The sequence below is a fragment of the Aurantibacter sp. UH7 genome (assembly GCF_056839165.1).
In genome coordinates this window covers 1,730,143-1,787,813 of sequence record NZ_CM166388.1, presented here as the reverse complement: position 1 = coordinate 1,787,813, position 57,671 = coordinate 1,730,143, and the positions used below count along the sequence as shown (strand labels likewise).

At 35.5% G+C, this 57,671-nt stretch carries 37 protein-coding genes and 1 tRNA gene (2 of these 38 only partly in view); 13 read left to right on the top strand and 25 right to left on the bottom strand.

Going from position 1 to position 57,671, the window contains the following annotated elements; genetic code table 11:
- Window positions 1-52: the 5' end (the start) of a glutamine--tRNA ligase/YqeY domain fusion protein gene (locus UH7x_RS07525; protein WP_482363109.1), read on the bottom strand. Its footprint begins 1,634 nt before the window's first position; the window shows 52 of its 1,686 coding nt (coding positions 1-52); the start codon lies at window positions 50-52; the stop codon falls past the left edge of the window.
- Window positions 53-318: 266 nt separating this feature from the next.
- Here UH7x_RS07525 and UH7x_RS07520 point away from each other — a divergent pair, with 266 nt between their 5' ends.
- From UH7x_RS07520 to UH7x_RS07495, 6 genes are all read left to right on the top strand, one after another.
- A complete protein-coding gene (locus tag UH7x_RS07520; protein WP_482363108.1) occupies window positions 319-2,577 on the top strand; it encodes a T9SS type B sorting domain-containing protein in 2,259 nt (752 codons plus the stop codon).
- Between the two features lie 6 nt (window positions 2,578-2,583).
- On the top strand, window positions 2,584-4,665 hold the full coding sequence (locus UH7x_RS07515) for a PorP/SprF family type IX secretion system membrane protein (protein WP_482363107.1): 2,082 nt from the start codon (window positions 2,584-2,586) through the stop codon (window positions 4,663-4,665).
- A 16-nt stretch (window positions 4,666-4,681) separates the two neighbouring features.
- Window positions 4,682-22,774, top strand: a complete 18,093-nt coding sequence (locus UH7x_RS07510) for a T9SS type B sorting domain-containing protein (protein ID WP_482363106.1) — start codon at window positions 4,682-4,684, stop codon at window positions 22,772-22,774.
- Between the two features lie 21 nt (window positions 22,775-22,795).
- A complete protein-coding gene (locus tag UH7x_RS07505; protein WP_482363105.1) occupies window positions 22,796-23,743 on the top strand; it encodes a PorP/SprF family type IX secretion system membrane protein in 948 nt (315 codons plus the stop codon).
- A gap of 89 nt (window positions 23,744-23,832) precedes the next feature.
- Window positions 23,833-24,192, top strand: coding sequence for a dihydroneopterin aldolase (gene folB, locus UH7x_RS07500; protein ID WP_482363104.1), 360 nt, complete (start codon window positions 23,833-23,835; stop codon window positions 24,190-24,192).
- 48 nt (window positions 24,193-24,240) lie between these two features.
- Window positions 24,241-24,311, top strand: a tRNA-Cys gene (locus UH7x_RS07495).
- 155 nt (window positions 24,312-24,466) lie between these two features.
- Here UH7x_RS07495 and UH7x_RS07490 read toward each other — a convergent pair.
- From UH7x_RS07490 to rnr, 3 genes are all read right to left on the bottom strand, one after another.
- Window positions 24,467-25,147 (bottom strand): LysE family translocator, encoded by a 681-nt coding sequence (locus UH7x_RS07490; RefSeq protein WP_482363103.1) that lies wholly within the window; start codon window positions 25,145-25,147, stop codon window positions 24,467-24,469.
- Between the two features lie 2 nt (window positions 25,148-25,149).
- Window positions 25,150-25,830 carry a head GIN domain-containing protein gene (locus tag UH7x_RS07485; protein WP_482363102.1) on the bottom strand — a complete coding sequence of 227 codons (681 nt, stop codon included), beginning with the start codon at window positions 25,828-25,830 and terminating at the stop codon, window positions 25,150-25,152.
- A gap of 74 nt (window positions 25,831-25,904) precedes the next feature.
- Window positions 25,905-28,100: a ribonuclease R gene (gene rnr / locus UH7x_RS07480; RefSeq protein ID WP_482363101.1), complete on the bottom strand. Its 2,196-nt coding sequence runs from the start codon at window positions 28,098-28,100 to the stop codon at window positions 25,905-25,907.
- 581 nt (window positions 28,101-28,681) lie between these two features.
- Here rnr and UH7x_RS07475 point away from each other — a divergent pair.
- The 3 genes from UH7x_RS07475 to UH7x_RS07465 all read left to right on the top strand — a co-directional run bounded on the left by UH7x_RS07475 (window position 28,682) and on the right by UH7x_RS07465 (window position 30,602).
- Window positions 28,682-29,113 (top strand): RpiB/LacA/LacB family sugar-phosphate isomerase, encoded by a 432-nt coding sequence (locus UH7x_RS07475; protein ID WP_482363100.1) that lies wholly within the window; start codon window positions 28,682-28,684, stop codon window positions 29,111-29,113.
- Between the two features lie 104 nt (window positions 29,114-29,217).
- Window positions 29,218-30,138: a cation diffusion facilitator family transporter gene (locus UH7x_RS07470; RefSeq protein WP_482363099.1), complete on the top strand. Its 921-nt coding sequence runs from the start codon at window positions 29,218-29,220 to the stop codon at window positions 30,136-30,138.
- Window positions 30,138-30,602, top strand: a complete 465-nt coding sequence (locus UH7x_RS07465) for a GNAT family N-acetyltransferase (RefSeq protein WP_482363098.1) — start codon at window positions 30,138-30,140, stop codon at window positions 30,600-30,602. The genes UH7x_RS07470 and UH7x_RS07465 overlap by 1 nt, the downstream gene beginning before the upstream one ends.
- Window positions 30,603-30,616: 14 nt before the next feature.
- On the opposite strand, the gene UH7x_RS07460 is transcribed toward UH7x_RS07465, so the two are convergent.
- The 4 genes from UH7x_RS07460 to dcm form a co-directional block, all read right to left on the bottom strand.
- Window positions 30,617-30,991 carry a hypothetical protein gene (locus UH7x_RS07460; RefSeq protein ID WP_482363097.1) on the bottom strand — a complete coding sequence of 125 codons (375 nt, stop codon included), beginning with the start codon at window positions 30,989-30,991 and terminating at the stop codon, window positions 30,617-30,619.
- 236 nt (window positions 30,992-31,227) lie between these two features.
- A complete protein-coding gene (locus UH7x_RS07455; RefSeq protein ID WP_482363096.1) occupies window positions 31,228-31,419 on the bottom strand; it encodes a hypothetical protein in 192 nt (63 codons plus the stop codon).
- A 432-nt stretch (window positions 31,420-31,851) separates the two neighbouring features.
- Complete coding sequence (locus UH7x_RS07450; RefSeq protein ID WP_482363095.1) at window positions 31,852-32,466, bottom strand: hypothetical protein; 615 nt, start codon at window positions 32,464-32,466, stop codon at window positions 31,852-31,854.
- Complete coding sequence (dcm, locus tag UH7x_RS07445; RefSeq protein ID WP_482363094.1) at window positions 32,456-33,685, bottom strand: DNA (cytosine-5-)-methyltransferase; 1,230 nt, start codon at window positions 33,683-33,685, stop codon at window positions 32,456-32,458. The genes UH7x_RS07450 and dcm overlap by 11 nt, the downstream gene beginning before the upstream one ends.
- 124 nt (window positions 33,686-33,809) lie before the next feature.
- Between dcm and UH7x_RS07440 the strand changes: the two genes are divergently transcribed.
- Complete coding sequence (locus tag UH7x_RS07440) at window positions 33,810-35,003, top strand: C40 family peptidase (RefSeq protein ID WP_482363093.1); 1,194 nt, start codon at window positions 33,810-33,812, stop codon at window positions 35,001-35,003.
- 14 nt (window positions 35,004-35,017) lie between these two features.
- On the opposite strand, the gene UH7x_RS07435 is transcribed toward UH7x_RS07440, so the two are convergent.
- On the bottom strand, window positions 35,018-36,079 hold the full coding sequence (locus tag UH7x_RS07435) for a Gfo/Idh/MocA family protein (RefSeq protein ID WP_482363092.1): 1,062 nt from the start codon (window positions 36,077-36,079) through the stop codon (window positions 35,018-35,020).
- 83 nt (window positions 36,080-36,162) lie between these two features.
- Between UH7x_RS07435 and UH7x_RS07430 the strand changes: the two genes are divergently transcribed.
- On the top strand, window positions 36,163-37,719 hold the full coding sequence (locus UH7x_RS07430; RefSeq protein ID WP_482363091.1) for a sulfatase family protein: 1,557 nt from the start codon (window positions 36,163-36,165) through the stop codon (window positions 37,717-37,719).
- Between the two features lies 1 nt (window position 37,720).
- On the opposite strand, the gene UH7x_RS07425 is transcribed toward UH7x_RS07430, so the two are convergent.
- The 3 genes from UH7x_RS07425 to UH7x_RS07415 all read right to left on the bottom strand — a co-directional run bounded on the left by UH7x_RS07425 (window position 37,721) and on the right by UH7x_RS07415 (window position 42,254).
- A complete protein-coding gene (locus tag UH7x_RS07425; protein ID WP_482363090.1) occupies window positions 37,721-39,859 on the bottom strand; it encodes an outer membrane protein assembly factor BamB family protein in 2,139 nt (712 codons plus the stop codon).
- A gap of 74 nt (window positions 39,860-39,933) precedes the next feature.
- Window positions 39,934-40,662, bottom strand: a complete 729-nt coding sequence (locus tag UH7x_RS07420) for a phytanoyl-CoA dioxygenase family protein (RefSeq protein WP_482363089.1) — start codon at window positions 40,660-40,662, stop codon at window positions 39,934-39,936.
- 65 nt (window positions 40,663-40,727) lie between these two features.
- Complete coding sequence (locus tag UH7x_RS07415) at window positions 40,728-42,254, bottom strand: glycoside hydrolase family 28 protein (protein ID WP_482363088.1); 1,527 nt, start codon at window positions 42,252-42,254, stop codon at window positions 40,728-40,730.
- A gap of 124 nt (window positions 42,255-42,378) precedes the next feature.
- Here UH7x_RS07415 and UH7x_RS07410 point away from each other — a divergent pair, with 124 nt between their 5' ends.
- Window positions 42,379-43,257 (top strand): 3-keto-disaccharide hydrolase, encoded by an 879-nt coding sequence (locus UH7x_RS07410; protein ID WP_482363087.1) that lies wholly within the window; start codon window positions 42,379-42,381, stop codon window positions 43,255-43,257.
- On the opposite strand, the gene UH7x_RS07405 is transcribed toward UH7x_RS07410, so the two are convergent.
- The 13 genes from UH7x_RS07405 to UH7x_RS07345 form a co-directional block, all read right to left on the bottom strand.
- Entirely contained in the window at window positions 43,254-44,234 is a 981-nt protein-coding gene (locus tag UH7x_RS07405) for a DUF6252 domain-containing protein (protein ID WP_482363086.1), read from the bottom strand. The two genes, UH7x_RS07410 and UH7x_RS07405, sit on opposite strands and share 4 nt — an antisense overlap.
- A 69-nt stretch (window positions 44,235-44,303) precedes the next feature.
- A complete protein-coding gene (gene gloA2 / locus UH7x_RS07400; RefSeq protein ID WP_482363085.1) occupies window positions 44,304-44,690 on the bottom strand; it encodes an SMU1112c/YaeR family gloxylase I-like metalloprotein in 387 nt (128 codons plus the stop codon).
- A gap of 2 nt (window positions 44,691-44,692) precedes the next feature.
- The gene (locus UH7x_RS07395) at window positions 44,693-45,472 is read right to left on the bottom strand and encodes an SDR family NAD(P)-dependent oxidoreductase (RefSeq protein WP_482363084.1); all 780 of its coding nucleotides are present in this window, start codon (window positions 45,470-45,472) and stop codon (window positions 44,693-44,695) included.
- Window positions 45,472-46,356: an SMP-30/gluconolactonase/LRE family protein gene (locus UH7x_RS07390; RefSeq protein WP_482363083.1), complete on the bottom strand. Its 885-nt coding sequence runs from the start codon at window positions 46,354-46,356 to the stop codon at window positions 45,472-45,474. Before UH7x_RS07390 ends, UH7x_RS07395 begins: the two co-directional genes overlap by 1 nt.
- 165 nt (window positions 46,357-46,521) lie before the next feature.
- The gene (locus tag UH7x_RS07385; RefSeq protein WP_482363082.1) at window positions 46,522-46,785 is read right to left on the bottom strand and encodes an immunity 17 family protein; all 264 of its coding nucleotides are present in this window, start codon (window positions 46,783-46,785) and stop codon (window positions 46,522-46,524) included.
- Between the two features lie 13 nt (window positions 46,786-46,798).
- Window positions 46,799-48,427, bottom strand: a complete 1,629-nt coding sequence (locus UH7x_RS07380) for a S41 family peptidase (RefSeq protein WP_482363081.1) — start codon at window positions 48,425-48,427, stop codon at window positions 46,799-46,801.
- Complete coding sequence (gene rnpA, locus UH7x_RS07375) at window positions 48,420-48,842, bottom strand: ribonuclease P protein component (RefSeq protein WP_482363080.1); 423 nt, start codon at window positions 48,840-48,842, stop codon at window positions 48,420-48,422. Before rnpA ends, UH7x_RS07380 begins: the two co-directional genes overlap by 8 nt.
- Before the next feature lie 57 nt (window positions 48,843-48,899).
- Window positions 48,900-50,765 carry a M1 family metallopeptidase gene (locus tag UH7x_RS07370; RefSeq protein WP_482363079.1) on the bottom strand — a complete coding sequence of 622 codons (1,866 nt, stop codon included), beginning with the start codon at window positions 50,763-50,765 and terminating at the stop codon, window positions 48,900-48,902.
- Between the two features lie 6 nt (window positions 50,766-50,771).
- Window positions 50,772-52,403, bottom strand: coding sequence for a S8 family peptidase (locus tag UH7x_RS07365; protein WP_482363078.1), 1,632 nt, complete (start codon window positions 52,401-52,403; stop codon window positions 50,772-50,774).
- A 15-nt stretch (window positions 52,404-52,418) separates the two neighbouring features.
- Window positions 52,419-53,312, bottom strand: coding sequence for an SMP-30/gluconolactonase/LRE family protein (locus UH7x_RS07360; protein ID WP_482363077.1), 894 nt, complete (start codon window positions 53,310-53,312; stop codon window positions 52,419-52,421).
- Entirely contained in the window at window positions 53,296-54,156 is an 861-nt protein-coding gene (locus UH7x_RS07355) for an MBL fold metallo-hydrolase (RefSeq protein ID WP_482363076.1), read from the bottom strand. Before UH7x_RS07355 ends, UH7x_RS07360 begins: the two co-directional genes overlap by 17 nt.
- Window positions 54,157-54,201: 45 nt before the next feature.
- Complete coding sequence (locus tag UH7x_RS07350; protein ID WP_482363075.1) at window positions 54,202-56,424, bottom strand: SulP family inorganic anion transporter; 2,223 nt, start codon at window positions 56,422-56,424, stop codon at window positions 54,202-54,204.
- On the bottom strand, window positions 56,421-57,284 hold the full coding sequence (locus UH7x_RS07345) for a universal stress protein (RefSeq protein WP_482363074.1): 864 nt from the start codon (window positions 57,282-57,284) through the stop codon (window positions 56,421-56,423). The genes UH7x_RS07350 and UH7x_RS07345 overlap by 4 nt, the downstream gene beginning before the upstream one ends.
- A 107-nt stretch (window positions 57,285-57,391) precedes the next feature.
- Between UH7x_RS07345 and UH7x_RS07340 the strand changes: the two genes are divergently transcribed.
- On the top strand, window positions 57,392-57,671 hold the 5' end (the start) of the coding sequence (locus UH7x_RS07340) for a cation:proton antiporter (protein ID WP_482363073.1). The gene runs 1,574 nt beyond the window's last position; only the first 280 of its 1,854 coding nucleotides appear in the window; it begins with the start codon at window positions 57,392-57,394; its stop codon lies beyond the right edge, outside the window.

Here is a 57,671-nt window from a genome sequence, read left to right as displayed (position 1 = left end):
CTTCTTCAATGATGTGCTCAATAAAATTCAATGCTTTTGGACTATCACTCATACCTGAATTTTTAGGAAATACAAAGGTAGCTAAAATGCAAGTATGTGTAAGAATAAAAGTGCTAAGCATACAAATTCGTCTGTTTCACAACGTTTTTGGGGTGCGCCACAACATTAACTTCTACAGCCTATAATTATATAACATATTTGTTGTTGAATACAAGGGCTAGAGAATAAACAACAATTCTCAAATAAAAAACAAACACAAAGTTTTATCAACGAACCCAATCGAAGATAAAACTGGTAGTATTTAAACTACAACTACTTATGAGACCAAAAAAACATTACAGCCTTCAAATTGTTTTGATAGCTTTTATGCTCTTCGGATCATTTCAAGTTTCCGCTCAGTTAATTGCGAATCTTGAGATACTTCCAGCAGACAACCCCGACACTGGTGGATCAGCATGGAATAAGATATGTGCTGGTAACAATGGTAACTTTAATCAATATTTCGCATGGGCCGCTTTTGATGGCGCATCAAATGCTGGCAATGAATGGATTTTAGAACTATCTGACCCTTCAGGTGACTTTACAAACCCAATAGAACTAGCAAAAGAAACTAGCGATGCAGTTGTTAAGTCTCCCGGACGTGGTTTTGAATTCTCTATTCCAACGGATACAAGAGGTGCTGGTTACAAACTTAGAGTTCGAAGTACAGACCCTGTTGCTTCAGCAGAGAGTACAATTAGTTACAGCATGTATTATATGGACCATGTGTCTAACCTTACTATTACTCACGATGGTAGTACATCACCACAAGCTACTATAATAAGCACTGACCCAATTACATTGTCTGTAGTTAACTTAACAGACGTAAATACCTATCAGTATCAATGGTACAAAGATCTCACTTTATTAGTAGGTGAAACAGGGCCTACCTTAAATATAACAGAAGGAGGCATGTATTTTGCACAAATTGATTATGGTGAATGTTCTGATAATGGAACAACACAATCAAATATGCCTGATATTTGTATTGGTGCGGTAGGAGGAAGTACTAGCATAAACCCACCCAGCAAAACAGCATTATGTTCTAGTGACACCGAAGTATTGTCCGTGACAACTTCCTTTGGCTCACCTGATTATCAATGGCTAAAAGATGGTACAGAAATTCCTGGTGCTACTGCATCTACATATACTGTAGATGGATCTAATGCGTCATTTGAAGGAGATTATCAAGTAAGTGTTTCTGAAAGTGGAAACTGTCCTGAAATTTCAGCAGCTATAACATTTACCAATTCAGATAACTTCACAATCACATTAGTTAATGATACTAACCTTGTATTATTACCAAGTGAAACAGAAACTTTAAGTGTAACTACTAACGCAACTACTCCAACATTTCAATGGTTTCGCAATGGAAGTGCAATAGCTGGAGCTACAAATATTTCTTATGATGCCACACAAGACGGTACATATTATGTAGAAGTAACGCAACCCGCTGGTTCTTGTCCAAATCCAACAACAATTAGCTCGGAAGAGACTGAAGTTATTTCACCTTCTTCTTTTGAATTGACTATTGGTTACGGCACAAGTTATACAGCATGTATAGACACTAGTGCTGCAATAGATGTTGCCACAATTAATGCGGTACTTTCTGATGGTAGTACTATTGACGTTACTACTGATGTATCATCAAGTTTTTCGTATCAATGGCAGCTAAATGGCACAAATGTTAGCGGTTCAAATGATACAAGCATTTATCTTACAGATGTAGCAGAAAATGGGAGCTATACTGTAGATGGCACTTTAAATACTTTTAATGCTACTTCGAACAGTTTACCAGTACAATTAGTAACAAACGAAACATTAACTATTACCAGCACAAGTACTATTTACTGTAGTGCTGCAGACGTTGTAACCATAAGTACTTCAACCGATTTAACTAGCGAAAGTTTCCAATGGCAACTAGATGGCGCTTCAATTAATACTACTGACGCCTCACTCAGTGTAACCGCACCAGGTACATATCGTTTAGTTATTGACAAAAATGGATGTGACCTAATTTCTAATGAAATAGCAATTACACCTTTGGACCCTGAACTTATAACTCTGGACCCTACTGGCACGTTAGTATTTCCTGAAGGCACGACAAGAACAGTAACTGCCAGCGGCGGAACTGCTTACCGATGGTATGATGTAAACAATGTTGAATTGAGCAATACAAGTTCGGTTGATATAGATTCAGAAGGCGAATACATGTTAATTGCCAATATAGATAACTGTGAAATTACACGACAATTTACTGCGGAGTATTTAGACACATTTAAAGTGCCAAATGTTATAACACCTAATGGAGATGGATTTAATGATCAATGGATTTTACCAAATTCATATTCTAATAAGCCTGATGTCTCTGTTACAATTTATAGAGAAAACGGTGAAGAAATTCTTAACGTTCAAGATTACAAAAATGATTGGCCAACATCGGCCGTTGCATTCCCATCACAAAACATGGTTTTCTACTATGTAATTAAGAATGCTTCTGAAACATTAAAACAAGGTACCATTACAGTCATACGCTAACCTATCATGAAACAAGCAAAATACATATTTCTTCTTTTGATGACGGCTTTAGTGTTTACAAATGTAAACGCTCAAGAAGACGAACCACTATTACCCTATAAAGTAGCACCGCAAAACTTATTAAAGTTTAACAGGTTCCTTATAAACCCTACGTTCTCAACCGTTCAGGAAGATAAATCATACATCAACTTTTTTCACAGAAACCAATCAGTACAATTTAATAATAACGACCAAACTTACTTCGTTAGTTATAGTGGTAGAATAGGGGACCGCAACGGACTTGGACTTAGTTTATACAGTCAGAAAAAAGGGTTAGTATCTAACATCGGTGTTTTAGCTAACTATGCCTACGGACTTAAATTAAGTGATAAAAGTAATTTCACTTTTGGCGCAAACCTAGCATATTATAATACGGGTTACAATCAAAGTTCAGCGAATCCAATCGACTTAAGTGACCCATTATTATATGGAACTGACGACAGCAATGTCTTATCCTTTCAACCTGGATTTAATTTATCCTACGGACGTTTTGATTTTGGAGCATTCGCAGAAAATCTTCTTGATTACAATCTAAAGACTAGTAAACAATTAACAGATTTTAGCGATAAAACATATTCTGCACACCTGCAGTATACGCATCCATTTTCAAATGAAGCTGGAATAATGCAAGGTGCTCGATTAATGCCATTAGCTAGGGTTCGTCTCAACGCCCAAAATGGACAAACTGCAGCTGCCGAACAAGAATTAACTTATGGTGGTGGAATGATTTTAGATCTTCCAAAACTAGGATGGTTACAAGGTGGATATGATAGTTTTTATGGCGCATCTGCCGGTGCTGGTTTTAATTTAAACAAGCGTCTTTCCTTAGGTTATAACATGGAAAAAGGGTTTGGTACTGACTTCAACAATTTAGGTGTCACTCATGAAATTTCATTCGCATATTCATTTACTCCAAACTTGACAGAAGACCGTGTAATGCTTGAAGATAATGAAGAGGAACTAGTAGAAGAAGAATTAACAATAGATGACCTAGCTACTAATGAAGAAATTGAAAAACTAAAAAAGAAGCTTGAAGAAAACGATGAGATAATCGCTGAATTAATGTTCCGACAGGATTCATTAGAAGCCAATCGTCAAAAAGATTTGGAAAGACGATTTAACATGGTTATGAAAATGGTTCGCAATGAAACCAAGGGTGAAAGACCTGATTTAGAAAAAAGAGCTCAAGACATGTTCTTGACAGGCAAAGACAATGCCGCTATAGCTCAAAACAACTCAGGCAACGATGGCTATATACCAAATAGTACAAACACTTCTAAAAATAATAATTCTGGCCCTAACTACGCCAACGATGTAACTCAAAAAAGAGATGCGGTGACTACTACAAATAGTAGTATTGGTCAAGATGGAAAAATCGTTAAAAGCAGAAAATTTAGAGATCTAGAAGGCGTAACTGATGGTTATTATGTTGTTGCAAACGTATATAAAGGAGGACAATACATGGATAAGTTTATGAGCAACCTATCTAACAAAGGACTAAGCCCAGACTACATAGACAACCCGAATAATGGATTAAAATATGTTTATCTGGAAAGGTATGATACATGGGATGATGCTCTTGCTGCTCACCAAAGTCAAATGAATGGCGAATATAATGGGGACCTATGGATAATGAATGTTGACAATAAATATTCTAATGAGGCCTATGCTGCCAATGTCGATAAAATCAATGAAAAGGCAGACAAGTATGGAAATGACGTTTTACAACAAAATGTAATTGCACAAGATAAGTTGTCTGGTGTTGATCCAGAAGCACAATCATATGATTTAGATGGTGTTGGTTCTGGCTATTACATTATTGCTAATGTATTCTCAAGCCCTAAAAATGCCAAACGATTTGTGAAAATACTCAACTCATATGGCTTAAGTGCAGGCTATTTTATTAATCCAGAAAACAATTGGAGATATGTCTATTTAAAGAAACACGAATCGTGGAATAATGCATTGATATCGTATTACTCAAAAATAAATGACTCATATGAAGATAAGATGTGGATTATGAGAGTTACCCCAAACTTAATAACCTAGTAAGTTTACCTACCAAATGACCAAACCAAGCACCAAAAACCTAATTCTAGTTTTTTTGCTATTTCTGACATGGGCAGGAATGGCACAAGAGTTCAATAACTTTGAAGTTCGTTATCAAAACAACATCAAGGGAGATTTAACCTTTATTAGCAACAATATTGTTAATAGAGATAACGGAAATGGCCAAAGGCCAGAAAATGCATATAACAATACTGGCAACTCGTCTACATATAACGATTGGCTTAATATGCAATACATCAATGTAGATAATGATGGTGGCAATAACTTCAGCTCAAGTACAGCAACATTAGCCTTTCCTGATACTAGTTGTAATCTAGTGCGGTATGCAGGACTTTATTGGTCTGCCACTTATCCGAGTCAACAGGCAGGACAAACAATTGGCACCAATAGACAAAATGACTTCAATCAGGTGCGCCTTAGGGTACCTGGTTCTCCTGGTTACACAAACATCACAGCAGATGAAATTCTGTTTGATGGTTTTACAAGTGGAGATGCATCTGTTAGATTGAACAGTCCATACGCATGTTATGCAGATATAACTTCAATAATAACTGGCTTAACAAATCCTACAGGTAATTATACAGTAGCAAACATAAGGTCAGTTGTTGGCTCGCTTTCACCTGGTGGAGGTGCTGCTGGTGGGTGGACCATAGTTATTGTTTATGAAAACCCTAATCTTACTGGTAAATTAATAACCACTTTTGATGGGTTTGCGAGGGTACGTGATACACCTGCAGACCGCACATTAAACATAGACTATAATGGGTTTACTACAATACCAGCAGGTCCAGTCCGTGCAAATATTGGAGTAGCCGCATTAGAAGGTGATAATAGAATTACCGGAGACCGAATGCGCATTCGGGAAACCGCATCTGATCCATTTACTCAAATAAGTAATGGTGCAAACCCAGGCAACAACTTTTTCAATAGTAATATTACGCTAAATGGCACTGTTACTACCAATAGAAACCCTAATAGTATTAACACTTTAGGATATGACACTGATATTCTCGCTTTAAACAATCCTGCAAATTCGGTAATTGATAATAGTGCAACTCAAGCTACTTTTCAATTTAGAAGTACAGGTGATCAATATTACCCCTTCTTTAACTCATTTAATGTAGAAATAATTGAGCCCGATATCGTTTTGGAAAAAAAGGTAGAGGACATTGCAGGTAATGATATTACTGGTTTAGGAGTTAACTTAGGCCAAATACTAGATTACGTATTAACTTTTGAAAATATCGGGAACGATGATGCCGAAAATTATACGATACGAGATGTTCTTCCTCTTAATGTTACGTTAGATGAGTTAAACATAATTATGCCAACCGGTGTAACTTATGTGTACACTCCTGGAGATAGAACTATCACCTTTTCAATTCCAAACAACATTGTCGAAGAAGGTGATACACCACGTTCCATACGTATGCGTGTACAAGTAGCATCTAACTGTTTTGATTTTATCGATGCCTGTTCCGATCTTATACAAAACTTGGCCTATTCCACGTACCAAGGAGAAATTAATAATAATGTTATCTCTGATGACCCAAGTGTAACAGACTTTAATTCTTGTGGATTTATAGTGCCTGGAGCTACAAACTTCTTGTTGGATGATTTGGCTGATTGTAATTTCAGGAGAACTGTTCAATTGTGTGGTGACAGTATTATATTAGATGCCGGTGACAACTTTGACGATTATGTTTGGGTTAGCGACGACAATAATAATGGAATTTTCGACGCATCTGATACTGTTTTAAACGATGGCAACCCAGATGGTGATGAAAGTACATTAGTTATAAGTGCTACTGGAACATATATCGTGGATAAAATTGTTGCTGATCCATGTAAAGGTTTTAAAGAAATATTTGATGTAGAACTCTTCGGGTCTACACAATCAAATCCAATAGTAGATTGGTTTAATACAACAAATAGTGACGCTGACCCAACCAACGATATACAAGGACAAATTGTTACTTGTAGTGTTGACGGTGATTTGTTGCCCGAAATATTCTTATGTGGAACCTCAGATTCGCAATTAATAAACATAAATATTAGTGACGCTCAAAGTATTGATTGGGAAATTTTAAATGAAGGAAGTTGTACTGCAGCTCCTGCAGGTTGTGCTAATAAAAACCAAACTTGTAACTGGGGGTTAGCTAACACTGGTAGTGACTTTAATGTAAATACTGCCGGAAAATACCGGTTGGTTATAAATTATCAAAACGGATGTTTTAGTCGTTTTTACTTCGATGTTTACCAAAACAATTTAAATATTGAATACGACAATAACGACATAATTTGTACTACAGATGGTAATATCACCATTACAAACTTAGGAGCTAATTACGGGTACCAATTGGTTGATGTAACCAATAACAGCATTGTTGTTCCATTTAGCGCTAATAATGGTCCTAGCTTTGATTTTAATACAGGTGAAAGTGGTTCTTATCGAGTAGATGTTGTACAATTAAATGGTTCAGGAAACCCAATAGATGGTGCTTGTATATTTAGCACTCCAGATATCGGAATTATTGAACGCGATTTTCAAGTAGAAATAGAAACTACACCCGCAAATTGTAATGATCAAGGTACTATTAAAATAGATGTTCTAAATGTTGAGCCAAACTATTCATACACCTTAAAATTAGCAGATGGCACATTAGTAGATGACGAAACAGCTCAACCAGATAACACCTATACTTTTAATGTAAATCCTGGAGATTATATTGTTGAAGTAGCAACTGATGAAGGTTGTTTTGATACACAAAATGTAACTGTTGACCGTACTCCAGATCCAACACTTACTGCCGTTACTACATCAAATATTGGGTGTAGTGCAGGAACTATAGATTTAACCATTTCAGGTGGAATTGGTAATCCAGATTTCAATTACGCTATATGGAGTAAAGATGGCACACAATTATATGCGGATGTTAGTAGTATACCTGGTGGTGCTTATCAAGTAGAAGAAACTTTTACTTTCGGCTGGAGAGATACTGATGATGATACTGTAGAAGAGTATTTTCCAGGAGAAGCAGGAGACTATGTGTTCGTAGTTGTCGATGCAAACAACTGTTTTGCTTTTTCAAATGAAGTTACCATTGAAGATTTAGGCGTTCTTTCTATCGATTCAATAACTGAAACTCAACCTTCTTGTTCTGGAACAAATGACGGTGCTATCACAATTAACATTTCGAATGGGGTTGGACCATTTCAATACAGTATTGATAATGGAGCAACCTATCAAAGCACACCGAACTTTGTAAACTTAAGTGCTGGACCATATAATGTTCGCGTTTTAGACAGCTCTGGGTGTGATGTAACAGATTTACATGACCTTTCTGAGCCTTTTCCATTAAGTGCTTCTGCAGGTGTTTCCAGAGACGCTTCTTGTGACCCAACCGGTGCAGAAGTTAGAATAACTAATGTAGTTGGTGGAACAGCTCCATATACCTACAGTTTTGATGGTGGTGCAACATTTGGAGCATCGACAACAGCTACACTTCCAGCAGGTACTTACACTGTAGTTGTACGTGATATCTCATGTGATTTTCCAATGACCGTTACTGTGGAAGATGCGCCTACGCCTCCTGTAGTTACCTTAACACCTGAAGTAAATTATAACTGTAATGGTAGTGGAATAATTACTGCCACACCAGATGTACTTACTTATGATTATACATATGAACTTGACGGCGTTTTAAATACACCACCAACAAGTAATGTTTGGGACAATGTTGCCCCAGGAACATATACTGTACGAACAAATTATGTGTCACAAACACCTCCTACGCCAAGTACTTTACTAAGTGAAGATTTTGGTTATGGAGAAACCATTCCGAATCCAAATACAACAGGTTATTTCTATGAAAACCAAGTAGATGATGTGTCTCCAAGTGGTGCACCTATCGATAATGGTAGATATATAAATGATTATGAGTACGCGGTAACTGATTCTATTGCACGTCCTTTTGGTTCCTGGTTAAATCCAATTGATCATACAACAGGAACCAGAAATACTGATGGACGCTATTTAGTAATTAATATTGGCGCGCCAACGCCTGGGCAAGTAATTTACCAAAAACCTATTAATGATATCATTGCAAATCAACCTATTAGTGTTTCTTTATGGTTGATTAATTTAATTAGAAACGGTAATAGAGTTGCTCCTGATTTAACTATTGAGCTTCGCCTTCCAAGCTCAACCACCGTAGTAGCATCTGCTAATACTGGAATCGTTCCTGAAAATAATGTCTGGAATGAATATGTGCTTTCCTTAGATCCTGGTACAAATACCACCTTAGATTTAGTTATTACTACTAACGAAAGTGAGATTAACGGTAATGATGTTGCTATTGATGACATAAGTGTTTTTCAATCGCCAGAAGTTTGTCCTCGTTTTGTAGAACTTCCTGTTGTAGTTGAAGCTGGAAGAACTTTTGAAGCAAACATAACTGCTGTTTCTGATCCCAGCTGTAATGGTGAAGATGATGCTACGATTACTTTTGAAACAGAAAATTTTGATGCCACTGCAGGTTTTGAATACTCTATAGATGGAGGTGCTTTTATTGCTTCAACAATAACTCCCGTTACTACATCGTCACCGCTAAGTGCTGGTGCACATACCATAATTATTAGAAAAGCAGATGATACTAGTTGTTCTGTTACGCTGAATCAAACCATAGACGAACCTGCCGCATTAGTTGCAGGTGCAAATATTACAACACCACTTACGTGTACAAACGGTGGCGCTACCATTACTGCTAGTGCAACTGGCGGCACCCCTACTTATACCTATCAATTAGAAGATGGCGTAGGTACTATAATTGCTGGTTACGACTATGCTACTAATGGTTCAAACACTGTGTTTACAGGTCTTGCAGCAGGTGATTATATCGTACAAGTAACGGATGCTAATAACTGTTCAGACCCTATAAACACACAACTTACTATTGACCCAACTAATACTGTTGAGTTCACGGTAACTCCAACTGCCTGTTACTCAGGTGCGAATGATGCTAGTATTCAGGTTGATGTAACTAGTGGTAACGATGATTATACATTTAGTATAAATGGAAACCCATGGGTAACACCAACACCGCTTACAGCTACTACACATACTTTTTCAGGATTAGCCAACGGAACCTTCACAATAAATGTACAAGACAGTTCTGGATGTATTGGAATATTACAAACTGTAACAATTAATCCGCAGTTGACAATAACTGCTACGGCTCCTAATATTACAGCTTGTGCTACCGATACAGATATTACAATTTCTGCTGCCGGTGGTGATGGTAACTATGTTTACGCAGTTGTACCTAATGCTTCTACTCCTAACGCTGGTGACTTTGCAACTACAAATCCTGTTGCTGTTAGTGCTGCTGGCGATTATGATGTGCATGTTAGAGATAATGACGGTAATACTGGTTTCTGTACTGCTATCTATACAATAACAATCGTAAAAGATGCTCCTATTGCTATTACTCCTACACCCGCTCCTGTTACTTGTTTTGGTGCTGCTGATGGTGCAATTTCAATTGTTGTTGATTCTGGAGGAAGCGCTCCTTTTCAATATAGTATTGATAATGGTGTTACTTTTCAAGTTGGGAATAACTTTACAAACTTAGCTGCAGGAACATATCCTGTAGTGATTCGTGATAATAACAACTGTGACTCTGTTCCTGTTGATGTTATCGTAACGCAACCTGACCAACTAGTTGCTGAAGCTGCTATTACTCAAAACTACACCTGTCTTGTATTAGGTGAGATTACTGTTGGTAGCGTTACACCTACTACAGGTGGTTCTGGTGATTATCAATACAGTATCAATGGAGGTGCATGGACTGCATCAACAACGGGAGGTGCTGTATTTACTGACTTAACTGACGATACCTATAGCATTCGTGTTCGTGATGCTAATGCTACCTCTTGTGATATCACGCTTGCAGATATCATTATTGCTCCATTACCAACCGAACCAACACTTACAACATCTATTACTTATAATTGTGATGGAACTGGTGAAATAACCGTTTTACCGAACGATGCTTCTTATACGTACAATATTGACGGTGGTGCTTTTCAAGCAACAAATACTTTTAGTAATGTAGCTGTTGGCAACCACACAATTGTTGTTAATTATGGTAGCGATTGTACTGTTGATACAACTGTAATTGTTGAAGACGGAAATGCTTTTGAAGCTTCAATAACTGCTTTTGAAAACCTTGATTGTAACGCTGATAATAGCGGTACAATAACAATAATTGCAGATAACTTCGGTGCTGGTGGTTACGAATACAGCTTAGATGCTACCACCTTCGTGGGACCATTTACGGCTGCTGAACAAATTACTGGCCTTAGCGCTCAAGCTTATACCATTACTGTACGTGATGTAGACAATCCTATCCTAGGTTGTACTGTTACTTTAAATCAAACGCTAACTGAACCAACACCAATTGTCGCTGCTGCTTCAATTACCGAAGAATTTACTTGTAATAATACTGGCGCAACCATTACGGCTAGCGCTTCTGGTGGTACTCCAACGTATACTTATCAATTAGAAGATGGCGTAGGTGGTATTATTACTGCTTATCAAGCTGGTACTACATTCACAAACTTAGCTGCTGGCGATTACATTGTTAGAGCTCAAGATATTAATCTTTGTTCTGACCCTATTGATACTGCTATAACTGTCATAGCTCCTGTAAACCCAACTTTTACAGTAACGCCTACAGCTTGTTACTCTGGTGCTAACGACGCGTCTATTGTGGTTGATGTTACCTCTATTCCTGGTAATGGTGGTTTCCAATTTAGCATTAATGCTGGGCCTTGGATGACGCCAACCCCAACAACTGATACAACATACACTTTTGATAGCCTTGCTAATGGAACCTATACCATCGATGTAAGAGATGCATTCGGTTGTACAGCCGCACAACAAACTGTAACAATTAATCCGCAGTTGACAATAACTGCTACGGCTCCTAATATTACAGCTTGTGCTACCGATACAGATATTACAATTTCTGCTGCCGGTGGTGATGGTAACTATGTTTACGCAGTTGTACCTAATGCTTCTACTCCTAACGCTGGTGACTTTGCAACTACAAATCCTGTTGCTGTTAGTGCTGCTGGCGATTATGATGTGCATGTTAGAGATAATGACGGTAATACTGGTTTCTGTACTGCTATCTATACAATAACAATCGTAAAAGATGCTCCTATTGCTATTACTCCTACACCCGCTCCTGTTACTTGTTTTGGTGCTGCTGATGGTGCAATTTCAATTGTTGTTGATTCTGGAGGAAGCGCTCCTTTTCAATATAGTATTGATAATGGTGTTACTTTTCAAGTTGGGAATAACTTTACAAACTTAGCTGCAGGAACATATCCTGTAGTGATTCGTGATAATAACAACTGTGACTCTGTTCCTGTTGATGTTATCGTAACGCAACCTGACCAACTAGTTGCTGAAGCTGCTATTACTCAAAACTACACCTGTCTTGTATTAGGTGAGATTACTGTTGGTAGCGTTACACCTACTACAGGTGGTTCTGGTGATTATCAATACAGTATCAATGGAGGTGCATGGACTGCATCAACAACGGGAGGTGCTGTATTTACTGACTTAACTGACGATACCTATAGCATTCGTGTTCGTGATGCTAATGCTACCTCTTGTGATATCACGCTTGCAGATATCATTATTGCTCCATTACCAACCGAACCAACACTTACAACATCTATTACTTATAATTGTGATGGAACTGGTGAAATAACCGTTTTACCGAACGATGCTTCTTATACGTACAATATTGACGGTGGTGCTTTTCAAGCAACAAATACTTTTAGTAATGTAGCTGTTGGCAACCACACAATTGTTGTTAATTATGGTAGCGATTGTACTGTTGATACAACTGTAATTGTTGAAGACGGAAATGCTTTTGAAGCTTCAATAACTGCTTTTGAAAACCTTGATTGTAACGCTGATAATAGCGGTACAATAACAATAATTGCAGATAACTTCGGTGCTGGTGGTTACGAATACAGCTTAGATGCTACCACCTTCGTGGGACCATTTACGGCTGCTGAACAAATTACTGGCCTTAGCGCTCAAGCTTATACCATTACTGTACGTGATGTAGACAATCCTATCCTAGGTTGTACTGTTACTTTAAATCAAACGCTAACTGAACCAACACCAATTGTCGCTGCTGCTTCAATTACCGAAGAATTTACTTGTAATAATACTGGCGCAACCATTACGGCTAGCGCTTCTGGTGGTACTCCAACGTATACTTATCAATTAGAAGATGGCGTAGGTGGTATTATTACTGCTTATCAAGCTGGTACTACATTCACAAACTTAGCTGCTGGCGATTACATTGTTAGAGCTCAAGATATTAATCTTTGTTCTGACCCTATTGATACTGCTATAACTGTCATAGCTCCTGTAAACCCAACTTTTACAGTAACGCCTACAGCTTGTTACTCTGGTGCTAACGACGCGTCTATTGTGGTTGATGTTACCTCTATTCCTGGTAATGGTGGTTTCCAATTTAGCATTAATGCTGGGCCTTGGATGACGCCAACCCCAACAACTGATACAACATACACTTTTGATAGCCTTGCTAATGGAACCTATACCATCGATGTAAGAGATGCATTCGGTTGTACAGCCGCACAACAAACTGTAACAATTAATCCGCAGTTGACAGCAGTTGTTACAGTTGCAGATATTACAACTTGTGCTGATGGTTCTATTGAAGTAACAGCTGCCGGTGGTGATGGTTCATACGAATATGCATTTGTGCCAACAACAACAAGTCCAACGGGATTATTTAGTGCTAGTAATACGTATACCGTTACAACTGGAAATGATGGCACATATGATGTTTATGTTCGAGATAACTCGGCAACATCACCTTTCTGTGAGTATGTTGAAACAGTTACTGTTAACCCTGCTACACCTTTAATAATTACAGCAACACCAACTGACCCACTATGTCATGATGGGGTTGGATCTATTGAGGTAGAGGTTACATCTGGAGATAATCCTTATACAATTCAAATAATTGATTTGGATAATGGTGGGGCATCTAATCAAACCGATAACAATATTTTAGTTGCGACAACATCTTATTATAACTTAGCTCCTGGAGACTATACTATAAATGTTACAGACTCAAACAATTGTCTTGTAACTGAAACTCCAGTTACCATTAACAACCCTATAGAATTAACTGGTGATGTTATCCCAATACTCCCAGCTGCTTGTGGTAGTGTAGACCCAAATGATTATGGATTCCAATTTGTAAGTTATCCTACTACATACCCTCCAGGCACAACTATAGAATTTAGTGCAGATGGTGGTTCTACTTGGACTGGTGATGATAGTGTTCCTGGAACTAGCGATGTGCTAATGGGTTATATTTCTGGCACTAATGTTTTCCCATCAATGCGCACAATTGTAGGTGGAATAGAGGTTTGTCGAACTGACCTACCAAGATATACCATTCCGTATCCTTTAGATGATTTAGATATTAGTATTACCACAGTGGTAGTTGCCTGTAATGAACTTCAAGTAACGGTACAAGGTACGGCTGGTGTTCCAAACTATGAATATACCTATACGGATGATCCAGCTAATTTTATTATTGGAGCAGCTACCTGGACTGCGCCAATACCTGGAGCTCATACTTGGACAGGGCTAATACCTGGTAGAACTTATGTTTTTTATGTTCGTGATTCAACAGGATGTATCCGTCAGAGTAATGTAAATGTAAATGATATTACAACGGATCCCTTAGAAATTTCATCTACTTACGAGCCTTCTTGTTCTGGTGCAAATGATGCTGAAATTACATATACAATTGTTGATACAGATGGCACTTCACACCCAAGTATGCACTGGGAATTCTATGACGCTACGACAGGCTTAGTTGTACAATCTAGCGGTGGTAATATCGCCTGGAACAACACGATAGCAGTATCAAGCCTTGCGCCTGGAGAATATTATATTGTAGTTACTGAAGTTAATTCTGGAGGTACAGACGAATGTGTTTCAGGTAGTGAAAATCAATTAATAGAAGAATTAAACCCTATATCTGCTACATTAAACAAGCTTAGTGATATTTCTTGTAACGCTCCTGGATTAATAGCAATTGAAAATATTACTGGTGGTGGCGGAACCTTTACTTATACAGTAACAGGACCAGCTCCTTTTACAACAATTACTGACACATCTGATAACCCAGTTTCTATTCCTGCAAATTCACCTGCAGGTAACTATAATGTTATTATTACAGATCAATTTGGATGTTTCACAGATTTAGGTCCTATTAATTTAGACCTAACACCAAACCCAACTATAGATTCGATGGTAGTTGATAATTGTGCTTCTCCTACATCATTAACAATAAATGCAACTAGTACAGCTGCACAAATATTATACTCTATTGATGGTGGTACAAATTATGAAGATAATGGTGGTGTTTTTAACAATCTAACACCTGGTAATTATAGCATTGCAATAATAGATAGTAATGGTTGTACTGATACTGATAGTATTGATATTTATCCTGTCTTAGAAGCAAATGTTTCATTGACAAAATTAATAGATTGTACTATTACTCCTGATGCTGAAATTACTATAAATGTAACTTTTGGATCTGGTAGTTATGACTACGCAATAACAAACGGGTTAGGTAATGTGGTTACAAGAGCTTCATTGCCAAGCAATCCTTATGTTTTCCAAACAACCGTTCCGGAGACGTATACAATTACAATTTATGATGACAATACATCTGGTCCAGAATGTAATCGTGTATTTACTATTGAAGTTCCACCAGCGGTAGCACCTACAATTACTGTAGATGCATTTACCGATGTAACATGTAATGGTGCTGATGATGGAAGTATTTCAGTTAGCGTAGTTGACAATGGAGTAGGACCATATACCTTCGAAATTATTTCTGGACCAGGTAGTTCGGCTACATTCCCAATTGCAGCTAGTTCCGCTTCTGCTTCAACAGCAACATTTACAAACTTAGAAGGTCTTGTAACTCCTGGTATTACCTATACCATTAGAGCTACGGGTGCTAACGACTGTTTTGTAGATATCACACAAGTTATCCTTCAACCAGATATCATTGACAATGTTAATGCTACTGTGGTGGAATTCGCTTGTACAAACGGAAACAACTCTAACAACGCTACCATAAGTATCGATGAAACAGCCATCACTGGCGGTTCTGGTAACTATACGCGTTATGAGTTTATTAACGATCAAGGTACTGCTGCTACTGGTGATGATGTTGTAGTTCAGAATGGCGCAAACACAAGCTATACTGAAACTAATATTGCTGGTGGTACTTACATTATCAATGTTTATGATGATAATGCTTGTCTAGGTAGTACTACTGCTACTATTGCAGAATACGTAGAATTATCTAACCCTACTGCTACTATTACACAAGACATAACCTGTAATCCTGGTAATGATGCTGAAGTAACCCTTGGTGTTACGTTAACCCCAAGTGCAGGTGCTGCAACCTTACGCTATTCTGTAATTGGTACTGATAATGCATACAGTTCTTTGAACCAAGTAACTAATGTATTTACTGCTTTAGGTATTGGTAACTATGCGGCAACTATTACAAATACCAATACAGGGTGTTTTGTTGAAACTACATTCGAAATCGAAGATCCTAATACCTTTGAAATCTCCACAACCACTGTTGATGTTGTTTGCTTTGGTGATAATGGTTCGGTAAGCTTTACAATTAACGACCCTGTTAACACATATACAGATGGCTTTACATGGCAAATTTATAACTCTCAAGGTACGGCTGCCTTAGGTGATGACACTATTATTGCAGCAGCAACCGGTACTTCAGCAAATGTTGGTCCGACTACGCCGTTTGCAATCCCTGCTGGTGAATATCGTGTGGAAATAACCCAAGATGCTGATCCGGCTTGTGTTAATAATGCATTCTTTAACATCGCTGGACCTAGTACGGCTATTACTGCTAATACCGATGTAACTCCAATTACTTGTGTTGGTAATGATGGCGTGATTGAAATTATTGATGTCCTAGGTGGATGGGGTAATTACCAATATTATGTAGGTACTGTTGCTCCAACTGTAGCTGGTGATTATTCAGCTACACCAAGATTTGAAAATCTTGCACCTGGCACATATGAAGCTTGGGTGATTGACCAAAGCGGTTGTCAACAAGAAGTTCAAAGCGCAATCATTTTAGCTGACCCAACACCTATAACTGGTACCTTACAAGTAAACCAACCAAACTGTACTAACTTCACTGGAGAAATTGAAGTTGTAACTGTGTCTGGTGGACAAGGTAGTAATTATACCTATCAGCTTATTAAAGACACTACTCCTGTTGGAACTACTCAAAACACTACTGTTTTCTCAGGTTTAGATGCAGGTAGTTACCAAGTACAAATTACCGATCAATGGACGTGTACATTCACAACTACGGCTGTTGTATTATATGCTCCTATTGTTCCTTTAGCTACTGTTGTTAAAACAATTGATTGTTCAACAACGCCTGGTGGAGAAATTACTATCACACAAACTGGTGGTTCAGGTTCATTTAACTATGATGTTACTTATCCTGACGCTACTGCTGGACCTAGTAATACTACTGGAATATTTACTGGTCTAACTCAAGACGGTACGTATACCTTTACAATTACTGATCAAGCGGTTGGACATGCTTGTAGTACTTCAATTACTCAAGAATTACAACCTGAAGTTACTCCAGTAATTACTGTAGATGCTTTTACCGATGTAACATGTAATGGTGCTGATGATGGAAGTATTTCAGTTAGCGTAGTTGACAATGGAGTAGGACCATATACCTTCGAAATTATTTCTGGACCAGGTAGTTCGGCTACATTCCCAATTGCAGCTAGTTCCGCTTCTGCTTCAACAGCAACATTTACAAACTTAGAAGGTCTTGTAACTCCTGGTATTACCTATACCATTAGAGCTACGGGTGCTAACGACTGTTTTGTAGATATCACACAAGTTATCCTTCAACCAGATATCATTGACAATGTTAATGCTACTGTGGTGGAATTCGCTTGTACAAACGGAAACAACTCTAACAACGCTACCATAAGTATCGATGAAACAGCCATCACTGGCGGTTCTGGTAACTATACGCGTTATGAGTTTATTAACGATCAAGGTACTGCTGCTACTGGTGATGATGTTGTAGTTCAGAATGGCGCAAACACAAGCTATACTGAAACTAATATTGCTGGTGGTACTTACATTATCAATGTTTATGATGATAATGCTTGTCTAGGTAGTACTACTGCTACTATTGCAGAATACGTAGAATTATCTAACCCTACTGCTACTATTACACAAGACATAACCTGTAATCCTGGTAATGATGCTGAAGTAACCCTTGGTGTTACGTTAACCCCAAGTGCAGGTGCTGCAACCTTACGCTATTCTGTAATTGGTACTGATAATGCATACAGTTCTTTGAACCAAGTAACTAATGTATTTACTGCTTTAGGTATTGGTAACTATGCGGCAACTATTACAAATACCAATACAGGGTGTTTTGTTGAAACTACATTCGAAATCGAAGATCCTAATACCTTTGAAATCTCCACAACCACTGTTGATGTTGTTTGCTTTGGTGATAATGGTTCGGTAAGCTTTACAATTAACGACCCTGTTAACACATATACAGATGGCTTTACATGGCAAATTTATAACTCTCAAGGTACGGCTGCCTTAGGTGATGACACTATTATTGCAGCAGCAACCGGTACTTCAGCAAATGTTGGTCCGACTACGCCGTTTGCAATCCCTGCTGGTGAATATCGTGTGGAAATAACCCAAGATGCTGATCCGGCTTGTGTTAATAATGCATTCTTTAACATCGCTGGACCTAGTACGGCTATTACTGCTAATACCGATGTAACTCCAATTACTTGTGTTGGTAATGATGGCGTGATTGAAATTATTGATGTCCTAGGTGGATGGGGTAATTACCAATATTATGTAGGTACTGTTGCTCCAACTGTAGCTGGTGATTATTCAGCTACACCAAGATTTGAAAATCTTGCACCTGGCACATATGAAGCTTGGGTGATTGACCAAAGCGGTTGTCAACAAGAAGTTCAAAGCGCAATCATTTTAGCTGACCCAACACCTATAACTGGTACCTTACAAGTAAACCAACCAAACTGTACTAACTTCACTGGAGAAATTGAAGTTGTAACTGTGTCTGGTGGACAAGGTAGTAATTATACCTATCAGCTTATTAAAGACACTACTCCTGTTGGAACTACTCAAAACACTACTGTTTTCTCAGGTTTAGATGCAGGTAGTTACCAAGTACAAATTACCGATCAATGGACGTGTACATTCACAACTACGGCTGTTGTATTATATGCTCCTATTGTTCCTTTAGCTACTGTTGTTAAAACAATTGATTGTTCAACAACGCCTGGTGGAGAAATTACTATCACACAAACTGGTGGTTCAGGTTCATTTAACTATGATGTTACTTATCCTGACGCTACTGCTGGACCTAGTAATACTACTGGAATATTTACTGGTCTAACTCAAGACGGTACGTATACCTTTACAATTACTGATCAAGCGGTTGGACATGCTTGTAGTACTTCAATTACTCAAGAATTACAACCTGAAGTTACTCCAGTAATTACTGTAGATGCTTTTACCGATGTAACATGTAATGGTGCTGATGATGGAAGTATTTCAGTTAGCGTAGTTGACAATGGAGTAGGACCATATACCTTCGAAATTATTTCTGGACCAGGTAGTTCGGCTACATTCCCAATTGCAGCTAGTTCCGCTTCTGCTTCAACAGCAACATTTACAAACTTAGAAGGTCTTGTAACTCCTGGTATTACCTATACCATTAGAGCTACGGGTGCTAACGACTGTTTTGTAGATATCACACAAGTTATTCTGCAACCAGAAATAATTGACAACGTTAATGCTACTGTGGTGGAGTTCGCTTGTACTAACGGTAACAACTCAAACAACGCTACCATTACTATAGATGAATCTGCCATTACTGGCGGTTCTAGTAACTATACACGTTACGAGTTTATTAACACCACAACTACAACAACAGTGCAAGATGGTTCAAATCCTGTGTATATAGAAACCAATTATGCCGGTGGTAACTATACCATTAATGCATATGATGATATGGGTTGTTTAGGTAGTACTACTGCAGTAATATTACCTTATGTAGAAATTTCAAATGCTACAGTTTCTACAACCGCTGATGTTACTTGTAACCCGGGTGATGATTCTGAAATTCAAGTCGATGTTACAATCACACCAATAACTGCAACACCTAACTTAGAATACGAAACTAATGGTACAGATAATGCATATACCGCAACTAATAGCACTGGACTATTCACAGGTCTTGGAATAGGTAGTTATATTATTCGTGTAACAAACTTAGATACTAATTGTTATGTAGAAACGACACATACTATAGCTGATCCAAATATTATGGATGTAGTTATCACTAAGTTAACTGATGAAGAATGTCTTAACAATGGCGTTGATGATGGTAGTTTCAGTGTTACAATAAATGATTATACTGGTAATTATAATTATCAAGTTTACGATTTGGATGATAACCCAGTTGCTGGTTTCTCTGGATCAGGAAATACAGGAACACCATTAATTATATCAAACTTAATAGGTGGAGGATACTATGTGCAAATTACTCAAACTGCAGCTCCTTTCTGTGTACAAAATTCTAATGCTATTACTATTTTGGCGCCAGATGCTCCAATTACAGCAACTGTAAATCAAGAAACAAGTGTAAGTTGTTCTAATGATCAAGGAAGTTTATTAGTAGATCCTGAAGGTGGTGAAGGCCCTTATACTATTGTATTAACAAATACAACGACTTCAGATAGTTACACCGAAACAAATGTTGAAGCATTTATTTTTACTGAATTGGCTGCTGGAGATTATACAATTGAAATTTCTGATGCCTTCTCTTGTATCTATACCGATACAATAACATTAATACGACCTGACCCAATCGCCGCCACAATTGCTGCAACTGCGTTAGCTTGTTACAATGATAATAATGCAAGTGTAACTGCGACAGTTGGAGCTAGAAATGTAACACCAATTTATTCATATCAATTAAATACATATGATGACTTAGCTGGAACTAATACTCCAATAACTTCTGTTGCTCAAGGAAGCAATATATTTCCAAATCTAGCTGCTGGCTTTTACAGTATAAGAGTAACTGATGATGTAGGATGTACTGTGGAAACTACTATTGTAGAAATTGAAAATCCAGAAGAAGTAACAGCACAATTGATTCGTACAAGTCCATTAACATGTACCACTGGAGTAGAATTTGAACTTTCTGCAACAGGTGGTAGTGGAACATATGAATACAGTGAAGATAATATTACATTCTTCCCAATGACTGGAAATTCTATAAATCTTCCACAAGCTGGTGTATTAGCTGCAGGCACATATAGTTATTTTGTAAGAGATGCTATAAATACTTGTGAAGCCATACGTTCTAATGAAATTACTGAAGACGAAATTGACCCACTTGTGTTAACTATAGATACTACATCTGCAAGTATTAATTGTTTTGGAGAATCTACTGCGGTAATCTATGCTGATGCAGAAGGTGGATTAGGTAATTATTTATACGAACTTTATGAAAACAGTGTTGATCTAGGTAATTTAATTGAAGGTCCACAATCTTTAGGTGAGTTTACTGGTTTACCAGCAGGTACTTACTGGGTAAATGTAACTAGTGAAGACTGTACAACTGCTCCGCAAGAAGTAATTATTACAGAACCCACAGTATTAACTTATACTGAAGAAGTAATTAATGTTTCTTGTTTTGGCGAAAATGATGCAAGTATAACCGTTACACTTTCAGGTGGATCTGGTGGCTATCAATATTCAATTTCGCCAAATCTAAATCAATTTGACGATGAAAATGTTTTCGATGAACTTGAACCTGGTGATTATACAATTATCGCCCAAGATCAAAACGGTTGTTTTATAGAATTACAATATACTATTACTGAACCTGAAATTCTTGAAATGACTGGAACTACCTTACCAGAAATATGTGCTGGTAATGAAGATGGTTCCGCAACTGTAGTAATTACAGGTGGAACAGCTCCTTATAGTACAAGTTTTGGTGATAACAACAACTTTATTCAAGATCAATTCGATTTTACTAGTCTTGCTGCAGGAAGTTATATCGTTTATGTAAGAGATGCTATGGGTTGTGAAAACAACATCGTAATAACCGTAGATCAAGGCGTTAATTTAAATGCTACAGTTGAGCCTGTTTATGAATGTTCGGGTGATACGCCTAACAATTACATAAACATAACATTAGAAGATGAAACTGTTTTAGGTGATATTCTTTATGCTCTAGATTCTACAGATGCAAACGATATGCAATTAAATCCTGATTTTAGAGATATTTCTCCAGGTACCCATTACATAGCCATTTCACATGCAAATGGCTGTATTGTAACAGTTGATTTTGAAATTGCAGATTTTGAACCATTAACGTTGACATTAGAACAAAATAATCTCAATGAAATTACAGCAATTGCAGCAGGTGGATTGCCAAATTACCAATACATTTTTGATGGAAAAGATAATGGTGATGATAATACATTCTATATCAATAGAACTGATACTTATGTAGTTAGCGTTATTGATGAAAATGGATGTGAAGTTATTGCTAATATATTCATAGAGTTTATAGACATCGAATTGCCAAACTTCTTTACCCCAGATGGAGATGGCTTAAACGATACTTGGATGCCACTAAATATTGAACAGTATCCAGAAATACTAATTAAAATTTATGATCGTTATGGTAGAGTGGTTGAAGACAATGTCATTGATCGCAACGGATGGGATGGTAAATATAACCAGTCTGAATTACCCTCAGGCGATTATTGGTACGTTATTAAACTCAACGGAGAAAGTGACGACCGAGAATTTGTTGGACATTTTACACTTTACAGATAACACAAGACTTAACCTAAAATTATGCGCACCAAATTACTAACCTTAATAACTGTGTTCTTAGCCGTTTTTGGACTAAGCGGACAAGAACTTACATTACCCCAGCTTTCGCAATACTTAGCTGATAATCCTTTTGTTATGTCACCTTCGTACGCCGGTATTGGTGATCATGTAAAAATTCGTATTAATGGATTAACTCAATGGGTTGGAATAAAAGATGCTCCAGACACACAATCCTTAGCCGCAGATATGCGTATTGGTGAGCAATCTGGTTTAGGAATGCTTCTTTATAACGATAGTAATGGTGAAACTAAACAACGTGGTGCACGTGTTTCTTTTGCACACCATTTAACTTTAGATCGTTATGATGATGAATTTTTATCATTTGGTTTGTCATATAATTTTAATCAATTTCGAATAGATATTGAAAATTTTGATGCCTTAGATCCAAGTGTTACAGATGATAGGGCTACTACCAATCATAACTTTGATGTTGGTGTTTTGTATAGAAAAGATAAATTTTATTTTAGCTTAAATGCTTCAAATATCATTAATAAAAATCTTGCAAATTTTAATCCAGTATATGAACCAAATACGCTTAGAAACTACTACGCGTATACAGGCTACAGATATACAAAAAATAAAAATAGTCGTTTAGAAATAGAACCTTCTTTATTCTTCCAATACTTTGAAAGTGATGGTCGTTCGGTTACAGATCTTAACGTTAAATTTCGTTGGTACGACTTCGAAGATTATTATTATGCCGGGGTTACATATAGATTCTTAAATGACCAGATTGGTGATCCATTATATGTTGCGCCTATTATCGGACTTAAAAAGAACAATTTCTACTTTGGTTACTCTTACCAAATAATTCTTAATGAAATACTTGGCTATAGCACAGGTACACATGTAATAACTTTAGGTGTTGATTTATTTCAAGGACTTAGTAATTGTAGATGTACTTACTAACATTGGTCTCATACAAATAAATTAGTATAGGCAGCTAGTATTATCTTTTCTGAATAGATTGAACTAAATTTGCGTTCATAAAATTTACAATGGGCAAAGTAAAAGTTAGCAACATTCGTGTATATGCACACCATGGTTGTTTAAACGAAGAAAGTATTGTAGGTAGTGAATATACTGTTGATGTACATGTAGATACAGATTTAACAAAACCTTCAATTTCTGATGATTTATCTGATACGGTAGATTATGTTCAAATTCATGAAATAGTAAAAATTGAAATGCAAACTGCATCTAAATTACTTGAGCATGTAGCTAAAAGAATTATAGACAGAATTGTAAGTGAAATACAAATGGTTGATTTTGTTGAAGTCTTTGTTACCAAAATTAACCCTCCTATTGGTGGAGACGTTGAAAAAGTTACAATTGGATTAAGCTCAAAAAGAAATTAAATCTTTTTTTAATTACTTAAATAAGGCGCTATATTTGCACCTGAATTTGGCATCGTGGCCGAGTGGCTAGGCACAGCTCTGCAAAAGCTTGTACAGCGGTTCGAATCCGCTCGATGCCTCAACAGGAAGACTTCATAGAAATATGAGGTCTTTTTTATTATATATAATTAAAAATATATAGTTTTTCTCACTAAGCATTAGAATGCTCAATATCTCAATAGAAATTATCCATTTAATTGATAATCAATATTTTGTATTAATTAGCTACTACTAATTATTCCTCTCGAATATGTTCGATTTGTTCAATTCCTTTCTCAATGTTAAACTGGTCTTTAGGTAGAAATCCTTTTGTAATTAAGACCAAACCACAAATCATTAAAATAATTGCAATACTTTTCTTTATTACTACAATACGCTCTTTAGTTAGTTTCTTCTTTAAACGCTTAGCAAGAAGTATTTTCATTATATCTGTTAACAAATATGCTCCTAGCATTGTTGCAAAAAATATAAAAATCCGATTAGGATCATTATCTAAACTCGGACCAACAATAATAATTACACCTAACCAAAAAACTAAAACGCCAATATTAATAAAGTTCAGTAAAAAACCTTTAACGAATAAACCTATATAATTAGTCGTACTAGTTCTTTCTACATTGGCAGTTTCCTTTTTAGGAGTCTTCTTTTTAAGAATGGTTGCACCATAAACTAATAAAATAACCCCACCAAAAACATAAAGACCTGGTTGATTACTCAAGTTTTCGAGTAATTGAAAACTACTAAAATAAGCCACAAAAAGAAAAAGTATGTCGGCGAGAATAACACCTATATCAAAGGTCAAAGCAGCCCTAAAACCTTTAATTGCACTAGTTTCTAATAAAACGAAGAAAACAGGGCCAATCATAAAGCTTAAAAAAAAACCTAAAGGTATAGCAGCCTGAATATCATCCCACATGGTTACATTTTTGTTATTTTACCTCCAAAAATTGTTTTTTCTTCCATTTTAGCAGGATTTCCATGAACTAAAACCTCTCCACCGGCTTTAACTGTAGCTTTTACATAATCTACAGCATATATTTCTGCTCTTGATCCTGCATTTACATTTATAGTAGAAAATCTAGTTTTGAATTCTTTTCCTTCATAAACACCACCTGTGTTAATAGCAATATCTTGTAAATCAGAAGAACCGAATGTCTGAACAGTACCACCAGTTACAACTTTAACCAATAATTGTTCAACATTAGCTATAATTGAAATTTCACCACCTTCTTGGGCTTTTAACTCCAATAAATCTTGTTGAATGTTATCACCAGAAGTTAATCGAGCATCTTCATTAACATCAATTGTAACTAATTCTTCGGTATAGTAGACATCTATAAATGTTCTATAACCACTAAAAATTTTTGTTAATTGCATGCGTAATTTCAGAACACCATTACTATTAGATATAGCAACCTTGTTTAAGTTCTCACCAGTTACTACCGCTTTGTTAGTATCTGATTTAATTAAATTTACCGATAAACCATCATAGGCCTTAATTTCAGTAAATATTCCTAATTGATCAAAAGTCTTTTTCTCTTGACCCGTGCCAAAACGAATTGACAACAAAAGGGTTAAAACGAGTAAAATAGGCTTCATTTATTGATTTTGTTGTTTTTAAAAGTTGGAATCATATTATTCTGTATATCACTATACAAAACATGTTCCAAAAATTACTCGATTTTATATTTACCAAGTAATGCAAAATCTAAATGGCGTTTAACTAAGTCTGTGTCTTTTACCATTACTACTACTTCATCACCTAATTGATAGATGTTTTTAGTACGTTCACCGACAAGTGCATATTGTCTTTCATCAAAGATATAATAATCCCCTTTGATATCACGTATTCTAACCATGCCTTCACATTTATTCTCAATAATTTCGACATAAATACCCCATTCTGTAACTCCACTAATTACTCCAACAAACTCTTTTTCTTTGTTGTCTTGCATGAATTTTATCTGCATGTACTTAGTAGAATCTCTTTCGGCACTTGTTGCTAAATACTCCATATCAGAAGAATGCTTACATTTTTTCTCATATAGTTCAGCATTCGCAGTTTTACCGCCATCTAAATAATGTTGTAATAATCTATGCACCATTACATCTGGATAGCGACGAATAGGTGAAGTAAAATGGGAGTAATAATCAAAAGCTAATCCGTAATGCCCAATATTATCGGTAGTATAGATAGCTTTACTCATACTCCTAATAGCTAAGGTATCAACAAGATTTTGCTCTTTTTTTCCTTTAACATCTTCAAGTAATTTATTTAATGAACTACTTACAGATTTTCTATCCTTTAAATCAATTTTATGGCCGAAACGGGAAACAATACCATTTAAAGAAATTAATTTATCTTCATTTGGTACATCATGAATACGGTAAATAAATGTCTTTTTAGGCCTTTGCTTTCCAATAAATTCTGCAACCTTTCTATTTGCCAATAACATAAACTCTTCTATAAGTTTATTAGCATCTTTAGATTCTTTAAAATAAACACCCTCAGGTTCATTGTTTTCATTTAAATTAAAACGAACTTCTACTTTATCAAAAGAAATTGCACCGTGTTCCATTCTTTTAGAACGCATTTGTTTTGCTAAACGATCTAAGGTTAAAGTTGCATCTACAATTTCTTTCGAAACCGAATATGCATTTTCACGAATAGAAATTTCTTTAGGAATATCACCACTACCAGTTTCAATAATATGTTGCGCTTCTTCATAGGCAAAACGCTCATCAGAATTTGTAACCGTTCTCCCAAACCATTGATTTTTTAATTGGTTTTTGTCATCCATTTCAAAAACTGCCGAAAAAGTATATTTCTCTTCATTGGGTCTTAAAGAACAAGCATTATTAGATAATACCTCTGGAAGCATTGGTACTACACGATCAACCAAATAAACTGAAGTTGCTCTTTCATAAGCTTCATCATCCAAAATAGTATCTTCTTTTAAATAATGAGACACATCTGCAATATGAATTCCTATTTCATAATTACCGTTTTCTAAAACTTTAAATGATAAAGCATCATCAAAATCTTTCGCATCTTTTGGATCAATAGTAAAAGTTAGTGTATCACGCATATCGCGTCTTTTAGCTATTTCTTCTGCTACAATACTGGTATCTATGTTATTCGCAAACTGTTCAACTTCAACAGGAAATTCATACGGTAAACCATATTCTGCTAAAATTGCATGTATTTCAGTATTATGTTCGCCTGGCTTTCCGAGTACCTCAATAACTTTTGCTATTGGCGAATCTGCGTCTTCAGGCCAACTTTCAATTTCAACGATTACTTTTTCACCGTCCTTAGCTTTTCCAATATTGTCTTTAGGAATAAAAAAATCGGTGTACATTCTAGTATCTGTAGGACGAACAAATGCAAAAGTTTTTTGCATGTCTAAAATACCTACAAAAGTAGATTTCTTACGCTCTAAAATTTTCGTGATTTCTCCTTCTAATTTCTTTCCATTCCTATTACTAAAAATATGAACTTCTACGGTGTCTTTATGAAAAGCCCTATTTACTCTGTTTGCAGCAACAAATACATCATCATCAAAATCTTCAACAACAACATAGGCATTCCCTCTACTTGTCATATCTACAATTCCGGTATGTACTGTTTTTGAAGAAGCGATAGCTTTATAGCTACCACGCTCAGTTTCTTCTATTCTCTTTTTTTCTTTTAACTGACCTAATCTTTTTATTAGTTGATTTCTATCTTGAGTATTACTTAAATCTAATTTTGAAGCTATTTGTTTATAATTAAAGCTTTTTGAAGGTTCTTTTTCAAGAACAGTAAATATGCCTTTTGTAATCTCGTTATTTCTGTGATTACTTGCTTTCTTTTTTTTCTTTGACATTAATGATTTTGTTTGTACGAAAATAAACATTTATAAATCCAAATTGGTTTTCAACTGATGTTATGAACATTTATAATATATATTCTATTTTTTCTTTTAATTAAATTTAAAAAATGGTGATGGTGATGTAGTGTTGATAAGGGGTATAACTTTTTTGTTAAATAGTTGCTGTGAAACATATTTTAACTTTATCTACATTTTTTAATATTGTAGTTATATTCATTATCAAACTATTAAATAGGTTATCAACCTATAATGATAACTTATATTAACAACTTTTCTTGATAACAATTCCTGTAAACATTGTTAGCTGATGCTATTTTTTATTGAATAAATAACGGCTAAAAAAACAGAACTAATTTTTTTCTGAACGGATAATTTTTGTAGATATATAAATTTACAAACCACAAAACTTAGAAGTCATTTTTTATGTGGATGTTTTCAACAATTTTAATTGTACTTATTACAAACAAATTAACAACGCTTGTGGTGAAGTTTAAAATAATTGTTGTGAAAGTATCGAATCTTGTGGTGTAGCGCATCTATTTGTACCTTTGAGTTATAAATTATTATATATAGTTATGAAAGTTGCAATAGGAAATGACCACGCTGGAACCGAATATAAATTGGCAATCATTGGTTTATTAAAATCAATGGATATTGAAGTAATCAATCATGGTACAGATGGAACTGATAGTGTAGACTATCCAGATTTTATTCATCCCGTTGCAAATGATGTTGAAAGTGATAAGGTAAATTTCGGAATTATTATTTGTGGTAGTGGAAATGGAGCTTCTATGACCGCAAATAAACATCAAAAAGTTCGTTCCGCGTTATGTTGGACAAAAGAAATTGTACAATTGGCGCGTGAGCATAACGATGCAAATATATTAAGCCTTCCAGCTCGTTTTATTTCTTTACCACAAGCGCTAGAAATGGTGCAAACGTTTTTTAACACTAAATTTGAAGGTGGAAGACACGAACGTAGAGTAGAAAAAATATCTTGTAGTTAAGTTACTATTATATGTAGTAACTTAAAATAAAAAAAATCACGAAACTTCGTTTCGTTACTCCTAGTTATATAATAGTAAATTTACTTTGTAAAAAGTATTAAACTATGGGGCATTCTCATCACAACCATTCCCATAATCACGCTCATTCAGATTTAAAAGGGCGAAGTTTAATTATATCCATTTTTTTAAATATAATAATAACTGTATCTCAGGTTGTTGGAGGAATAATTTCAGGTAGCTTGTCTTTATTATCTGATGCGTTACATAATTTTAGTGATGTACTATCATTAATAATCAGCTATATAGCATCTATACTTTCGAAAAAGAAAGCTTCTACAAATAAAACTTTTGGATTTAAAAGGGCTGAAATAATAGCTGCATTTGTAAATTCTGCAACGTTGATTGTTGTTGCTATTATTTTAATAAAAGAAGCTATTGAAAGATTTTATAATCCGCAAGAAGTAGAATCGAACTTGGTAATCTGGTTGTCATTATTAGGTATTGTAGCTAATGGGTTTAGTGTTTGGTTATTAAAGAAACATTCTGAAGGCAACATGAATATGAAGTCTGCCTATTTACATTTGTTGACAGATATGATGGCTTCGGTGGCTGTATTAATTGGCGGATTATTAATGAAGTATTTTCAGTGGTTTTGGGTTGACCCATTGTTAACTTTGGCAATAGCATTCTATTTAATTTTTATGGGATGGAATTTACTTAGAGATTCTACCAAAGTATTAATGTTATTTACCCCAGATGCTATAGAAGTACAAAATATTGTAGATGCAATAATGAAATTCAATGTTGTAAAAAACGTGCATCATGTACATATTTGGCAATTGAATGAAGACGAAGTTCATCTAGAAGCGCATATAGATTTTAGTAGCGATATAAAGCTTTCTGAATTTGACGCTATTTTAGAAGGAATAGAAGATGAGTTATTTCATTATCACGGTATAAACCATATAAATATTCAACCAGAATTTGGTAAATGTGATAGCAAACAAATAATAGTTCAAGATTAATGGAGGTATTTGTAAAAACATTTGAAGAAATTTCTAAACAAGAATTATATGAAATACTTCAATTAAGGTCCGAGGTTTTTGTAGTGGAGCAGGATTGTGTTTATCAAGATTTAGATGGTAAAGATCAGAAAGCACTGCACGTTCTAGGAAAAAAAAACGGCCGCTTCGCGGCCTATACCAGAATATTTAAACCAGGCGACTATTTTCCGAAAGCTAGTATAGGTAGAGTAGTGGTAAAAAACTCCGAAAGAAAACATGGTTATGGACAAGATATTATGAATGCATCAATAAATGCTATTCAAACTATTTTCAAAGAAACGCAAATACATATTTCAGCACAGTTATATTTAAAAAAGTTTTATGAATCACTAGGTTTTAATCAAGTAGGTGAGGCGTATTTAGAAGATGGAATTCCACATATTGCAATGATTAAAAATAAAAAAAGCCGCACAAGCGGCTTTTAATTCATTGCTGAATATTAAATTCTTATCGTATTTCTACTCGTTAAGTTTAAGTCCTTTAATAGATTGTCGGTAAATTTATAATGACCTCTAGTTGTAATAATTTGAAAACGATGCGATTTTAATCTACTTATAGTATCTAGAAACAACCATTTTGTTTTTAAAAGACTTGTTTTCTGTGATTTAAGGCTAATGTCAAAAAAATATTTTCTACCATTTTTTTCGGCAACAATATCAGGTGTAATTTTCATTTCTGTGCCCTTCCTTAAATAAGACTTTGGAGAATCATAGCCTTCTAAATCTGCTTTAATGTTTTCGAAGCCAGTGGCCTCCAGGTGGGTGATTGAATTTTTAATAATCGTTTGATTTTCTTTCTTTTCTGTTTTTGTCATTCATATAAAATATAATAACGAAGAAGAAAACCAAACTTTAATTGTTGATTAACAGGTTTTTAAGATAGTTTACTATTACTTGTTAAATTGAAATGAAGCTTTCTATTTTAGTCAATATTGTTTGTGAACCAATCAATAAGGTTTTGGTTTGTATTATTTGTACTAGGTAATTGATCATGCCCATAATAAAGTCCAAAATTATCGCCATGGTAATCAAAATAGGTAAAATGGATGTTTTATTCCTGAATTAGGGTAATCATATCTTCAACGAAATTCATTCCTCCTTTGTTATTTTCAAAACTAGGAGCACCTGTACCAACTTCACCAATATATATGGGTGCATTTTGTTGTGTAGCCCAATTATCCACGCGATCTAAGATAAATTTTAAAAAGGCTTTATTGCGAAAAAAAAATCGGGCCTTCGGCATTATAAAAATCTAGGCGCATTAGTGCATCACCGTTTGAAATAATCTTTAATAACAAAGAGCCACAAAAATTAATGTGTAAATTTAAAAGGATTGTATAGGATAGAAAATTACGGTTGAGACTCTTCTTTAATTATTGGGTCTGCGGATGGGGAGTCGTCATTTTTACAAGAAGTGAAGACAAGAAATATTGGAATTATGCAAAAAATCAGTTTTTTCATAGAGGGGAATTTTACTCAAAATATAGCAAAAAGTATTCGAGTGTTTTTACGTAGTTATCAAGCTAACAGACTGTTGAGTCTATTTTAAGTGATAGAAAGAATAATATTTTTGGAATTAATGTGTTTAATGGACGAATTTGTCTGCCAAATGCATACGAGTAATTGTTTTCACATCAATTGGCACAACTTACATACTAATTGGTTTGTAAATGCATTAAACAAAACGCTTTGCAAGACCTTTAGAAATTAAAAAATTAAGTTTCAAAATTAAATTAATTGGTTTTTCTGCTTTGTTTTTTCTGGAGAAAAAGAGATATCCTTCTTCACGTGGGTGTAGTTGTTTTAATTCTACTTTAGCTACTTTATTAGTCTGTTCATTTATGCGTTTTTCTAATATTTTCTCTGAAATATTACGTGTTTTTAAAAACTGAATTAGCTTAAGGCGATTTACAAATGTGATTTTACATGATGTAAACTTGTTTGGCTCGTCACTATAAATTGCTGTTATTAAAGAGTAAAAATCAGTCTTTTTTTTCGAATCAAATAACCAGCCATTTTTTACTATTGAATTTTTAAAATAGCGCAATTCAAAAGCAAAAGTAGGTAGGTCTTCATTGGTATAATCTAATTGCGCCTTTTCATCAACAAAATACTTTTTGCCGTTAAGTTTATTGGTAAGGATAAGGTCGATTCCTTTAAGTTGACGCCTTAAATCTTTAACTCTGGTAAAATCGTAGTTTTTGAGGTGCTTTTGATAATACTTATCTAACAACACGGCAAGACAGCGTTCTTTTTCAATATCTGAAGCAAAAGTGCTTTTAAGTTTCATGTATTCTATCATAAAGTGTTTTACCTATTTTTTCTACGACTCCAACAACTAATGCATTGCCCATAAAAAATGCACGTTTCGCCACTGAAATACCCTCTAGTTTTGTATGATTATCTGGAAACATGTTTAAGCGCTCAAGTTCCAAAGGAGTAAGTCTGCGCAAACCTTTTGATGTTTTTATTACATGTTTAAATCGAGACGGACTTTTACCACCTTCGCCAGTAATAATGGTTCGTGAAGCTTTATCTAATAAATCAGGAAATTTCATCGAGCCTTCGCTATACGTGTATTGATAACCACCTTTTGAAGTACGCACCTCTTTTTTAGCGCTTTTATGATATTCCCATTTAGAATAATCTTCATGCGGAATATAAAATTCTTCATCTATTTCTCCAGCTTGTAATACATCACCCAAAGTCATATGTTGACCTTTATATTTCGGATAGGTTTTAGTGGTATAAGCTTTTCCGTTAATAAAAACACCCGTATTTTCAAAAGGGGAATTATTGCCGTTTTTATTGAAATTATTCGAAATTTCGACCAAATCGGGTTCAATTACAATGATTTTTGGTGTCTTTATGTCTTTTTTAACCGAAAATGATTTTGCAATAACTCCCGATTTTAATATCCAGTCCGTTTTATTCGAGTCATTTAGCAAATCAAATAAGCGGGTAGATTTATGATATGCTAAGAAAAAAATACGCCTTCTTCTTTGTGGCATTCCATATTCAGCGGCATTTATTACGCGCCACTCTACGGCGTATCCAATTTCATCTAAACTCTTAAGCATTATTGCAAAATCACGTCCTCGCTGTGTTGATGGTGATTTTAACAAACGATCTACATTTTCTAAAAAAAGATATTTAGGAGGGTTTTTTTTCTCCAAAAGAATGCGATGAATACTCCACCATAAAACACCTTTTTTTCCAATAAGTCCTTTTGAATTTTGAAGGGAAGTAGCAACAGAATAATCTTGACACGGAAAACCACCAACTAAAATATCGGCATCTGGAATATCGGAGGTAGGAACTTCTGAAATATCATGATTACTGTGGTTTTTACTTCCAAAACGAGCCTCGTATACCTTAGAGGCATGTTGCGTTTTTGTAGCCGGTTCCCATTGATTACTCCAAACTATCTTATAACCATTTGTACTTTCAAGGCCTAGACGAAAACCGCCAACACCAGCAAAAAGCTCTAAGACTTTCAGTTTTTTCATGATATGCAAAATTAGGAAATTAGAACGGAGTTTTAATTTGTATTATTTCATGAAACAGAACATATACTTTAAGAACTGAACTAGTACTTTGTTTTATGTAACTTTATGCTTTAAAGTATAATAAATGAAAGTATCCGCAAATCACCTCTGTTTTTTGTTTTTTGTATGTGTTTTTTCGGCGTGTACTAACCTGAAAAAAGAAACAGAAACCCCTTTTAATAAGGAAATTGCAAAATTAAAATCGGAAGTAGCACCTGATAAGCGAGTTGCACTTTTTAATGTTGAAGTTGATAAAAATAATAATCAATATATTTTAAAAGGCGAAAGTAATTTGCCAAATGCTGTGGCTTCTTTAAAAGAAGAATTAACTTCTAAAAATGTTGAGTTTATTGATAGCATTCAATTATTACCAGCGGCAAACTTAAATGGACAAACGCAAGCAGTAATTAATATTTCCGTAGCTAACTTACGTAGCAACCCAAAACATTCAGCGGAATTGGCTACCCAGGCAACTTTAGGAACTCCTGTAAAAGTTTTAAAAGAACAAGGAGAGTGGTATTTAATACAAACGCCAGACAAATACTTATCATGGGTTGATGAAGGGGGAATTACTTTAATGGACTCTAAACGTTTTGAAAACTGGAAAGAAGGAGATAAGATTATCTACACCCAAACCTACGGAAATTCATATACTGATGAAAACGAGAAAAATATAGTTTCTGATTTAGTCGCAGGCGATATATTGGAGTTTGTAAAATTATCAAAAAATCATTTTGTAGTCGCTTACCCAGATGGGCGTATTGCTATGGTTAGGTTGAATGAGGCTGAAAGCTATTTTGGTTGGATAAATAATTTAAATCCAACGCCCGAAAATTTGGTTACAACATCAAAAACACTAATGGGAGTGCCTTACCTTTGGGGAGGCACTTCAACGAAAGGTGTTGATTGTAGTGGATTTACCAAAACAATTTATTTTTTAAACGGAATGGTGATTCCTAGAGACGCCTCGCAACAAGTGTATACAGGTAAATCAATAGACTCTATTCAAAATTTTGAAAACTTAAGAGAAGGTGATTTATTATTCTTTGGAAGAAAAGCTACGGATTCTACCGCCGAAAAAGTTGTTCATGTGGGCATGTGGATTGGTAATAACGAGTTTATACATGCATCAAACATGGTGCGTATTAGTAGTATGGACCCAAGTGCCGATAATTTTGATGAATGGAACAGAAACCGATACCTCAGAACAAAACGAATTTTAAAAGAAGAAAGTGATGCTTTAATTAATTTAACGCAAACACCATTGTTTAAAAATTAATGAGAAATACGTATTTATAATTCAACAGTTTTCCCCGTTCTAAAAGACTCATCTGCAGCTAGTACTATTCGTAAGCTATTTACAGCATCTTGCAAATGATTACTTATATTTAAATCTTCAACTATAGCTTTTAAAAAATATTCTTGTTCTAACAAACAGAGACCATCATGATCTGGTTCATCAGAAGTGCTTACAATTTCGTCTGGTTTTGCAAATTTCCCATTACTGTCTAGTTCGGCATGATGTACTAATAACCCACCGGTTTTAGTATGGTCTTCTACATTATCAGAATCGCCTTTGGCTTCATCCGATATCGAAACACTTCCTTTTGGGCCAATAACATCCTTTATAAAAAAAGCTGTTTCGCTCATCATCGGTCCCCATCCTGCTTCGTACCATCCTACAGAACCATCTTTAAAACGAACTTGTAACTGTCCATAATTATACATTTTTGAATCAATTTCGTCTGATAGTCTTGCTCCAATAGCGCTTACACTTATTGGAACCGATCGCGTCATCAAACACATTACATCTACATAATGTACGCCACAATCAACAATAGGAGACATACTATTCATCAACTGTTTGTGGGTATACCACATATCACCTGATGCTTGTTGGTTTAGATTCATTCGCATTACTAAAGGTTTGCCTAAAGTTTGGGCTATTTCTACAAATTTTGCCCAAGCAGGGTGTACTCTTAAAATGTAACCCACAACCATTTTTTTGCCTTTGGCTAATGCTAAATCGACTAAACTCTGTGCGTCTTCAACAGTTAATGCTAGCGGCTTTTCAACAAAAACATGGGCATTGGCATTAAGGGCTATTCTTATATATTCTGCGTGTGTGTCAGGATAGGTATTAATAGAAACAGCGTCAGGCTTAGTTTCTTCGAGCGCTTTTTTGAAATCCAAAAATGTTGGATAACCTCCGAGTTCTTGAGAAAGGTTACCTCGGCTTTCAGGTTTTCTACTTACCAAACCTACTATTTCGAAGCCTTCTAATTGATGGTAAGCACGAGCATGAGAAGTACCCATATTACCGCAGCCTACTACTAAAACCTTTAATTTTTCCATATTAAGTTACATTTCAATAATACAATTTAGTTCATACAATTTAACTAAATTTATAAGCATATACATATTTTGAAAATTAATCAATGAAATCGATATCACCAACCGGAATCCTGAAGTTTATTAGCTTAATTATTGTTTTCGCTTTTAGCATGCTGTTATTATCAGGTAAGAAAATAGAAAAAAGCACTGCTATTTCAACGGAGGTTAAAAGGCCAAACATTGTTTTTATGATAGCCGACGACTGGTCTTATCCACATGCTGGAATTTATGGGGATAAAACTGTACGAACACCCACTTTTGACCAGTTAGCTAACGATGGAGCATTATTTGAAAATGCGTATTGTGCAGCTCCTTCTTGTGCTCCTTCAAGAGCAAGTATTCTGTTAAGTAAATATCCACATCAAATGGAAAGTGCGGGGAATTTATGGTCTGTAATTCCAAAAAAATTTCCAAACTGGGTATCACTATTAGAAAAAGCAGGGTATTATACCGGAAGAAGTAGAAAAGGTTGGGCTCCCGGGGATTTTGAAGCAGGAGGATATGAAAATAATCCTGCAGGAAAAGAATATATAGATTTCGATTCATTTTTAAATGAAAAAAAGAATGGACAACCATTTGTTTATTGGTTTGGTAGCACAGATCCCCACCGTAAATATGAAACTAATGCTGGAGTTAAAACAGGAATGGATATAAATACTGTGAAAGTGCCTGAATTTCTGCCAGATGTAGATTGTGTTCGTAATGATATGATGGATTACTATTTTGAAGTGGAGCGCTTTGACCGTGAGTCTGGAGGAATTATTAATAGATTAAAAAAGGAAGGACAGCTCGAAAATACTATCATCATAATGACCAGTGATAATGGAATGCCTTTTCCAAGGGCTAAAGCCAATTTATATGATTACGGTACAAGAATGCCTTTAGCTATTTATTGGAAAGGACATATTGAAGGAGGAAAAAGAATTTCTGATTTTATGAATTTTATCGATTTTGGCCCTACTTTTTTAGAAGCGGCATGGGTTGAAGTTCCTAAGGATTTCCAAGGAAATAGTTTGCTTGAATTGTTCGCTACGGATAAAAAAAAATCGGATCGAAGTATGGTTTTTCTAGAACGCGAAAGACATGCTAATGTCCGAAAAGGAGATTTAAGTTACCCGTCGCGAGCTGTTAGAACTAAGGATTATCTCTATATTAAAAATTTTGAACCCAATCGATGGCCAGGTGGCGATCCAGACACGCACGTTTCAGTTGGGCAATATGGTGATGTTGATAATTCTATTTCAAAATATATAATTCTTAATATGGAAGGAAAACCAACGGATAAGGATTATTTTAAATTGGCATTTAATAAAAGACCTTCCGAAGAATTATATGTTTTAGTTAATGACCCCAATAATTTAAAAAATGAAGCGGGTAATGAAAAGTATAGTAAAGTTTTACGAACCTTGAGAAACTCACTTCATGACTGGATGAAACAAACAGATGATTTGCGCGTAAAAGAACCTCAAACAGATTACTGGGATAAAGTTTTATATACGCCAGATTATCAATATTATAATTTTAATCTTGAGGAGCGTTTAAAGGCCTATAAAATGCTAAAAAATGTAAGCGGAAAGTATAAAGAAGCCCCTTGTTTGTAGATTAATTAATACCTAAAGAAAATGCAATAATTTGATTTCCTTTTTCTGTTCCTAATTTTTCACCACCACAGGCAATAGCTATGTATTGTTTGCCATTTACTTCGTACATGGCTGGAGTTGCAAACGCCGCTGCAGGAAGTTTGTATTCCCAAAGAATAGTGCCACTATGCTTATCGAAAACTCTAAAATAACCGTCTCTTGTGGCACCAATAAATAACAACCCGTTTTCAGTAACTACAGGACCCCCATAATTTTCCGTTCCAGTGCCAATCCCTTGCTCTTCCAATTCTGGAGTATTTCCAAAAGGAATAGACCATATATAATCACCAGAGTTTAAATCAATAGCATGCAAAGTACCCCAAGGTGGTGAAATTGCAGGTAATCCGTTGCTATCTAAAAACTTGTTATACCCTGCATGTTTATAAGGTAATGCGTGCGATGTTGGCGGATAGTCGGTTGCAGCTACTTCTTGTTTATCGGCTTCATTAAATAAAATTTTTAGCAAGGCATCTTTTTCATCCTTTTTTATTTGAGGAAAACCCGTCATCATGCCTTTGCCTTGAGCAATTACAGTTGACACTTCATCTTTGCTTAATCGGTTTTTTATTGCTACTAACGACGGAAATCCACTCGCAGCTAAACCTTCACGATTTTCTTGATGACAGGTAACACAATACTTAAAGTAGGTGCGCTCACCTAATGGTCGGTCTGATGCTATACTATCATTTTCTTTCATTTGTAAAATCCATGGCATTTCGTTTGAATTCACGTAGATAATCCCATCATTTGGGTCTGCAGCAGTACCACCCCATTCAGCGGCACCATCGTATCCGGGCAATAAAAAAACAGGACCCAATGCTGGCGGAGCATTGATACGAGTATCCGATTTTTTTAAAATCTGTAGCAACGAATCTTTATTTATAGCAAAGGGACTAATATCTTTTTCAGTGATTTCGGTCGATTGCCGTGCAAAAGGCTTTGGTAATACAGGAAAAGGCTGTGTCGGCCATGCACTTTCACCATCTAATGTTGATTCCGGCATTGGTATTTCCTCAATATCGAATAAAGGTTCGCCGTCTGTTCTATTAAATAAATAAACAAAACCTTGCTTGGTTACTTGTGCAACTGCAGGAATCTTTTTCCCCTCGCGTTCTATCATTAAAAGGTTCGGTGGGGCAGGAGGGTCTCGATCCCATAAATCGTGATGCGTGAATTGAAAATGCCATATATATTCTCCCGTTTCAGCCTTTAAGGCTAATAGAGAATTGGAATACAAATTACTGCCTTTTCTAATCCCGCCATAAAAATCTGGAGCTGCAGAGCCTGTTGGCACATAAATAATTCCGGATTTTTCATCAACAGCCATGCCAGACCAGTTGTTTGTGGCGCCCGTCATCTCCCGTTCAACTTCGCTTTTAAACTCCCAAGTTTCTGAACCTTTTTCTCCAGCATCAGGAATTGTTTTAAACACCCATTCAACATTGCCAGAAATAACATTAAAAGCCATAATATTTCCAGGTGGTGCACCAACATCTTCTGATACTCGTAATGGCATTACAATTAGATCTTTATAAATAGTTCCTGGAGTATTCGATATTACAAATTTGTCTTTTGAGGATTCTGACATTCCAGAACGTAAATCTATTTTACCATTGTCTCCAAAACTAGTAATTGGCTTACCCGTTAGAGCATTTAAGGCAAATAGATGAGGTCCACGGGTACAAAAAATACGTTTGTCATTTTCTTTTTCCCAATATGAAAGTCCACGAGAAGTAGAATGCCATATCTGTACAGAATCACCAAATTGCCAAATTTCTGAACCAGTTTCTGCGTTCAAGGCCACTACTCTTAGTGCAGCGGTTACGCCATATAAAATGCTATCAACCACAATTGGATTCATTTGCATTTGGCCCCAATCTTTTGCTTTATAAGACCAAGCGACTTTTAAGTTTTTGACATTTTCTTTAGTGATTTGCGATAAAGTAGAGTAGTGACTTCGTCCCGAGTCGCCTAAATAATTAGACCAAGTTGTATACGCCTCTTCATTTACCTTTGTCTTTTGAGATGATTCGCAGGATAAAAAAAAAGCACAATAGATTAAAAAACCAAAAGGAAAAAAACGAAGTGCTTTTAGGTACATGTTTAATTTTGAAGATTACGTCTTAAATGTAATCAAAAAAAACACTGAACCAAAGGGTGTAAATTATTGGAATTTTATTTCCTAGTCTTACGTTCACCAGTGTGGTCAACGCCTTTTTCCCGCTCTAATGCAATCATAGTCTTAGGCCTAAAATTGGTAATCATTGCTCTACGGTTATCAGATGTTGAATTTCCGCGACTGTAGTGTAAGGTTCCGCCTTGATGAAAAACACAAGAACCAGGATTTAGTTCAATAAAAACAGAATTTTCTTCATCACCTTCGCATTGTAATGCGCCTTTGTTCCCGTTTTGACGATGAGGTCGTAATTCAGATAAATGCGATTTGGGCGTGTACCACATACAACCATTTTCTTTGTAAGCAGCATCTATTGCTACCCAACAACTTGCAGCTCTTTTATCTGGCATATCTATCCAATATGCAGCATCTTGATGCCAAGGAGTTATGGTATCTGTAAACGGAGCTTTATTAATGAGCATATCAAAATCTAACTCGATATCATCACCCATTAATTCTTGTGCAATAGCAAGAGATTTTAAATGTAACGCCTTTTCTTTTAAATCGGGAACCAACTTGCTAGGTACCATAATCTGTGTAATCTTTTCTTTTTTATCATCGCTTCCCGAAAGATCGGAACGATATTGCGATGCATCTATACTATTGTCTAGAAAGGAATTGTATAAGCTACTATAATATGCAACCTCAGCTGGGGTAATTAGGTTTTGAATAACTAGGTAGCCCTCTGTTTTGAAAAAAGATTTTTGTTCTTGACTAAGTAGACCCATTCCTATTTTATTCAGTTAAATAAAAATATAAAATAATTTCAAAAACAGAATTAACCTAAAGTTAACTATTCATCAAGTAGTTGTAAATACTCACCTTCTGTCCAACCTAATGGTGCTGTTATAGAATGATTACTTATTGCTTTTCCTTTTACCATTGGTTTTGTACCATCTGCATCTTGCCATAACACATTTTTAACCAATAAACCCTTTACGTCATCAACAATTATAGGAAATCGAGAATCCGGATTTTCGGTGCCAATATTTAGGTTGTTAATAGAAATTCCTTCTGCATGTCTAATGAAAAAAGCATTACTTGGCAAGTTACCATAGGTAATAGCATGTGGATATCCTTTTTCATCTTCTTCGACAGTTGTACTAAAATCGCCCATTTTAAGCCCCCCCTTTGAGAAAAGTTGAATATTATTTAATGAAACGTTTTTTATTGGGTAACCTTCCAACCCAGTAATGGATGACCCCCATGTACCAGCATCATAGGCGACAACATTGTTAATAGAAATGTTTTTTACTTCACCGATATTATTGACAATTGCCCCAGGAGTATGTGGTCTTGCTCTATTTCCTAAACGAATATAGATGGGTGATTCAGTGCCGTGAATAGTTAAATTATTTACAGTAAACCCTTCTAAGGTACCTCCGTCAACAATCATTAAAGAAAGTCCAGAAACACCAATCCTAGGTGTATCCCAAATAGGCTTCCCTTTTTCTTTAGATGGCTTTACAACACAATTACTTATTGTAACATTTTTAAAACCCCCAGTGGTTTCAGTACCAGCTTTTATGGCATTACAAAAACTGCTAACAACACAATTTGTAATAACAATATCTTCACAAGCGGCAGCCCCAGTACTTTTTAAGACAATACCATCATCATCTGAATCTATTATGCTGTTTGAAAGCACAACACGGCGACATCCATCAATATCAATACCATCGTTATTACGACTACCATGACTATAGACATAAATGTTTGTAATAAACAAATCTTCACAATCTAGATAGTGTTGGTTCCAGATTGAAGCATTTAGCATTCGCAAACCTTCCACCTTAATGTTTTTGCAAGAGATTAATAGTATATTTCGAGGTCGTCCATCTACATCTCCAGCAAAAGGGTTAGGCATTGGCGTGTGTAATGGACCTTGCCCGTCTATAGTTCCGTTACCAGTTATAGCAATGTTTTCTTGGCCTTCTGCATAAATTAGGGCATTGAACCCTCCAAGTTGATCTTTATGAGAGCGGTATTTTGGCATTGGTTGTAATGGAAAGTCGGCAACATTAGTACTGGATAATAAAACAGCATTATGATCAAAATGTAGCTCAACATTACTTTTTAATAGAATGGTTCCCGATTTAAAAACTCCAGATGGAATTATAACAGTTCCGCCACCGTTTGAAACACAAGCATCAATAGCTTTTTGTATAAATTTTGTATTCAATACTTTACCATCTCCAACGGCACCAAAATTGGTAATCGTATATGTACTATTTTTAGTAGAACAATCGACCGATGCATAAGTGTTGTTGTATACAAATGAAAGGAAAAGAGCTAAAAGGCTAAAGCGTAAAAATTTCATATATAGTCCTAATTTAATAGTGAAAAATACAGTTATTTAGAAGAAAGTCAAAGCAATTTTTTTACCTGCTAGTATTTCTTTTCAAATCAGTATCTTGGGGTGTTAATAGATTTAAAGGAGATTTATGAAAAAACAATTCATTTCTTGTACAAAAATTGTCATACTCGCAATGTTATTATGTTTTAATAAAGGTTTTTCTCAAAAAAACAAGTCTAATAAAGAAGAATGGGTAGCTATGTTTAATGGAAAAAACCTTGAAGGCTGGACCACAAAAATTCAACACTATGATGTAGGAGACAATTATGGGGACACTTTTCGTGCTGAAGATAATATGATAAAAGTACGATATGATAAGTATGAAGGTGATTTTAATGACCGTTATGGACATTTGTATTTCGACCAACCCTATTCCTATTTTCATTTGTCTTTAGAGTATAGAATTGTAGGTGAATTGCACCCGGGCTCGGCAAGTTATACTATAAAAAATAGCGGTCTAATGTTTCATTCGCAAGACCCTAGAACTATGCTTAAAGAACAAGATTGGCCTATTTCTGTAGAAATGCAGTTTTTAGCGGGTGTCGAAGAAGGTACAGAACGCCCAACGGGTAATATGTGTTCACCTGGCACTGATGTCGTATATGAAGGTGAAATAGACTCAAGACACTGCATCCCTTCTAGCTCTGAGACTTATTTTGGTGATCAGTGGGTAAAAGCGGAATTGATAGTTTATGGCGACTCATTAGTTAAACACATCATCAATGGTAACGAGGTATTACGTTATACAAAACCGCAAATAGGAGGTGGAGTTGCTAATCGATATGACCCTGAAATTAAAATTGATGGTAAATTGCTATCCGAAGGTTTTATAGCGTTACAAAGTGAGTCGCAGCCTATTGATTTTAAGAATATCAAAATAAAAAATTTGAAAGGTTGTATGGACCCTAAAGCCAAGAACTTCAAGAAACAATATGTTGAATCAGATAAATCTGCCTGTATTTATTAATAACCCTGATACACTTCTACAAAAGTACCTTCAGTAACTTCAATAACACTACCAGTGTCCGGATGGGTAGCGGTAAAACTAAAAGTTCCTTTTATCGTAGGAATAAACCCTGAGGTTTTTTCAGTAATTGTCAATGTTCCCGTACAGTTGTAACCAACAAAACCATCACCCTCAGAATTACTTTCATACTTTCCTAAAATCACGGAATGAGTAGTGCTACTTGATGTAAACTCGTAGACGCCTTCTTCTGTATTATCATGATTGAACGTTAAATATGTAGCATACTCCCCATCATTAAAATTAACTAGGGTAATATCAGTACCAGATATAAAACCACCAGTAGTTTCACCATCTGTTGCATGCCAATCTTCACCATTTATTTTGGCATAGGTGCCTAAACTCGAAATGGTCGGTTGAACATCATCATAACTCATAACAAATGACCCTTCAACTTCATGTTGTTCTGATTCTAAATCACGTTCATCTTCATAAAGAGTTCCGCTAAAAGTAACTTCAACTTTTTTATTTTCTTCATCGATGTTTACCAATGTAAAATCGAAATATTCAGACTTAAAATACTCATAAGACCCTGAACTTGGATAATCGAAATTACTTGAAAAAGAAGACACACTTGTAAGGTTGCCAAAGGCATTAAATTGAAGATTGATATTGTTTCCTGCATCGTTCCACCCACTAATTGAAAGGGAATTTTCTGAACGTTGCCCTAAACTTTCAGTAAGGGTAATTTCTTGGCCCTCATAAGTGAAGTTAAAATAAGGGTCTTCTGTAATGGGAGTTTGACTAATTTCCTCTTCTTCTTCAATTTCTGGCTCATTTTCATTCTCCGATTCATCATCACCTTCATTTTCTGGAGTTTCTTGTTGTTCAGTTTCGATAAACTCCTCAACGGCATCTTGCGAACATGAAATTATGATTGTAAACGTCAATAGGTATAGGAGTAATTTCGGGAGTTTCATATGAAATTGTTTAGCTTCAACTAAACGAATCATATGTACTAATATTGTTTTTAAAGAAAGGTAATGGAATCAAATTTCGTAGAGTTCTAAGGGAAGTCCATCTGGGTCTTCGAAAAAAGTAAATCGCTTATTTGTTGTTTCATCAACACGAATTTCTTCTGTAATGACTTCTTTATTACTAATTTCTTCTACGGCTTTATCAATATCATCAACCTCAAAAGCTAAATGCCTTAGCCCTGTTGCTTCAGGTCTTGAAATGCGTTTTGGCGGGTTAGGAAAAGAGAATAATTCGATGCAATAATCACCATTTAAAGCCAAGTCTAATTTATATGAATCTCGTTCTTTCCTATATGTTTCATTAGTAATCTTGAAGCCCAAAATTTCAGTATAGAACTTTTTCGACTTTTGATAATCGGAGCAAATAATGGCAATGTGATGAATTTTATTTAAAAACATAATTATAAATCTTCTGGATATTTGCCCGCAGTCGTCCATCCGCCGTCAACTGGAATAGTTTGTCCATTTATATGAGATGCCTCATCTGAAAGTAAAAACAAGCATGTTTTTGCAATATCCTCGGGAGTACCTACTTTACCATTTGGATTTAATTGTCCCCACATTCCGGAATAATCGGGCTGTTCATTTGCGGTACGTTCCGTTAAGGTAGCTCCTGGGGCGACAACATTTAGATTTATATGATGCTCGCCTAACTCATAAGCTAAGTTTACTGCCATCATTCGAAGCGCTGCCTTCGTCATTGCATAAGGTGTTAAGTTTTTATAGGCTCTAATTCCAACCTGTGATGAAATAAGAACAACTTTACCGCCGGTTCCTTGTTTTATCATTTCTTGCGCTCCGCGTTGTACTAAAAAATAGGCTCCATGTAAATTTAGTTGAAGGGATTTCTGAAAATCTTCGGGACTTGTTTCTAAAAAACTTCCAAAAATTGTAATGGCCGCATTTGGTACAATAAAATCGATTTTTCCGAATTTTTCAATGGTAAAATCAATCATTTTGTTAATGATTGAAATAGCACCAGAATCGCCGGAAAAAGCTAAACAATTACCAGAATATTTGGTGTTAAGCTCTGTGGCGGATGCTTGAGCCTTGTTTTCATCTAAATCATTTAAAACTACATTTGCTCCTGCCTTAAGTAATAATTCTACGATGGCATAGCCAATTCCTTCACCCGCGCCGGTTACAATGGCGACTTTATTTTTAATTCCTGAGTATTGCATTAGAAGTAATTTATGGTAGTGCCTTTAGTTTTAGTTTCATGAACAAATAGCCCTCCACTGTGTGGATATTTGAGTAGTTCTTTTTCGTTAAGACCACTTCTAGCTGTCGTAATATATAAGGTTGTTAGATTTTCACCTCCAAAACAACAAGAGGTTACATGTGGCGCATCAACTTCTATTTTTTCAAGAACCTCACCAGTTTTGGGATTCCATCTGCGAACACAATTTCCTCCCCAATGCGCTACCCAAAGCATATCCTCTTCGTCTATGCACATTCCGTCGGGGCTGCCAAATTTTTCTGGAACATTAATAACAGTTCGTTGCTTTGAAATGGTATTATTTTCCGAGTTGAAATTAAAAGCTTGAACCTTGAATGTAGGACTATCGATATAATAAAACGTATTCTTGTCTGAGGTCCAAGCTAAGCCATTGGAAACAGAGGTATTCTGAATTTGTATGGTTGTTTCAAATTTTGGAGAAATCCTATATAAATTCCCAGCATTTGGGGCACAATTTTTATCCATAGTGCCCAACCAAAAGTTACCGTTAGGGTCTACTTTACCATCATTAAATCGCATTTTCGAATCTGAATTTTCGAGAATGTTATGTTTTGTTAATTTTTCTGTTGCTGTATTAAATGAGGCCAAACCCTTTTCCATAGCCAAAAGAAGTAGACCGCTTTTTTGGGGTATTGCGGCACCAATCATTTCATCAAACACCCAATGGTATGTTTTTTTTGTTGATGGATTATATTGATGTAGCTTATACCCTTCAATGTCTACCCAGTAGAGTAATTGATTTTGATAATCCCATACCGGACCTTCACCTAAAACAGATTTAAAATCGAAAAGTAGATTTGCTTTTTGTGATAAAACTTCAGCCATTAAAACTTAGAATAAGTTGAAATAGGAAGTTACGGATTTTTTGTTTCTACTTATATCAGTGGTAGTTGAAAATTAGAAGTACTGTTAAAAACATTTATAAATTGAATAGCTTTTTCTAGTATTTCATCTTTCCCTGCAATAAGAGCTTGTAACGTAGATTTTAAGCTAAAATTCTGCTTGATAAAAACTATATAGACAACCAACCATCGCTATAAAACAAAGGATACCCATAAACCATCGAACGGCTTTGTTTCCAACCGTATTTTCCCACCAAGCAATATTTATCCATCCACCACCGGGCTCCATAACCCAATTCCAATTTCTAATAAACCCAACAAAACATAACCCAAAAAGTGCAGCGGCTATTAAATTGCCATAGTGTGGATTTAACTCAATAAAGTCGTGGAAGTTTTTAAAGAAGTTGTTCATGGTACTGAACAGATTATTTTAAAATACCAGTGTATTTAGCATTGTCTGCTAGAAGTGAAGTAGCTACTAAAATAGCTTGATCGTTTTGAAGATAATAATCATAAAGTCCATCCCTATAGAAATAGCGCTTAACAATTTCATCTTCTAATTTTTTTTGAATCTCCTTCTGATGCTTAGCAAGAGCTGTAATTTTACCTTGTTGAATTTGAGCCAAAAGCTTACTATAATCGTCTTTTAAAGAATTTCCAAAAATAGCTTCATCGTTAGCTAAAGCTTCTTTTAATGTTTTTTCAGTTTCCGTTTCAAAAGAAAAGCTACTAGCACTCACAAAGTTTTTAAAGTTTGCATAATCTGAATCGGTGAATTTAAAATCGGAAACATCTTCAAGTTGATTTTGATAGTAATATTGAGTTGCATAATCAAACACTACCAAATTATGTAGTAGTGCTTTGGTCATATCGTTGGCCTTAACTGCATCAATTTCTAAATCTGGCAAAACTCCACCACCATCTTTTACATTCCGACCATTCTTGGTTTTAAAATTTTTAAACTCTGTATTCTTTACAGCATGCCCTTCTTCATCACGATTCCAGTAATCCAAAGATTGAATACATCTGCCAGACGGAGTGTAATATCGAGAAATGGTTACTTTAAGCTGTGTGCCATAGGTTAATTTCATTGGACGCTGAACAAGACCTTTGCCAAAGCTACGTGCGCCTAAAACTACCGCTCTATCTAAATCTTGTAAACTACCTGATACAATTTCACTTGCTGAGGCGCTACTGCCATCAATGAGAACAACAATGGGAATTTCTGTGTCAACAGCTTTGTTTTTTGTTTTGTATTGTTGGTTGAACTTTTTAACCTTAGACTTAGTTGTTACTATTAATTCCCCCTTAGGAACGAATAGGTTCGTTACATTAATTGCCTCGGTCAATAACCCACCTGGATTACCTCTTAAGTCTAAAATTAATTTTTCTGCTCCTTGTCCTTTTAAATCTAACAAGGCTGCTTTTGTTTGAGAAGAAGCCTTTGAATTAAATTTTGATAAAACGATGTAACCTGTTTTATCATCAGCCATTTTGTAGTACGGAACTGCGTCAATTTCAATTGAACCCCTAGTAACCGTTGTAGTATTTGTTTTTCCTTGTCTTTTATAGGTTACTTCTACTGAGGTATTGTTGGCACCCTTTAATAATTCACTTGCATTATCATCAAAGTCCGAAACATTTATCTCACCTATTTTAATAACTTCATCACCTGCTTTTAGGCCTGCTTTGTCTGCCGGAGAATCTTTGTATGGCTCTATTACTAATAGACGATCATCATATGAACGTACTACTGCTCCAATTCCCGAATATTCCCCGGTATTATTAATTCTATAAGTTTCAACATCTTGTTCATTCAAAAACTTAGTATAAGGATCTAAATCATTCAACATGTTTTTAATAGCTGTATCCATCAACTCGCCAGGGTTGGTTTCATCAACATAATTCATGTTAAGTTCTTTAAATAGCGTCGTGAAAATTTCTATTTGCTTAGCTATTTCAAAAAAATCACTTTTAATAAAGCCACTCCCCATTACAAGAAATGAAACTGCAATTATGGGAATGAAAATTCTTTTTTTGATTAGCTTATTCATCTGTTGTTTGCTTAATAAATTTTAGAAGTATCGCTTGAATATTATGTTCTACGCTTTGATATTCAGGCATTTCTTTACCAAGGTATAAAAACAGAAACGCAAAGTTGCCTTTACTATTGTTAAAAAGGTGCGGTTTGTTATGTCGATAGCTTTCTCTAAGCAATCTTTTAATTCGATTTCGTTTAACAGCACTTTTAAAACTTTTTTTCGGCACAGTAACGCCTACCTGAAAACGTATGTTTTCAGGTAAAACAGTTTTTATATAGATAAGCTTAACGTTTTTTACTTTTATCGATTTTCCTTCTAAAAAAAGTTGGTCAATTAACTTACGGCTCTTTAGTTTCTCTTTTCTTGGAAAAGAAAAATTATTCTCTTCTGATTTTTCTAAAGACACAGAAGTGTGAGACGAATCCATTTGTAGTTCGTGTTAAATTTTAATGCACGCTCATTTAACTTATTGAGAATGCTTTAATTACTCTGATTCCCAAACATTGTTTTCTGCATTTATATCAGCCATTAATTGAGAAGGGTCGATTACAATTGCTTTAATTTCTGTTTGCGATCTGTTGATTTTAAAAGTATAAGAAGGGTTTGCCCATGGCCAATCGGGAAGAACTGTACGTTCTAATTGAGGATAAGGATTTGTTTTCTCACCACGCATCATGCGTAATGGCGCATAGAAAGTTTCTTGCGAACCATCATTATAAACTACTAAAACATCTATTGGCATTGGCATTTGCCCGATTCTAGACATGCTAACCTTGGTTTTAGCTCCTTCAGAAACAACGTCACTAATAGCATAATCAATGGTGTTAGTTGTTTGCGTCCAATCAGTTAAATACCAATCTAATTCTATGTTTGACACTTTCTCTGCAGACCTTTTTATGTCGTTAGGAGTGGGATGCTTAAACTTGAAGTCTTCATAATATTTTTGAATAGTCTTCATTAATTTATCCTGGCCAATAACGTAGCCTAGTTGTGATAGAAAGATAGCGCCTTTACTATAGGCAGCTATGCTGTATGGCATATTTTCGTTGTAACGATCGGAATGTGTAGTTTGAGGTTGCTCTTTACCAGTCTTTATTAGATAATAATATCCCTTATATGAACTTTCAAAAGGGTTGTCTTTGTTCTGCTCTCTTATTTCGTTACTACATAATGAGGAAATGAATGTAGTAAAACCTTCATCCATCCATTCATGTTTCGATTCATTTGTGGCTAGAATATGTTGAAACCACGAATGTGCTAATTCATGAATCATTGTACCAATAACACTACCTGGTTTATCTCCTCCAGTAATAAGTGTTGCCATGGCATACTCCATTCCACCATCACCACCTTGAATTACAGAATATTGATCATAAGGATATTTACCAATGTTTTTACTAAAAAAATTCATTGCTTTTTCGGTGAGGGGCTGAACATCTTTCCAGGTTTTTTGGAATTTCTCATCGTTTTTATATAAAAAATGCAGTGTTGGCCCATCGGTCATTTGTACAGTATCATGAACGTATTCGGGATCAGCAGCCCACATAAAATCATGCACCATAGGTGCTTTAAAATGCCATGTTAATGTTTTGCCTCTTTGTTTTTTTACTTTACTACCAGGAGTCTCATACCCATGGCCTATTTCTTGTGGATTTTGCAAATACCCGGTTCCACCTACAGTATATGTTTTGTCTAGTGTAAGTTTAACATCAAAATCACCCCAAACCCCATGAAATTCTCTTGCGATGTATGGGTCAGCATGCCAACCTTCAAAATCATATTCTGCTAGTTTGGGATACCACTGACTCATAGATAGCGCAACGCCATCTTTATTATTACGCCCAGCTCTTCTAATTTGTACAGGTATTTGACCCTTAAAAGTCATGTCAAAAGTTGTTTTACCTCCAGGGGGAATTGGTTTAGCCAATTCAACAACAAGTATTGTTTCTTCTTCATTAAATGAGACTTTAATACCGTCTTGTGTTAATGTTTGAACATGTAAATAACCAATTTCACTTTCCGTAAGTGTAGCTATTCTACTCTTTTTATCTTCCGTAACCATTCTTCCGTCTGGATCAGAAATATTTTGAAGGCGCATATCCATTTCACTACCAGGTTGAAAGGCATTGAAAAATAAATGATAATACACGCGTGACAATTCATCATTAGAATTATTTGTATAGACTAACTTTTGTGTGCCTGAATATTGGTAGTTTTTAACATCTACGTCAACATCCATTGTGTAGTCAACTTTTTGCTGCCAGTAACAAGCATCTTGAGCATTTAAACTAACGCAAAATGCAAATGAAATGATTGTAAGTACTGAAAATTTTATTTTATTATACTCCATGGTATTTTATAATCTTATTTTTCCTGCTGAAACTCCTTTCGCCATTATAAGGGCATTGTAAGCGTTTACTATTTTTCCTGATGTAGAAACTTCATCCATTGTGCCGGTTTTAGAAGTGTCTCCACCAAGAATTAATTTTGTTTTAGGTGCAAGTCCTGAATCAAGAATAATATGTTTCACTTGAGAAGCGGTCAATTTTGGATATTGTGAACGAATTAATGCTGCTACACCTGCAACCGATGGTGATGCCATAGAAGTACCACCTTGGTAATCATACTCGTTATTAGGCATGGTAGAATATATTTCGTCTCCTGGCGCAAAAACATCAACATTAATAGCCCCGTAATTCGAAAAAGTAGCTAGCATTTCTGATCCGTATTTAGGAGCTAATGCTCCTACTGTAATTACATTGTCTGAAATTTCAGCACCATTATTTACGGCGTCATTTGGAAAATTGGGTTCATTTGGGTCATCTAAATTAACACCATCATTACCTGCTGCATGAACAAAAAGCACATCCTTAGAAGCTGCATATTTAATAGCATCATAAACCCATTGCGCATTTGGAGAGAAACCCTTTCCGAAGCTACCATTAATTATTTTTGCGCCGTTGTCTACCGCATAACGTATACCTAAAGCAATATCCTTATCGTATTCATCTCCGTTAGGTACTGCACGAATACTCATAATTTCAACATTATTTGCTACACCATTGGCACCTTTTCCATTATTTCTTTCAGCACCAATTATTCCAGCCACATGCGTTCCATGACTTTCACCTTTTGTTGTGTTTTGAGGGTTTCCGTTTCCGTATTTTGTATCAGTTATGTCGTATGGGTTATCACCTACAATTGTTCTACCATCAAAATTAACATTGTAGTTATAGTTAGCTTGATCCGCAAAATGAGTTATGGCTTCTTCGAGAAGCTTCATGAAATCCGACGGACTATCGGCATGAGTATATGCTTGCGTCAAAATAGCTTTGTTCTGTTGCATGGCTTCATCACTTGCTGTAATGGAAGACATTTCTTTTTTTGTATAATCGCTTTTTCCGAGATGTTTTTTTACTGCTTCATCTGCATTTTTTACTGCTTGTAAAAATTGCTCATACTGTTGTTTGCTTTCAACTGCTTTCGCGTATTTTGCCTCTACTTCAGCTTTCGCTTTTGCTTGCATTGAAGTACTACCTATTTTTAATTTAACTATTCTAGTGGCTTCCAGTTGTTCGTTATACGAATCTCCTAAAAAGTTATAACCATGAATATCGTCTATATAACCGTTTTTGTCATTGTCTATACCATCACCAGCTCTTTCACCTTTGTTCGTCCATAGCACATCGTCTAAATCTTCATGTTTTAAATCCATTCCAGAATCAAGAACGGCAACAATAACTTTTTGCCCTTTTTTATTGCCAATAATTTCTTTGTATGCCTTATCAACACTCATACCTGGAATGGTATCACCTACTAAATCTAAATGACCCCAATTCTTTTTCTCAGCATCGGTTAGGTCTGTAATTTTCATTGGAGTAGTATCTATACTCTCGATAGGAGTAGAGACCAAAGTTGTAGCGCCGCAACCGAAAAATAGCGTTGCTACAAAAAGCCCGAGGGCAGACTTGTAAATAGAACTTGTCATTAAATCGTGTTTATGTTAGTGTATTCTTTTATAAAATGCTCCTGAATTAAGTGCTTGAAATGTTTCGAAACAACCCCTGTCAGCCATTGTAACATAACAAGTTTTTCCATCAGGACCTCCAAAGGTAATGTTTGAGGGCTTTTTTCCTTTCAAATGTACTTCTTTTAAGATTTTTTTAGCAGGGGATACAATTAAAACAGTGCCTTTGTCATATCGGGTTATGTATAAATTTCCCTTAACATCACAACGCATACCGTCCATGCCATAATCTGGAAAAGTCATAAACATTTTCTTATTTGTAATTGTACCATCATCCTTAATATCATATTGCCATATGTTACGCTGTATTGACTCGTTGATGTAAAGTTTAGTTCCATCTGGGCTTACTTCAATGCCATTTACGGTGCCAAGGTTTTTTTCTAAAAGAATTATTTCTTTGGATGAATTAACCATCCATATTTTGCCTGTACTTTCTGCCCAATTTGGATCGCTGAGGTAAATAGTGCCATTTGGGGCTAAGGCTAAATCATTAGGCTGACTCATTTCACTATTATGCGCCCAAACAGTAACCTCTTTTGCCCCTTTTTTTACAGTTAACACATTGTGACCTTTGTAATCTGCAATAAACATATTGCCTTCTTTGTCGAAACGAATTCCGTTACCAACACTTCCTTCCGGAAGGTTTACGAAAACAGAACCAACGCCATTAGCATCAACAATACCTATTGTGCCCTCTTCCTTAAAATTAACTGCATAAAGATTGCCATTTACATCTACTGCTGGACCTTCAATACCTTTAGTAAAAGAAAATTCGGGGGTAAAATCACTGCTTTGAATGTTTTGTGCTTTACAAGAAGTCGCAAAAACAACAAACAATAAACCAACTGGTATTTTAATTAAATAACTCATTAAATGTATACGTTTTATCTAGTCTAGGCCCTTTTTCTGTGGCCTGCAAGGTACAAATTTCATTATGAGCGTCATGTTCAAAAAATAAATAGATATTCTTATCGACGGCATGATTGAGAAATTGCTCTTTTTCTGTCATAGTTAATAATGGGCGAGTATCATAACTTGTTAAATAAGGAACAGGGATATGACCAACAGTTGGAACTAAATCTGCGGCAAACACTAAAGTCTTGCCCTTGTAATTTATTAGTGGTAACATTTGCTTTTCTGTATGGCCATCGGCAAATAAAATATCAAAACCCAATTCAGAATTTTGTAAGAACATCGTTTCACCTCTATTAATAAATTTAAGTTGACCGCTTTCTTCCATTGGTAAAAGATTTTCCTTTAGAAAGGAAGCCTTTTCACGGGGGTTTGGCTTAATTGCCCATTGCCAATGACTCTTATCTGTCCAAAATGTTGCGTTTTTAAAAGCTGGTTCGTATCCTGTTCTTTTGGCATTCCATTGAATGCTACCGCCACAATGATCAAAATGTAAGTGAGTCATAAAAACATCGGTAATATCATCACGATGAAAACCATTCTTTTTTAATGAAGCGTCTAATGAATAATCACCCCATTGATAATAATAATTAAAAAACTTATTAGATTGTTTAGCACCCATTCCATTATCAATTAGAATAAGCTTATTATCATCTTCTATCAATAAACATCGGGTTGCAATGTCAATCATATTATTAGAATCAGCAGGATTGGTTCTGTTCCAAATTGTTTTCGGGACAACGCCAAACATAGCTCCACCATCTAACTTAAAATTACCAGCTTCTACAGTATATAATTGCATTTTGTAAAAGTAGAAATTCGAATCGAGAAAATTGTATTTACAGAACTAGTTGTTAAACTTTTCAACTAATGATGTTAATCGCTTACCATAAAAAATTAGGGCTTTGATTTCTTGTACGCTTAGCAGACGCTCTTTCTTGGTAATAAGCAGCGAGGTACCATTAGACTCTACATGATAATACGGATTGCTTTCAAAGAAAAGTACAAGTTCATCTGTAAAGAGTTCGTGAACTTGCTTTTTATTTTCACAACTAAGATAAAAACGTTTATTAAAATCTGGATGGTTTTTAATGTCTATGCTTTTAAATCCTGCTATACCATACATTAGGTAAAGAAGCCCGTCTTCTTTATCAAGTGTGAATATTGGCAACTTTGTTTTTAGCTCAATTTTCATTACCGTAGTCTTTACAACTTCTCTAGCAATAAAGGCACCTTCTGTAAATTCTAGATCAAAAACTTTGTATTTTGATTCTTTCCCTGCAAGTACGTTGTATAGATATGGAATTTGTCTTGTTCTGAAGAATACAAAGTCTTGTAAAAAACGAGTTTCAGTATTCTTTTTGGCATTATAAGCCCATTGTAATTCTTTTGCACTTGCCTTTAATTGTTCCTGTCTTTTAGTAAAAAAACGTTCTATAGGGTTTAGTTTCGCTAAGGGTACAATAATTCTACTTGCAAATGGGTGTTTTGTTTCCGCACCATGTTTGTCAAGTCCTATTATTTCAAGACTTCCACCTTTTTTCGCGAAGGTGTCAGCATAATTTTCAAGGCCTTCCATAACAGTGTGATCGACAAAATTACATAGTGAAAAATCTATAACTACATGTTCATTTTCAGGCACCGCATCTAGCTTGTTCTTAAGTTTATAAAAGTTAAGAAAACTGCTAAAATGTTTTAAGTTGATGTAGTAATTTCCTTCATCGGGCTCTTTAAACATTAAAATATTTGGTTTACTCAAATGACTTAGAAACAATGAAAAGCTTTTATTCATTACTACATGAATGAAGAAAGTAACCATAATACCGACACTAATACCTGTTATTAGATTAGTAAATAAAGTTGTAATTAAAGTGGCTAGGAAAATTACTATCTGCTCGCGTCCTATTTTTGCAATTTTACCAAAAGTTTTAGGTGTTGCTAGCTTATAACCAGTGTACACTAAAATTGCTGCTAATGCAGCTAACGGTATTTTACGAAGTTGTTCTTGAAAAAGAAGTACAAGTATTCCTAAAAATAAGGCATGAAAAAAGTTTGCAGATCTATTTGTTGCTCCGTTATTTACGTTTACAGAACTCCTTGCTATAACTGCTACCACATTTAATCCACCGAGCATACCGCTGATTACAGTTGCTAAGCCAAGTGCTTTTAAATCCTTGTTTACATTTGAACGCCTACTTAATGGGTCTAATTTATCTACAGCCTTAATGCTTAAAAGCGACTCTATACTTGCAATTAAAGTGATAGCAAAAACAGCCACAATAAAATCGGTATCCAAAATTTTGGAGAAATCTGGGAAAGCTAAATTTGAAAGCACGTTTTCAGGTATACTAACTAAAAACTCCGACTCCATGGGGTATGGAATATTTAGCCAAGAAAATAAGTAGCTCAATCCCACTGCTAGAATTAAAATCCACATAGGTGCCGGAATAAGTTGAAAATATGCATTCCGAATTTTAGAGTAATAAATCATTATTAATAATGCAATTACACCAATACCTGCAGCAATTAGCTCTTCTATATGATAGTCTTGATACAAATTTATAATACCATTTGGTATTTGAGCTAGTAAGGAGATTATGCTGCCATGCTCATTATTATGACCTATCATAATATGAAATTGCTTGGAAAGTATACCAAGTCCTATAGCGGCTAGCATTCCTTCGATTGCAGAAGCAGGAAAAAAGTCGGCCAATCGACCCATTTTTAAGAAGCCTAAAAGCAGCATGAGTATTCCCGAAAAAACAATTGCGGCAAGTGTAAATAAATATCCTTGGTACATGTTGCCACCACCCAAAGTCGTAATTGCTCCAAGTAATACTATAACTAAGCCATTGCCTGGGCCAGCAATAGTTACGTTTGAACCACCTAAAAGTGCAACTACGATACCTCCTACTACGGCCGCAATAATTCCAGAAATTGGTGGAGCTTCACTTGCTAAAGCTAAACCTAAACCTAATGGCATTGCGATTAGTGAAACCACAAAACCAGAAAAAATATTCTTTGGCAAAGAGGCTATAAAGTTATTACTGGTATTTTTTTTTGCTGTCAAACGCGGTTTCTAATGATTAAAAGGTCGGTTGGTAAGTCTGATAAAATATGCTCTAGGTCATGGGGAAAAATGCGATCAAAAATGCTCGTTTTTTCTGGGGCATTCATTACAAGTAAGTCAGCTCGAGCTACTTCGGCATAATGGCCTATGGAATATCCTCGTTTGCCAAAAATACTCTGCATTTTTATGTTAATGTCTTCAGTTAAATTATCCGGAAGTTTTGCTATTATACTTCTTACTCTATGGTTTTCACGTTCTCGCAACCTCGCTTTTACAATATTTGCTTTTTTCAACGAGCGATCATCTTCTACTCTTACATGTATTTCTTTTTGTTCAATCTCCTCAACAATTGTTACTTTCTGCACGGCTAAACAATTAGCAACGTAAAATGCATTTGTAATTGCTAAGGCTGTGTCTGGGGCATCCAGTCCATTTACGACTACATGTTTACAAGGCACGCGTTCTAATGCGGGTTTAATTAACAACATTACAGAACAACAAACTTTACGCGTTAGTTTTCTGGCAATAGAACCGACATAAAACTGAAAAACATTCTCTTGTTGCTGTGCTCCAAGTATTAAGAGGTCAATATTAAAAACCTGGCATGATTCAAGAATGACATCAACAGGATTGCCTTCTTTCCAAACAATTTCTACAGTAGTTGTATCAACACTTAACTCGTTTAAAATGGTATTAACTTGACTCGCCTTATTATCTGTTTTAGAACCTACATGAAGTAGTATAAGTTTTGCATCAAAAAAAGCTGCAAGCCTTGAAGTTTCTGCTATATTGGCTTTAAGATTGGGCGAAAATGCAAAACCGAAGAGTAAAGTTTTAAAAGGTTCTATTTTACGAATCATTTTTTAGAACTGAAGGCCCAAGATAAGATTTTATTAATGAAAGAAATTCTTGGATTATCCAATTGCTAAATGCAAAATAAAAAGGTATTTTTCAAAAAAATAACCAAATGGTAGAATTAGCTGGAATAATAATTTTAGGAATTATTGCGCAATGGGTTGCTTGGCGCTTGAAATTGCCTGCTATTTTACCCCTTATTTTAATAGGCTTATTTGTTGGCCCTATTTCCACTTTATACACAGAAGGAGGAGAGAAAATTATTGAGCCAATTTGGAATGGTGAAAAAGGACTTTTTCCAGGCGAAGGTTTGTATTATTTCGTTTCACTTGCCATTAGTATTATATTATTTGAAGGCGGACTTACCTTAAAACGTTCAGAAATAAGAAATG

Coding starts and splice junctions, on each gene's coding strand:
- UH7x_RS07360 (WP_482363077.1), bottom strand. CDS start 53,312: ATGAGTTATTTAATTAAAATACCAGTTGGTTTATTGTTTGTTGTTTTT.
- UH7x_RS07385 (WP_482363082.1), bottom strand. CDS start 46,785: ATGAACAACTTCTTTAAAAACTTCCACGACTTTATTGAGTTAAATCCA.
- UH7x_RS07365 (WP_482363078.1), bottom strand. CDS start 52,403: ATGACAAGTTCTATTTACAAGTCTGCCCTCGGGCTTTTTGTAGCAACG.
- UH7x_RS07415 (WP_482363088.1), bottom strand. CDS start 42,254: ATGAAATTTTTACGCTTTAGCCTTTTAGCTCTTTTCCTTTCATTTGTA.
- UH7x_RS07490 (WP_482363103.1), bottom strand. CDS start 25,147: ATGTGGGATGATATTCAGGCTGCTATACCTTTAGGTTTTTTTTTAAGC.
- UH7x_RS07395 (WP_482363084.1), bottom strand. CDS start 45,472: ATGCAATACTCAGGAATTAAAAATAAAGTCGCCATTGTAACCGGCGCG.
- rnr (WP_482363101.1), bottom strand. CDS start 28,100: ATGTCAAAGAAAAAAAAGAAAGCAAGTAATCACAGAAATAACGAGATT.
- UH7x_RS07460 (WP_482363097.1), bottom strand. CDS start 30,991: ATGACAAAAACAGAAAAGAAAGAAAATCAAACGATTATTAAAAATTCA.
- UH7x_RS07465 (WP_482363098.1), top strand. CDS start 30,138: ATGGAGGTATTTGTAAAAACATTTGAAGAAATTTCTAAACAAGAATTA.
- UH7x_RS07505 (WP_482363105.1), top strand. CDS start 22,796: ATGCGCACCAAATTACTAACCTTAATAACTGTGTTCTTAGCCGTTTTT.
- UH7x_RS07475 (WP_482363100.1), top strand. CDS start 28,682: ATGAAAGTTGCAATAGGAAATGACCACGCTGGAACCGAATATAAATTG.
- UH7x_RS07425 (WP_482363090.1), bottom strand. CDS start 39,859: ATGTACCTAAAAGCACTTCGTTTTTTTCCTTTTGGTTTTTTAATCTAT.
- UH7x_RS07380 (WP_482363081.1), bottom strand. CDS start 48,427: ATGAATAAGCTAATCAAAAAAAGAATTTTCATTCCCATAATTGCAGTT.
- UH7x_RS07355 (WP_482363076.1), bottom strand. CDS start 54,156: ATGCAATTATATACTGTAGAAGCTGGTAATTTTAAGTTAGATGGTGGA.
- UH7x_RS07430 (WP_482363091.1), top strand. CDS start 36,163: ATGAAATCGATATCACCAACCGGAATCCTGAAGTTTATTAGCTTAATT.
- UH7x_RS07485 (WP_482363102.1), bottom strand. CDS start 25,830: ATGAAGCCTATTTTACTCGTTTTAACCCTTTTGTTGTCAATTCGTTTT.
- UH7x_RS07420 (WP_482363089.1), bottom strand. CDS start 40,662: ATGGGTCTACTTAGTCAAGAACAAAAATCTTTTTTCAAAACAGAGGGC.
- UH7x_RS07405 (WP_482363086.1), bottom strand. CDS start 44,234: ATGAAACTCCCGAAATTACTCCTATACCTATTGACGTTTACAATCATA.
- UH7x_RS07455 (WP_482363096.1), bottom strand. CDS start 31,419: ATGCCGAAGGCCCGATTTTTTTTTCGCAATAAAGCCTTTTTAAAATTT.
- folB (WP_482363104.1), top strand. CDS start 23,833: ATGGGCAAAGTAAAAGTTAGCAACATTCGTGTATATGCACACCATGGT.
- UH7x_RS07520 (WP_482363108.1), top strand. CDS start 319: ATGAGACCAAAAAAACATTACAGCCTTCAAATTGTTTTGATAGCTTTT.
- gloA2 (WP_482363085.1), bottom strand. CDS start 44,690: ATGTTTTTAAATAAAATTCATCACATTGCCATTATTTGCTCCGATTAT.
- UH7x_RS07410 (WP_482363087.1), top strand. CDS start 42,379: ATGAAAAAACAATTCATTTCTTGTACAAAAATTGTCATACTCGCAATG.
- UH7x_RS07440 (WP_482363093.1), top strand. CDS start 33,810: ATGAAAGTATCCGCAAATCACCTCTGTTTTTTGTTTTTTGTATGTGTT.
- UH7x_RS07510 (WP_482363106.1), top strand. CDS start 4,682: ATGACCAAACCAAGCACCAAAAACCTAATTCTAGTTTTTTTGCTATTT.
- UH7x_RS07435 (WP_482363092.1), bottom strand. CDS start 36,079: ATGGAAAAATTAAAGGTTTTAGTAGTAGGCTGCGGTAATATGGGTACT.
- UH7x_RS07470 (WP_482363099.1), top strand. CDS start 29,218: ATGGGGCATTCTCATCACAACCATTCCCATAATCACGCTCATTCAGAT.
- UH7x_RS07390 (WP_482363083.1), bottom strand. CDS start 46,356: ATGGCTGAAGTTTTATCACAAAAAGCAAATCTACTTTTCGATTTTAAA.
- UH7x_RS07450 (WP_482363095.1), bottom strand. CDS start 32,466: ATGAAACTTAAAAGCACTTTTGCTTCAGATATTGAAAAAGAACGCTGT.
- rnpA (WP_482363080.1), bottom strand. CDS start 48,842: ATGGATTCGTCTCACACTTCTGTGTCTTTAGAAAAATCAGAAGAGAAT.
- UH7x_RS07515 (WP_482363107.1), top strand. CDS start 2,584: ATGAAACAAGCAAAATACATATTTCTTCTTTTGATGACGGCTTTAGTG.
- UH7x_RS07370 (WP_482363079.1), bottom strand. CDS start 50,765: ATGGAGTATAATAAAATAAAATTTTCAGTACTTACAATCATTTCATTT.
- dcm (WP_482363094.1), bottom strand. CDS start 33,685: ATGAAAAAACTGAAAGTCTTAGAGCTTTTTGCTGGTGTTGGCGGTTTT.
- UH7x_RS07345 (WP_482363074.1), bottom strand. CDS start 57,284: ATGATTCGTAAAATAGAACCTTTTAAAACTTTACTCTTCGGTTTTGCA.